This is a genomic window from Acinetobacter sp. AOR14_HL (genome assembly GCF_027855175.1).
In the GTDB taxonomy this organism is placed as follows: domain Bacteria; phylum Pseudomonadota; class Gammaproteobacteria; order Pseudomonadales; family Moraxellaceae; genus Acinetobacter; species Acinetobacter calcoaceticus.
Genome location: NZ_JAKTII010000012.1, coordinates 167164 through 224834, shown reverse-complemented (window position 1 = coordinate 224834; position 57671 = coordinate 167164). Strand labels below are relative to the sequence as shown.

The following is a 57671-nucleotide window of genomic DNA, read 5'->3' as shown; positions in this document are numbered from 1 at the left end:
TAAACCACCAGCACTTATTCCCATAAAAAGTCTCTTTAAAATTTTATTCAATTCTAAGTTCAATCAACACTCTTAAACAATCAAAGCACGAACAGAGTTTGGGATATAATATGTTATGTTCCCTTTCTTTTTAGAAAAAGATTTTAGGGAGAGGTTATAGCACCCCATGCCCCAATAACATCTCTACCCCACTCACTTTTTTCATATGCTTCAAACGCTCCTTTTCCCACTTCACCTGCTGCTTTAGCTCAGCACAATCAGCATCTATAGCTTTATAAACATCACTAATATGCACATGCTCAGCTTTCACATTCTCCGCTAACTGAAAAGAATCTAAAATCTCAGCTATTTGACTTTCAAGCTGCTGACTTTGTGCATCCAAAGCCAGTTTATAAAACCTCAACTGCTCCGCAGATAGTTCTTTAGCACCTAGCCCCTTATTCTGTTCAAGCTGTAACTGGAGTTTGAGTAAATAAAACAAATCCTGCTTTTCATAGGCCTGACTTGCTTGTTGGAACAGCTCGGTTTTTTCTAATTTTTTAGTTTCATCTTGCTCACGGTCTGGGTGAATCATCGCGGCAATTTTTAAATAAACTGTTTTGAGTGACTGCGCTGCCATTTGCTCAGCTTGTTCACGTTTTTGTTGCAGTCTTTGTTGTTTAGCTTGTTCACGCGCTTGTTGTTGCTCGGCAGCATAATGTTCAAAGTCTTCTTCTAACTCTGCACTTTGCTCAGTACTTTCATCATATTCAAATTCTATCGGCTGAGCTTTTTTATTCTTTTTTACTAACTCTTGAGTATGTTGCTGATAAAAGGTATCGATTTGCTTCACTAGCTCCAATTGTTCCTCAGATAGCTGTTTGGAGTGCTTCAACATTTGTGCAAGCTGGGCAATTTTTTCATCAAGTTGTTGCATATCCGCTTTGGAAAACTCATGGCTATGCAACATATTCCAAAGTTGATCTAACTGCTGAAATAGCACTTCATGTAAATCGCTATACACAGGTATCAATTTTTGCCGAATGTGCTGTTGAATCTCAGCTTGCGCATTTTGCCATGTGCTAAGGCTAACTTTTTGCTGTTCTATTTTATCAATCAGGCGATTAAGTTTTTTCTGATGTGCAGAGGGTTCCGACCTTTGCTGCAAGCTCACTTTGAGATCAAAGGACATACTCATCCACCTGAAAAAGAAAAAGTGTAGCAATAATCAGATGAGGAAGGTAGTAAAGCATTCTTTAAATAAGAATCAGCCTATTCATTTTTAGAAAATAGAACGTGTCTTACCTAAATGTTTATATCTTAAGAGATCCACCAAATCACCACTGGCAAGGTCACAGCTGCACATAAAGTTTGAAAGCTAATTACGGCTGCCATGAGTTGGCTGTCGCCACCCAATACTTTGGTTAAAATGTATGATGCAGAAGCAGTCGGTAGCTCAAAGAAAATGACTAAAATTTGTGTTTGCAAACTTGGTAAACCAAACCACATGCAGACCACATAGGCTAAAGCAGGCACTGCTAAAAGTCGTGCAAAAGTGTCTGCCGCCAACACGACAATATCTTTTTTAATTTGCATAAACTGTAAAGCAGCACCTACGCATAACAACCCCAGTGGCAAACTTGATGCTGAAAAAAGCTTAATAAAGCTAGAAAAGCCTTCCCAAATCGGGATGTGAAGTGCATTGACTGCCGCTCCCATCACACACGATGCAATCAACGGGTTTTTAAGAAGCGCAATCAAAACAGGTTTAATTGCCATCTGTTCTTTAGATGTTAAAGCAAGCACCGAAATAACGTTCACAAGTGGAATGCAAAGCGCCAATAAAATTGCCAGTATTGCCATTCCTTCACTTTTAAAAAGCGAAGTCACTAACGCCAAACCAATATAAGTATTAAAGCGAACCATACTTTGTACGTGCACACCAAAACGTGCAGGTGGTATGTGCCAAAACACGCGAAGTATGTACAAGAAAATGGTAACTGCTAAAACCACAATCAACATGGCAATAATGGCTGTACTCAAGCTTTGTAAGTCAATTTTCGCAGTCGATAGCGTACTAAAAAGCAAAGCCGGAAATAAAATATAGTAATTGAGCTTCTCTGCCCCAGCCCAAAACTCATCGCTAAAAAAACGATATTTTTTAAACAGGTATCCCGATGCAATTAATGCAACTAAGGGAAAAAGAGATAAAACAATGCTATTCATTTCTTTACTCGAGTTTGGTTGAAGGGCTTGCTATTTTTGGCAATTCCTTTGGCTTACTCATATATTAAAGATAATGAAAACTCATGATAAAATGAGCTTTTACTCATAATAAGTACAATATGACATTTACCCAGCTTGAAATTTTCGCACTTATTGCTGAACTAAAAAGCTTTACTGCTACAGCAGAAAAGCTGGGAATTTCACAGTCGGCAGTTTCCCATGCGCTTAAGTCATTAGAACAACAATGGGGTATTAACCTCATTTCAAGAACTCAAAGTGATATTGAGCTGACTACAACAGGTCAGCAGTTACTCACTCATGTAAAAGAGCTATTGAGTATTTCCAATACATTAGAAAAAGAAGTGGCTGCGATACATGGTTTAAATGAAGGCACATTACATATCGGATCTTTTGGGGCTTCATCATCCATTTATCTATTGCCTGAAATTTTAGAAAGCTTTCGGCAGCGCTATCCTAAAATCGAAATTTATATCGATGAAGGTGAGGATAAAGAAGTGGCTCAATGGTTATTGGAACGGCGCATAGAAGTCGGTTTTTTAATTATGCCAGATGAGCGTTTTGATACATTCCCTTTAATCGAAGACCGTTTTGTTGCCCTAATTCCGAATGGTTACCCGCTCGCGCAACAACTCTATATTGATCCAGCACAGCTAGAAAACTGCCCTTTTATCATGACAATGGCAGGCAGTAGACATCAGGTCGAATTAATTTTAAAAAACTTTAATGTGAAACCAGACATTAAATTTTATGTTTCACAAATTCTAAGCATCGTTAGCATGGTGCATAATCAGTTGGGGGTTTCGATTGTGTCGGATATGGTAATTACTAAAGAGTTACTCTCACTCTATCCAAATGTAGTTAAACGCCCTTTTAAACCTAACCTTAAACGTTCTATTGGACTCGCAGTGAAAAATAAAAAGCATATGAGTCCAGCTGTGAAAGCATTCATTGACGTTGCTCAGGAAGTTTGGTCGGATCATTAGTTCAAATACAAACAACTCTTTTAAATTTTAATAACGAACTTTTTTAGGTCAATTTATAAGCGTATTAGATGATTTTTAACATAAAAGCATGAGTATCGCCCTTATCTCGAGCAATTCAACGCACCATTTGTCGTCAAAACCCCATTATCCAATCTAAATTGGTGCGCTTATTGCATATTCATTTTCATGCAATTGAGTTTGTTTCGACAAACTTAGGTTTTTAGATTCCTTAAATCTATTTTGGTGCAATTTACAGACCCAGATTTGTTCCAAAATGGAATTTAGCACTTTTTTCGAGCATGCTATGCAAAATGTAGATCTATTTTTCTTATTACTTGGTGCTGTTTTGGTTCTTGCCATGCACGCAGGTTTTGCATTCTTGGAACTTGGTACAGTTCGCCATAAAAATCAGGTGAACGCACTGAGTAAAATTCTGACTGACTTTGCCCTTTCAGCAATCGCATATTTCTTTGTTGGCTACTACATTTCTTATGGCCAGCATTTCTTCCATGATGGTACGGTTTTATCAAGCGATCATGGCTACAACCTCATGCGTTGCTTCTTTTTACTCACTTTTGCTGCGGCAATTCCTGCCATTATTTCGGGTGGTATTGCTGAACGTGCAAAAATGCGTTCACAAGCAATTGCGACACTCGCTTTAGTTGCGCTGGTTTATCCATTTTTCGAAGGCATGGTTTGGAACGGTAACTATGGTCTGCAAAAGTGGTTAGAAACTACCTTTGGTGCAGCTTTTCATGACTTTGCCGGTTCAGTTGTAGTGCATGCTATGGGTGGTTGGATTGCGCTTGCTGCGGTCATTTTATTGGGAGCACGTTCTGGTCGTTATAAGAAAGATGGTCGTGTAAGTGCTCACCCGCCGTCTTCTATTCCATTTTTGGCACTGGGTTCATGGATTTTAATTGTCGGCTGGTTTGGCTTTAACGTGATGAGTGCTCAGCGTGTAGATGCTATTTCTGGTCTAGTTGCCATTAACTCACTCATGGCAATGGTTGGCGGAACAATTACAGCAAATGCGATTGGTAAAAATGACCCAGGTTTCTTACATAACGGTCCACTTGCAGGCTTAGTCGCAATCTGTGCAGGGTCTGACATTGTTCATCCAATCAGCGCGCTTGTTATTGGTGGTGCAGCTGGTGCGATGTTTGTATACCTATTTACCTACACACAAAACAAACTCAAAGTTGATGATGTGTTGGGTGTATGGCCGTTACACGGCGTGTGTGGTGCATTTGGTGGTATTGCAGTGGGTCTATTTGGTCAACAATGGCTTGGTGGTTTAGGCGGTGTGTCTTTCATCTCGCAAATCATTGGTACAACACTTGCGATTGCCATTGCACTTGCTGGCGGCTTTATTGTCTATGGCTTACTCAAAGCAACCATTGGCATTCGTTTATCGCAAGAAGATGAGTTCCGTGGTGCAGATTTATCCATTCATAAGATTTCTGCAAACTCTGAAGAAGGTATGTTTTAATCCTTTCTAAAGTGCTCAAAGCGACGATACTTCTCGTCGCTTTTTTTATTTTTTAAGGGAAATTGGGCCCCTTTCTTCTGTAGAGTTTAAGAGCAATTTAAGCTTAATTTTATGTAATTAGTCGCATCCATTGTCGATTGATATTTCATCAGAATGACTAAACAAAAACGTTTTTTCCAAATTAATATTATCTTGCTTTTTTTAAGTTTTTTTCTGCTTTTAATCGTTATTCCAGTCGGCGGAAAAATTGATATGTACCTTATCCAACCTTGGATGGATTCAACAGGTCATTTTTTCAATCGGGACAATTGGTATCTTGTACGGCTTAACCATGAAATCGTAAAACAAATCATCACCACTGTTTACGTCATCTTTTTAGGTCTTTGGATTGCATCATTCAAAGTAGAAAAATTGAAGCTTTATCGCTGGCAATATGGCTACATGTTTTTTGTGAGCATGATTGGTAGCTGTATTGTCGGCATATTAAAATCACAATCTGCGCATGCCTGCCCTTGGAATATGGTTCATCCGACTGCTTTAAGTTATGTATGGGATTTTACCGCCAAACACGGACACTGTTTTCCGGGCGGCCATGCAAGTGCTGGTTTCATCTTAATGACAGGTTATTTTGTTTATCGTCTTGAGCGGCCCAAGCGTGCCTATTTTTACTTAGCGGCGGGTCTTATCTTAGGCTTTATGATGGGTTGGGGGCAAATGATGCGTGGCGCGCATTTCCTGAGCCACAATTTATGGACAGGTTGGGTAGTTTGGGCAGTAAATATCTTATTTTATGCAGTTTGTATTCACCGCTTCGAATTTGAAAAACGAATCAAACAAGAACTTGTATAAATCAAGTTCTTGTTTCATGAATATGTAAAACTTTAGGCAGTTTAACTAGAACAGAAAGTCCACCAAGCTCTAAGCTTTTATCAAGTGTTAAAGTTCCACCTAAACGTTGAGTTGCACGGTCAACAATCGATAGACCTAAGCCACTCCCCACTTCAAGGTGGTGGTGTACCCGATAAAAACGTTTTAAAACTTTATCATAATGTTCAGGTTCAATCCCCGCACCACTATCTTCAATTTGAATACACGCGTAGCCATCTGTATCTGTAAAAACTGAAATATTGATCACGCCTTGGTGGGGCGTATATTTGATTGCATTATCAATTAAATTAAAAATAATAGAATGTACTGTCGGCTCAACACTATGCATTTCAATAGGTTCATTACGAACCAGCCCTAAATCAATCTCTTTTTGCATGGCTAAATTAACAAGCTGTTCAACACAGTTTAAAGCGACATCATTAAGCTGAAAATATTTGGTGGGTTCAATCACGCTCAAAGACACATCCTGCTTTGCCAAAGCTAAAAGCTGGGTGACCAGATGCTGAATACGCGCCAATCCTTTACTCAAGTTTTGCAATGACTCATGCTCAGGCAGTTGACTGATTAAAATTTTAGTTTGTAGATTCAAAGCTGTGACAGGAGTTCGGAGTTCATGTGCAGCATCGGCAATAAACTGTTTTTGTTCCATTTGAGCCTTAGATATACGTTCAAACAGACGGTTCATTTCATCAATAGTGGGCAATAATTCTTGAGGATAGTCTAAAGCTTCAATTGGCGTTAATTCTTCCGAATCACGATGAGTCAGTTCATTTTTAAAATCATCAATCGGCTTTAAACCTCGACGAATAATTGCGGCTAAAGCAAAAATCGCAAATGGCAAAATAATTAGATACGGAATGAACATACTTCCTGCGAGTTCCCAAGCAAAAGCCTCACGGACCTTTTCTTGTTGGCTAATCTGGATCTGATAATCTTTTAAAGGCAGAACATAGGTACGGATTAAACCTTGGCTGGTTTTATGCGAATAAAAGCCAGCTTGTGCAACAGGTGGAACCAACAGGTGTAAATGATGAGATAAATGGGCCTGATCTTTATAGGCCCAAATGTCTACGAATAAATCTTCTTCATGATAAGTTTTGTGAAAATCGAACTCACTACTTACTGTTTTCAATGGATATTCAGCTGTTCGTTCTGCTAAATAACGCATTTGAGTATCTAAAATTTCATCAACTTCTTGAAGCGCAACCTTATAGGCACTAAAAATTAATATACAACCTAAAATGACACTGAAAATTGAGGTGCCCCAAATCAGTCGTTTTTTTAATGAATAATGCACGTTTATAAAGTTCCACAACTAAAACTACGATTGTCCTAAACGGTAACCCAGACCTCGAATAGTTCGAATAAAGTCTTTCCCGAGTTTAGCCCTCAAGTGATGCACATATACTTCTATTGTATTACTGGTCACATCACTATCGAAATCATATAACTTATCTTCAAGATTTGCCTTAGAAAAGATTTTATTTGGATGGCTCATCAAAGGAATAAGAATCGCCCATTCACGATTCGACAAATCAATCCGTTGACCTTTAAAGGTTGCGATATGTTGTTCAACGTTTAAAACCAGATCGCCACTTTGTAATAGTTGCTCATGATTCGCAAGCTGAGCTTCCACCCCACTACGACGCAATAGCGCATGTATCCGAGCAAGTAACTCATCAAATTCGTATGGTTTGATTAAGTAATCATCTGCACCGTGGTTTAATCCATCCACGCGGTTTTGTAACTGATCTCGTGCCGAAATGATTAATACAGGAGTTGCTGCCCTTTGGCGAATTTGCTTCAAGACCTGCATGCCATCCATCATAGGTAGGCCCAAATCTAAAAGAATTAAATCAAACTTATTTTTAGCCAATTGAGCCAGACCATCTAAGCCATTATTGACCCACTCCACCTCAAATTGATGATATTGCAGCAACGTTATTGTTGACTCTGCAATCATAAAATCATCTTCAATCATCAAGATTTTTGTCATGTTCTAGGCTCGCTTTAATTCACATGGGCACAAGAGTGCAGCATATCCAGTTGAGGGTTGATGACCTGAGTTTTTACATCTAACAAACTTAATAAGCTTGGGAATAAATTATCCTGACTTAACTTTTCTTTAGTTTGTTGGCCTAAACAACTCACTTGTGCAAGGTTGTGTTGTTTCCAGCTATCGGAAAACCACATAATCATTGGTACATGTGTCTGTTGGCTTGGTGCGATTGCATACGGTGAACCATGTAAATATAAACCATGTTCACCAGTTGATTCACCATGATCAGATAAATACCATAAACCTGTTTGATATTTCGACAATTCTTTTAGTTTATTAATCATCTGACTTAACACATGATCTGTATACACAATCGTGTCATCATAACTATTTAATAACTCTGTTCGAGAGCAGCCCTGTATCGCATTAGTATCACAAGTCGGTTTAAACGGTTGATACTCAGCAGGTGCACGCTTGTAATAAGCTGGACCATGACTTCCGACTTGATGTAAAACAATTAAACGTGGACGCGTGTCTTCTTTAGGAATAGTGGCTAAATACTCATTTAAGCTATCAATTAAAATATCATCAAAGCATTCGCCATCTTTACACCATTTTTGCTTTAACTTTTCTGATATTTGATATTGCTCAACACGATCACAAGCCCCTTTACAACCAGAATTATTATCAATCCAAGTCACTTGGTAACCCGCACGCTTTGCAATGTCCAACAAACCTTCACGATGACTTGCTAATTGCTCATCATAGTCAACACGTGGCATGCCAGAGAACATGCATGGAACTGAAACAGCGGTTGCCGTACCACATGAGCTGACTTGAGAAAAATTCAAAACATCTTGTTTAGAAAGCTCTGGATTTGTATTTTTGGCATAACCATTGAGTGAAAAACTTTCCGCACGAGCTGTCTCACCGACGACCAGTACCATCAATTTAGGCAAGTGATTCTGTATTTGCTGAACTTGATGAGCATCTTCACCATAATGTATTAATGGTAAGTTCTTCTTAGGTGCCATCTTGTGATAGTAAGACATTAAAGAAGAAATACTATTTTGAGGAGAAATCATACCTTTTAAATCACGATGCTCACGAAAAATAGATGCAAAATCAACATAATATGTAAAAAGTAAAATACCGACAATTGCAAAAGAAGCGACAATTGAGCTGACTTTTTTTAACAATAAATGAGATACTTTTTCTTTTTTAAGCTTTACTTGAGTAATTAAAATAATAGGTAAAACAACAAAGAAAACTGTCCAAAGTCCAAACCGTAATGAAACTAAATCAGAAACTTCAGATACATCTGTTTGTATCATATTTTGAATCTGATCAGGCGAGATGATTACGCCCAAAGTATTCACAAAATAAGAGCTAAAACCACCAATGAAGACCAACAAAGTTGCAAAAATTTTCGCTGTCCATTTCCAGTTTAAAATCTGTAAAATCGCATAATAAGCAGCAACAACAATAACCACTGTAGCTGCTAAAAATAGAATAGCCTTTAATCCAAAATATGGAGTTAAAAGATCAATGCTATGGAAGAAACCAATATTGAGAATGGCTCCTAACCAAATAGCTAAAATTAAATTAAACATAAACAGTGAAACCTGTTTACTCCTTAATTTAGAAAAAAAATTAAGCATCTCGGACAACTGCAATCTTTTTATGATGCTTCACTGTAGAAATTAAAACTTAAAAATCACTTAAATAAAAAAGCAGCCTTAAATGGCTACTTTTCGAAATACTCATTGTTAAATTCTATATAAAAAGAAAAAAGTCGAGATTCACATGAACCTCGACTCTTCAAAACATAATGTTTTTGCTAGGTTTAGAAGCTGTATTTAGCCATTAAACCAACACGGTTATCTTTGTAAGACTTACCGTCAAAAGTATCACGCTTACCGTTAACGTACTCAACACCTAAATCAATTGGTTTAACTGGCGTATAAATCACGTTAAGCCATGCTTGTTGAACTTTTTCATTTGCAGAGGCATTTAATCTTGCAAAATCAGTACCGTCATCAGCGAATTGTGCACCATACGCTAGAGTAGAACGTAAGTTAGGTAAAATCTTATAAGTTCCACCCACTTGTACTGCTACAAATTCATTTTGCTCAATAGAATTACCATCTACAGCGTAAGCAGAGTTACTACCGTATAAATAGGTATTATCACCTACGACATATGATGCGTCAGCAAAAAGTTTCAAAGGATCAGATACTTTAAAGTCAGTACCAACAGCTACGCCCCAACCAGTTTTCTCATCATCAGCAAGCTGTGATTTATAATTTTCCACTAAAACACGAGCTGATGCAGAACCTTTACCCTCTGCATAACCCTGAGTGACTTTAGCAGTTAATGCAGGTAGGCGATATTTGAGGTCACCAGTAGCAGATGTTGAACTGTCCGCTTTTTCTGCAGAAACAAACAATTGAGTTGTAGGACCTAATTTGTAATTATAACGTACCTGAGGTAGACGCTTAGTACCACCACCAATGTTTGTCGAGAAGTCGATCATTTCTGGTGCATGGTTAGACAAGAAGTTTGAAGTTGTTTGACCGAATAACCAGTTGTTATAAGTCAAGTAAGCATGACGAATACGTAAGCCATCATTTGTACCCGCAAAGTCGACTTCGATTTTACCACCAACTTTAGCGTCATTTACAGGGGCTGTAAAATCTAAACCAAGACGTGTAGTTTTAGCAGTCGCACGTAATTTATCTTGTGTTTTACCATCTGACTTACTTACGTCGTTAAAGTCGTTATCCGCACCTTCGATAATATAGTTAGCATCACCACGAACAAAACCATATAGGTTCACATCAGCGCCAGCTTTAGATTTAAATCCTGCTAACGGCGAAACTGGTGCAGCAACTGGTTGTGCCTTAACTTCAGCTAACTGTACTTGCTGTTGTTGCTGTACTTGCTGCTGTTGTTGTTGCACTTGGCTTTGTTGTTGAATTAAAGCTTTTAAAGCTTCAACTTCTTTACGAAGCTGTTGAATTTCCGCTTTGTCGGAAGTCGCAGCATGTGCCCCACTCATCATTAAAGCTGTAACTGTAAGAGCTAAACTTTTAACAACGAAAGATTTACGATTAAGGAATAGATCCATCAAAAACTCCAAAAAATATATTTTATGTTGCCTATCCATGCCAAGTTGATTTACGCCATTAAATTAAGGGGCTAAAAAATCAACTCTCCTCCACTTTGGTTACATTAATTTTATTACCGCAACCAAAACCAATTTCAACGTTATGCAAGACCAAAACCAATAACCAAAGACATAAAAAATATACTTTGACTTACAGATTTTTACCTTAACTTCATGTTGTAACGAATCCTACACAACTCTCTTATCTTATAGAATGATTAAATCGTTATTTCATTATTCTTTTTTAGACTTTAGGCTAATATCCAATCTACTTGAACATTTTTCTACCCATTTTAATTGATTCACATGATTTTTCTTGTTAACGAAATCCATTTTTACTCCAGTTAGCTTCCATTTGCTACCCAAACAAGATGGCACAATTAATAGAGCATTTAAATAGCTAAAAACATACATTTTTAAAAACATAGACAAAGGTAGTACATAATGACTAGATCATTCCTTAATCGATATTAAATTTCTTTATTTCATTTAGTTAACATTATTTTTCTTGTAGTTTTGCATGTTTCCAGAGGGAAATAGGGAGCAAAGTAACAGTGCTAATAATGACAATAGCTATCAAATAATGGAAATAACCGAAAGCATCTCCAAACACACCGCTCAAACTATAAAGCCCCCCACTCACAGTCGCCATGACTGAAACCTGAAAGGTAAAATCTGTACCTGCATATTCTTTTCGACTGTAGTGCATGACTAAGGTCAACATAACAACCAACAACATTGCAGAGAATGCATCCTCTAAAGCATTGACTGTATAGATAGCCCAGACATTGAGTTGAATTTTCTGCTCATACACATAGGCTAAATAGGTATAAGCCGCTAAGCTCATAATTTTAAATACTGAAAAAACAATTAAGGCCGTAGGTCTAGAAAAATATTTAAGCAGCCAACCTGCAATTGCCGCCCCTGCCAGTGCCGCTACCGCACCAAGCATCGTGATATAAACGCCAATTTGAGTAAAACTTAAGCCCATATCAACCATTAAAGGTTTAAGTAATGGTCCAGCTAAACCATCTGCTACTTTAAAAGTAATGAGTACAACCAACCAAGAACGGAGCTCTTTATTTTGAGAGAAATAATTCAAGTAGGCCTTAATCTTTATGACTAAGTTTTGTTGGTTAAGTTGAGGTTCATTATTTGAATGAGAATTGTGTTTAGGTTCTTTAAATAATAAAACGGGTAAAGTATTTAAAAACACCAAAGCCGCTAATAACAGAAAAGTGGGTTGCCATGTCAACCAGTCTAAACACCAGAGTACGGCGCCTCCCCCGATAATAAAACCGAGTCGGGAACCAATCACCTGAAATGTATTGCCCCAATGCTGCTGGTCATGTTTCAACAAATTGACCGCCAAAGCATCAGTAGCAATATCTTGTGTTGCTCCTGTTAAGTTCATTAACAGAAGCGAAATAAAAAAGGCAAATAAATAAATAGGCTGGTCTAAAGCTTGAATGGGGAAAAAAGACAAAATGCAAAGCACACACACACTCAAAAGTTGGGTAGGTAAAATCCAGCTACGGTAATGTCCTAAACGAGAAAGTGCATGTCGATCAACCCACGGCGCCCAAAAGATCTTAATTGACCAAGGCAACATTAATAGACCAAACCCACCAATATGAGCGAGTGACACACCTTGCGCCCTTAAAATAACGGGTAAGGCATGGGTCATAAACCCGACAGGCAACCCTTGTGCCCAATATAAAGAAAATAGCAGAAGATACAGATTTTGCTGCCGAAACATAGATACCTACTTTTTATTTCTTTAATGAGGAATAACATCAAATGTTATGTTGTTCTTACATTTTGCCAATGAAGCATATATTTCAAAAGATTAAGATAAAACTAGGACAAGTTAAAATTTAAAAAAATATGGATCAACATTTCCCTAATTTACCTGATTTGGTACCCCAACGTGGCACTGCTTTAAGCCGAACACTATTTAAAAAACTTTTTTTAGCGCAAGGTTGGACAATTAAAGGCGAAGTTCCTAATTTTCCAAAAGCAGTTGCGATTATTTCACCACATACGTCTAACATTGATGGGTGGTATGGTTTTCTTGCTATTTTTGGATTAGGTATCCAGATTACTGTTTTGGGTAAAGATGCTCTTTTTAAACCACCTTTTAAACGGGCGTTAGATTGGGCTGGTGTTATTCCAGTTAAACGTGACACAGCAAATGGACTAACTGAACAAGTCGTCGCCACGATTCAAAAATATGACAAGATCTGGATTGGGATGGCACCTGAAGGCACACGTAAAAAAGCAAAAAAAATGAAAAGTGGTTTTTACCATATTGCCGCAAAAGCCAATATTCCAATTGTGATGTTTTCTTTTGATTATGACCATAAAACGATTCACTGCTTAGGTCACTTAGACCCAAGTGGCAACTATGATGAAGATCTACAAAAGATTTTTGACCGCTATGAAGGAAAAATTTCACCCAAAAATCGTAATTGGCTTGCCGAACCTTTACAAAATCTAGTGAAAAAAACCTAGCAAAAATTGAGCGAATCTGGTCTTATGGCCCTTCTTAATTTATCTCGACATAGATTATTTTTAAAGATGAAAATTGCTCAATTTGCCAGTATTGGATTTATCTCTCTAGCACTCTTTGGCTGTGATAAATTTAGCAAAACACCAACGCCGACTACCTCAATTAAAGCCCGTGAACCTGTCATTGCACTTGCTTTAGGTGGCGGTGGAGCAAAAGGATTTTCACATATTGGTGTGATCAAGGTTTTAGAGTCTCATGGAATTAAACCTAAAATTGTAACGGGTACCAGCGCTGGTAGCTTTGTTGGAAGTATCTACGCGAGTGGGCAAACACCTTATCAATTACAAAGTCTGGCCCTGAAATTACAAGAATCTGATATCCGTGATTTAACCCTTAATCGTCAGGGCATTATTCTCGGACAAAAGTTACAAGACTACGTGAACCGTAATGTTGGCAATAAACCGATTGAGAAGTTCCCAATCCGCTTTGCGGCTGTGGCAACGCGTCTTGATAATGGTCAAAAAGCAGACTTTATTAAAGGTAATGCAGGCCAAGCAGTACGTGCCTCTTGCAGCATTCCAAATGTGTTCGTGCCAGCCACAATCGGCAATCAAAAATACGTAGATGGCGGCCTAGTCAGCCCAATTCCTGTAAAAACAGCTCGTGATATGGGTGCAGATATTGTGATTGCAGTTGATATCTCCGCGCGTCCGGCAGGTAACCGCCCAGCCAATATGTGGGGATTACTTGATCAGACGATTAATATCATGGGCCAACAAAGTATTAATGAAGAACTCAAGCAAGCAAATGTGGTAATTAAACCTAAAGTTGGTCATTTAGGTACACTAGACTTGAAATCCAGTAATGAAGCAATTTTGGAAGGTGAAAAAGCTGCTCAAGCTCAAATGCGTCAAATTGAAGGTGCAATTGCAAACTTCAAAAAATCTCCAGCAGCATTTAAGCCCGCGCCACGCTCTAAATTCTAATTGAAGTGATTTTTTCTATCCACATTTCCTATCATCTGCTACAGTGGTAAAAGTGATATTAGTCACTTTTACCCATCATAAAGATATATAAAAGAGCAGATCTATGGAGTTTGTTGTACAACCTTGGCACTGGTTTGTATTGGGTATCTTACTTATTCTTTCTGAACTGATTCTACCTGCCTTTGCCGCACTCTGGTTTGGTATTGCCGCCATTATGGTGTGCATTCTCTATTGGTTATTTCCAGATATTAGCCTCACAACGCAAATTGTGTTGTGGATTGTATTATCAGTGCTATGCACCATTCTTTGGTTCAAGTTTATTAAACCCTTATCAATTGATAAAACGAAAGCGGGCCTCCCCCGTGAAGCAACAATTGGTCAAGTTGGAATGGTTATTCAAACTGGTCTAGACCATGATCAAATTATTGTTCGCTTTCCAATGCCTATTTTAGGGGCCGATGAGTGGAATTGTCGGAGCACCACTCCTGTTAAAGTGGGCGATCGTGTCAGAGTTATTGACATTTCGGGTAATGACTTAATTGTTCAAACCCATGGTACTTCATAAACATTAAAGATAAAGAGAGGGTATTTTCATGCCAGTCGGTACTATTATTGTTTTAGCCTTTTTGGCTTTTGTAGGTGTTACCATTTTTAAAGGGGTTCGTATTGTTCCTCAGGGCTACAAATGGATTGTGCAACGTTTAGGTAAATATCACACGACCCTTAATCCGGGACTTAATTTTGTGATTCCCTATATCGATGAAGTGGCTTATAAAATTACCACGAAAGATATTGTGCTAGATATCCCGTCGCAAGAAGTGATTACACGTGACAATGCCGTATTGCTCATGAATGCTGTTGCCTATATTAATTTAACCACACCAGAAAAAGCAGTTTACGGTATTGAAAACTATACATGGGCGATTCAGAACCTTGTACAAACCTCATTACGTTCTATTGTCGGTGAAATGGATCTAGATGATGCATTGTCTTCACGAGATCATATTAAGGCTAAGTTAAAAGCTGCTATTTCTGACGATATTTCAGATTGGGGCATTACCTTAAAAACAGTCGAAATTCAGGACATTCAACCGTCTCATACCATGCAAGCTGCCATGGAAGAGCAAGCTGCCGCAGAACGTCAACGTCGTGCTGCTGTTACCAAAGCCGATGGTGAAAAACAGGCTGCTATTTTAAGTGCAGAAGGTCGTTTAGAAGCTTCTCGCCGTGATGCAGAAGCACAAGTCGTGTTAGCTGAAGCTTCTCAACGTGCAATTGAAATGGTGACCAGTGCAGTTGGCGATAAAGAGATTCCGGTTGCTTACCTTTTGGGTGAACAATATGTAAAAGCAATGCAGGATATGGCGAAATCTAATAATGCTAAAACTGTGGTTTTACCTGCCGATGTTTTAAATACAATTCGCGGTATTATGGGAAAGCATAATTAATTCAATTACTTCAAATAAGTAATTAAAATCAAGGCGGTGACTATCATGTCGCCGTTTTTTTATGTTATTGGTTTTTTAATCTTTTCTGATCTTTCAAAGGTAATTTCTTTACGACTAAATCATAAGAATCATGAATTAAATCTTGCAGTAAATCGCTTGTTAAGTTCTTATGCGGTGTAATCGAAATCCAGTGTTTTTTATTCATGTGATAACCCGGAATAATAAATGAATAAAGCTCCTGATATTCCTGACTCTTATACGGATCACACTTCACATTAATCATTTTGACGCCTGCAACTTCTGTCGTCAGCATGAACATTTTCTCTAAAATTTTAAAAACTTCATAGTCGGGCCCAAACGGATGAGTCTGTTGACTAAAGGGAAGATTACGCGCAATTTCAATTGCTTTTTGATGGAGTTGTTCACCATTCATTTTTTTTCTCCTTTATTCATTTCGCATGAATAGAAGTTATGAATATTGATTTAATATTATTAGTTCGTACGCGCTAAAAGAAATTGTGAGATATCAACTAATTCTTTTGCATTATCACCAAAATGAGCTAAGGCTTCAAAAGCTTGATCGTGCAATTCTTTTGCATAGATCTGTGCTTGTTCAAGACCCATTAACGCTGGGTATGTCGATTTTTGCACTTGCTCATCCTTACCAGCAGTTTTACCCAAAGCTTCAGTACTCGACGTAATATCGAGAATATCGTCTAACACTTGAAAAGCTAATCCAATCGTCTGCCCATATTGGCGCAATTTTGGAATTGCCTGATCTGTTCCAGAAAAGATGGTGACCGCACCCATCATAATTGCGGCCTGAATGAGCGCACCAGTTTTATTACGATGGATATTTTCTAGTTCGTCTTGAGCAATTTGCTTGCCTTCAGCTTGTAAATCTAAAACTTGTCCAGAGACCATTTTAGAGCTGGCAGTTGCTAAAATCTGCATTTGTTTTAATACAATCGCGGCATCAGTACCCTGCCCTTGTTCATCAAACAAACGACTACCTAAAACCTCAAAAGCCATCGATTGTAAAATATCGCCTGCAAGCAAAGCAGTATCTTCACCAAACGCAACATGACAAGTCGGCTGACCACGACGCAGTAAATCATTGTCCATACACGGCAAATCATCGTGCGCTAGTGAGTAACAATGAATGAGTTCGACTGCAACTGCAGCACGACGAGCGGCCGCAAAATTTGGATTTGGCTGTAAAGAGGCAGTGGCATAACATAAAGCTGGACGCACACGTTTTCCACCAAGCATAACTGCATGGTGTACTGCACTTTTTAAAGGCTCTGGAATTGAGAACGCGGCCAATGTCGTCAATAAATCTTGTTGAATACGTTGTTGAGCTTGTTTTAAAACATCCGCATTAACTTGAGAGAGTGATGACACAGTCGCCTCGATAAAATCAGTAGAGAAATTTTATTGAATGTAATGAAGCATTCATGCGCTACATCATACACGATTCACTGTAAAAAGTGGTTGCTGAGTTTTTAAAGGTAGGCGTAAAAAAGCCTCTACATATTGAGAGGCTTTTTATTTAGATAAAGTTTAGAAACTGTCACCCGGAACACGCACCCAACCTTCCATTAACACACGTGCACTACGACTCATAATGGCTTTTTTAACCGCCCATTGGTCATTAACAAGTTCAGCTTGAGCGCCAACACGTAATGTTCCAGATGGATGCCCAAAACGTACCGCTTCACGTTCGCCACCACCAGCCGCTAAATTCACCAATGTACCCGGAATGGCAGCTGCCGTACCAATTGCAACTGCGGCTGTTCCCATCATGGCATGGTGTAATTTACCCATCGACAAAGCACGGACCAGTAAATCAACATCACTCTCTGAAACCGACTTACCACTCGATGCCGTATAGTTTTTCGGTTTAGAAACAAAAGCAATTTTTGGTGTGTGCTGACGTGCAGCTGCTTCTGAAATATCTTTAATTAAGCCCATCTGAACTGCACCATAGGCACGAATTTTTTCAAAACGTGCCAGTGCTGCCGCATCGCTATTAATATGATCTTGTAATTCAGTGCCTTGGTAACCCAAATCTTCTGCATTTAAGAAAATGGTTGGAATACCAGCGTTAATAAATGTCGCTTGGAAACGACCAATATCAGGAACGTCTAATTCGTCAACCACGTTTCCTGTCGGGAACATATCGCCGCCTTCTTCACCATCATCGGCTGGATCTAAAAACTCAATTTGAACTTCAGCGGCAGGAAAGGTCACACCATCAAGTTCAAAATCACCAGTTTCTTGAACTTGACCATTGGTGATAGGCACATGGGCAATAATGGTTTTTTGAATATTTTTTTGCCAAATTCGAACCGTGCATAGACCATTTTCAGGAATACGGTTTGCATCAACCAAACCATTTGAAATCGCAAAAGAGCCAACCGCAGCAGTTAAGTTTCCGCAGTTACCACTCCAGTCTACAAAAGGCTGATCTATTGAAACCTGACCAAACAAATAATCAACATCATGATCTGGCTGAGAACTTTTCGCGAGAATAACTGTTTTGCTGGTACTCGAAGTGGCTCCGCCCATTCCATCAATTTGTTTTCCATATGGGTCTGGGCTACCAATGACACGGAGTAAGAGTTGATCTCGTGCTTGTCCTGCAACTTGGGCTTTTTCAGGCAAATCATCAAGCTTAAAAAAGACACCTTTACTGGTTCCACCACGCATATAAGTTGCTGGAATTTTAATTTGCGGTACTGAGCTCATATCAACTGTTATCCTTACTATTATGTTCTTCTATATCAAAACAAGCATTCTTGTTTACCCTTCTCTTCATCTTAAATTGTTTTAAGGTCAAGAGATAGCACTCTGCTTTATACATCAATCGTATTGACGCGAGCATATTTTGGGAATTTAGCAATATGCTTGCAATGACTTAATCTAAGCAAAATCTAAGAAAAAAAGTCTATATGAAATTATATTTTTTAGAGCACTTTTCACTCGACATCAGAATATTAAATACAAATGATTGATTTTAAATATTTTTTAAGAGTACTTTTCAGTCACTCGTTATTAATTTGTAGGCTAGGCTAAAATAACTCCATCTATTAGAATAATTTACTTATTCATTGTGAGTGAAGACCTTTGACCAACGAATCTTCTACACTGCAACGAGGACTAAAAAATCGACATATCCAATTAATTGCTATGGGTGGAGCAATTGGTACCGGATTATTTTTAGGCTCGGCGCAAGTGATTCAATCTGCGGGACCATCCATTATTTTAGGATATGCCATTGGCGGCTTAATCGCGTTTTTGATTATGCGTCACTTGGGAGAAATGATTGTTGAAGAACCTGTTGCAGGATCGTTCAGCCATTTTGCTTATAAATATTGGGGGAAATTTCCTGGATTTTTAGCTGGATGGAATTATTGGATACTCTATGTTCTGGTTGCGATGAGTGAACTCACCGCTGTGGCCAAATATATTAATTATTGGTGGCCCCACATACCAGCATGGACTTCTGTCTTATTTTTCTTTGTCGTAATCACGGCAGTTAACTTAACCAACGTTAAATTTTATGGTGAATCTGAATTCTGGCTCGCCATTATTAAAGTAACTGCGGTCATTTCTATGATTGTATTTGGCCTTTATTTGTTGTTTACAGCAGATGTTGGTTCAAGCATTTCATTTAGCAACTTGTGGACACATGGTGGCTTTTTCCCAAATGGCTTTAGTGGCCTGTTCTATATGTTAGCTTTCTTAATGTTCGCCTTTGGCGGTATTGAGCTAATTGGTATGGCAGCGGCTGAAGCAAAAGATCCGAAAAAAACCATTCCAAAAGCAATTAACCAAGTCGTTTTCCGTATCTTAATTTTCTATATCGGTTCATTGACAATTTTGCTTTCATTAGTGCCATGGAACCAATTAGATCTTGGTGGCCTCGACAAAAGCCCATTCGTCATGATTTTTAGCCAAATGGGAATTGGTTGGGCTGCACATCTTCTTAACTTTATTATTTTAACTGCTGCTTTATCTGTTTATAACAGTGGTATGTTCGCAAACAGCCGTATGTTATACGGTCTAGCTCAACAAGGTAACGCTCCAAAAGTTTTCAAAAAAGTAAACAAACAAGGCGTACCTGTTCCAGCCGTATTACTTTCTGCATTGTTAATTTTTGGTTGTGTGCTGTTGAACTACTTTGTACCCGAAAATGCATTAAGTCACTTAATGTATATCGTCGTTGGTGCATTAGTATTGAACTGGGCAATGATTAGTTTGACTCACCTCAAATTTAGATCAGCAATGAAAGCAAAAGGTGAAAAAACTCACTTCCCTGCACTTTGGGCACCATTTAGTAACTATTTGGTTTTAGGCTTTATTGCAGTTGTTCTCTACATTATGTGGAGCCAAGGTTTCAAAGAGTCAGTGATGATGATTCCAATCTGGATCGTTCTCATGTTTGTACTATTTAAATTATTGAATTCTAAAAAACAATAATTCTATATTTCATACTTAAATACAAAAAGCCTCTGTTTCGACAGGGGCTTTTTTATTCATAATCAGAAAATTATGCGCTGTAAAAATTAAAATTTCATCGACAATAAAATTAGAAGTTATGCATATTTATACTGACGCGAACAGTAAGCTCGTTCAATTTCTGGCGAACGTAATTGTTGATGCTTAGTTTTACGCCCTGCCATACGTTTGCGCCAGAGCTTAAAACTATTGGTTTTCAGGTTGTATCTCATTAAACGAATAACTTCGCTTTCACTTAAGCCATACTCTCGCTCAATTGCTTCAAATGGAGTTCTATCTTCCCATGCCATTTCAATAATTCTAGATAAGTCCTGTTCAGCAATTTTTTTCATGTTCTGCCCTTTTGAATTATACGGTAGCCAAATCTGATTTTTAACAAACAACTCTCTGGTAATAACGCTATCTACCCGATTGCTTGCTTGAATCTTTTCATCTTTTGCTTCAGATCATAGAAAGATAAGCATGAATTTTTTGTGATTTTTTAGCGTTATAAACTGTTTTTTCTACAAAGCATAAGTAGTTATAAAACCATTGAGTGGTTCAACTTTATCTATATTCCCCCTTATGCCTAAAGTTTTAATACTTAAAACATGAAAAAGCCATTGCCTTAGCAATAGCTTTTTCGTTTATAATCATTAAATTATGCGCCCTTAGCTTAACTGGATAGAGCAGTTGCCTCCTAAGCGACCGACGTGGGTTCGAGTCCCGCAGGGCGTACATATAATATAAATAGTCTACAGTTGAAGAACATAATAAACATTTATCTTTTTGTAGAAAAAGATAATAAATAAGGTGTGCTAATTATATTTTCTATAAATTTTTCAATATTATCTAAATTCACTTTTGGCAATACAACCAGATTTTCATAAAAAAAATATTGATTTGATCTCAAATCATCTTCAATATTTTGTTTCAATCTAATAGGATCATAAAAATTAAATGTATATAGTTTATCAAATATCTGTATATCCACCTCAAGACATCCTTTTAATTCAACTTCCCAAGCATAGTCAGAAAAATCTTTCTCTATTTTTATGATATATTTTTTCATAAGTTAGTGTAGTGTGCTAAAAATACCATTAATTAAATTAATCAAACATTTTTTTAATTTGGTTATAAAAAAAGCTACCAAAATCAGCTGAGAAAAATTGGAATGTGTTCTCACCAGGAGACCAAATTTCAACTATATTATTACCTTGATTGTTTTTTTCACAATCCAAAACTGCATAATTACCATCACCAAAATGATAAAAAACAATATATTTAGCAGGTAAATCAAATTGCCTTCTATACTTTAATGTAATCCATGTAGCATCAGGAATTCCTGAATTAATTTTTTCTTCATTAATTACTCCGTAAAATTCTTGCCCTGCAATATCTCCACATCCTAATTTTTTTAGAAAATATCTGTAACTATCAGGAAAAGTTATTTCCAAGTAATTCTCAGCTAATTTTACTAGAAGTTCCTCTTTCGTCCCTTCAAAATCAGACTCATCAAGATGTAAATTTATTAAAGCGATGGCTTTATCAACATCATTAATACTCATAGAATATTACCCTCTATATAAAAATTTTTAGCTTTTCCTTTTCCGTACTGCCTTTTACACATATCAACTTTTCCTATTAATATCGAATAGAATAACAGCACCAGAATTAATACTAATTTTCAAATTGACCGCTATATATTATTCTGGAAATATAATCTGACTAGGCTGTAATATAATATTTGATGGCAATCCCTTTAATTTATTCATAATCTCAGTAAGCTCTTTTTGATATGTAGTTAAGTCAAAAACTAGTTCAACTAGATCATTATTAAACAATATTCCCCAATGAACCACGTTATTTACATGAACAACCTTGGCATAAATCCACCCTCCATCATCAGCTATTCCTGAGACATCTGTAAATATTAAATAATCCCCTGAAGAGTAAATGGATTTTTCCAATTCAGATGGTACAAGCAAGGCACCTTGTTCAATGAAAAAATTTAAATCAGATTTATCCGTAGGCCATATAAAGGCTGAATTTTCAAAGGAGATATGACTTAGCTCTATCGATGCCTCTCCTTGAATGATTTTAATGCTTAAACCTAGTTCATTCATATTATTGCTTCCTGTTTATAGAAAAAATAATGGACTTCTTATATTCTTCAATACTATATATTCACATCAACTATAAAAAATTACCCCATAAAAATAAAATTAATAAAATTCTCAAGTAGCTAAATTAAAATACATCAATCTTTAATATAAATTTTATTTGTTATAGGCAAAACGCCCAATTTACTCTGAATTACAGAATTCCAAGTATCTTTATCTTTCAACTCATCTAAAATATAAAAAACAACTATTTTATTTCCTTTAGAATAAAGATTACCGCACTCTCTCTTCAAAATTTCATTTGTAAATACTACTCCTTCATATATATTTTCTTCATTATTATCTGAAACAATAGTTATCATTGTATTATCATCAACAAAAATATTTCCCTTACAAAGATCAGCTATTACCCCACTTACAATATATGTTTCAATATTACCTTTTTCAATATTATCCCACCACTCACTTGTTCCATATAAACCATACACCCCACTTAAACCACTATTAGTCGTACTATCCAGAGTCAAAGCATGTGTAGACCTAATCTCATCTTTCCCATTTTTTTCCAACCATATTTTTAAATCAAAAATCAATTTATATCCTTGATCAATCAGTGCACAATTCTCTATCATTTTATTTAATCTTTATCCATTTTATACTTTACAATCATCTAAATTATTTATCATTTTTAAAAAAATTATTGTACAACTCCTCTCTTCCATCATAGAAAAACAAGTCATCAATTTTTTCAAACAAGTAAAAATCACCTATTATTTCTTTAAGCCCATTAAAAATAAGACCTTTTGAATTAGATTTTAGTCCTAATGATAATTTTTCAATTAATGAAGAGTGGTTGTCACAATATGAAAATATTTTAATTAAAGAATGAATTTCTTCCTTACAAGGTATATCTACCGTAAGAGTAAGCAAAAAAGCTTTCATATAAAATAAAGTGTTATTTTCAACTTCGGGAAAGCTAACGTATCCCGAAAAAACTCTCCTATTAACTCCACTTTGGTTATAAATAACATCATTTTTATTACCATCAGCAGGAAAAACAATATCTTTATTTAATTTAATATAACCCACATAGTTATAGGCTGTAATATTAATTTCATCTTCATTCATATTAAACACCTACAACCCATCAATATAGAATAATTTTAATCCCCACCCTTAATATAAACCCTATTAAGTAATGGAGAAACACCTAGTTTTTCTTCTACTACCCAATTCCAAACATCATCCTCTTTTAATTTATCCAAAATATAAATGGATACTATTTCATTTCCAACTTTATAGAGCTCTTTACTTATAGCCTTTTCTTTTTCATTAGTAAAAACTATATCTTGAAATATTTCTTTATCAGTTCCATTTACTTTAATTGTAATCATGGTACTTCCATCTATAAATGGATTTTCTTCATTTATTTCAACTATTAACCCTCTAACATAGTAATTTTCTATATTACCATTTTCGATATTTCCCCACCATTCAGCTGTTGCATATAAACCATTGTCACCCTTAAGCCCCATAGTTGTTCCCTTATCCAACGTAGTTTGTTGTATATTTTTGATATAATTTTCATCCATCAATATTGAAGAAGATGACCTTAAATCAAAAACCAACTTATATCCTTGCTCAAGTAGATTTATATCTTCTATTTTTATCATTTTAATATTCTCCTACCCCTTACTTATTATACTGATTTTACATCATTTACCATTTTCAAATTTCCACCTAACACTCTATTTATTATAAAAAAATAGGACTTAATAAAAGCCCTATTTCGATAGAACAATATACTCAATCCTTCACTTCAACCAACAACGTTTCAGCTGCAAGTTTGCCTAAATTATTAGAAGCAAGCGGACTATCACCTGTTAACAATTTACGGTCTCTATGACATTGTCCGGTAATACCCTTATTTAAAATTTCCACACCGAGTTTTTCAAGGTTTTCACCAACTAACCAAGGTAACGCACCCGGCATATAGCCAATATCGATATTCGCCCCTGCATCTAAAGCATCAGGGAATACACAAATTTGATAACCTTTGAAAATATAGTTTTCAGGCGCTTCGTCTACAGCCGCAGCCAATAATGCAGCAGGCCCATGACATAAAGTAATAATAAATTTATCTTGTTCAACTGCCCATTTAAGGACTTTTTTTACTTCAAGGCTATGTGGAATCTTAGCTAATGCACCATGCCCACCCGGAATAAAGACAGCCGCATAAGGTGAATTTTCCCCTACTACATTTTCTAAAATATCTGAGAGTTTCAGAGGATTTTTTAACTTGTCTGCATATTTTTGAAAAGTGTCTAATACAACCTGTTCTTGCTTTGGCATCGCCCACATTTCAAGCTTAGCTGGATTACCTGAAAGTGTCGCAACATCAATTTCAAAGCCAGCATTATCTAAATGAAACATCGGTAAAAGCATTTCAACAGGATGATTCCCAGTAGAAAAAAACCTGCCGTTTTGCATTTGAATATAACGTTCATCGGTTGCAATCACTAAGATTTTTTTACTGCCCGTATACGGCGTTGAGTATGTAGTTCCATCGTAATCTGTTTTTGGAGCAGTATATTGACTCAGTGAATAAGGTGATGGGAAAAAGGCATTATCTTCAGCCAAATCTGGAGTAGGATTTTTATCATCAATATTTGCGGTATTCATTGTTACTATCCTTTTTCATCAGTATGGAAAGAAATAATAAATTAAGAGCCAATTCTTATTTCTTACTCAATTTATAGGTGAAGTCATAGAACTGGTGCAATCTGCCAATAGAATTTGGCAATTTTTATAGAGAAATAGGCAGAGTTTTAAATTATAAAATTTAGTTTAGGCGAACCTGTCGTTCACCTAAACTTTAGTGACTACAGCTTTACGCATTCATTTCTAAAACGATCTTTCCGATGTGATCACCCTGCTCCATACATTCATGAGCACTTTGTACATCTGAAAAAGCATATGTTTTATAGATTTGAGGTAAACACTTACCTTCTGCCAGTAATGGCCACACATGCTTATGCAAAGATTGGGCAATTTGTGCTTTTTCTTCGCTAGTACGCGCTCGCATCGTTGAACCCGTAATCGTGGCACGCTTTAAAATCAATTTTTGTAAATCAAATTCTTTTGCGATTCGACCACCCATAAAACCAATAATGACCAGTCGACCATCACGTTTTAATAGATTTAAATTTTTCTGGAAATAAGAGCCACCCACAATATCCAAAATAACATCAACACCTTGGTCTTGGGTGTGTTTCAAAATTTCTTGCTCAAAATCTTGGGTTTTATAGTTAATTGCTGTGGTCAAATCAGAGAGTGCCTCAACTTTATCTTCGCTTCCAACCGTAGCAAAAGTTTTAATCCCTAAAGCATGACAGATGGCTAAAGCAGTGGTGCCAATGCCACTGGCTCCTCCGTGAATCAATACTGTTTCATTTGCCTTTAAACGACCAATATCAAAAAGATTAGCCCAAACTGTGAAGAACGTTTCTGGAATAGCAGCGGCTTGAGTAAACGATAAATTCTCAGGTATTGGTAATACTTGAGTTGCAATTACCGCACAGTACTGTGCATAGCCACCACCATTTGTTAAAGCACAAACTTTATCTCCGACTTTGAACTGTTGCACTTGGTCACCTACCGCAACCACCACGCCAGCAACTTCTAGTCCAGGTATTTGAGTAACACCTTTAGGCATCGGATATAGCCCCATACGCTGTAACACGTCAGGGCGGTTAATTCCCGCAGCCTTTACCTCAATTAAGACTTCATCTGCTTGAGGTACCGGAATATTAGCCTCTTGAACTTTTAGAACCTCAGGTCCACCTGGAGCGGTAATTTCAATAATTTTCATAGTGGTTGGAAGGGTCATTTATATGCTCCATGTTTGATTTATATTTTAAAAATACTGATCTAAGTTAAATAATCGAAGACTTAGGTGGAATTCCAAACAGTCGTTTAAATTCTCGACTAAATTGTGAGGCACTGACATAACCGACTTCATAGGCTGCTTCTGCTACCCCCATTTTGTTGTTCATGATCAACTCACGTGCTTTATGCAGTCGAGTAATTTTGATGTACTGTAAAGGAGAATAATTTGTCACTTTTTTAAAAGTTTGGTGAAAAAGCGATATGCTCATTCCCGCTTGTTTCGCCAGCTCTTGAACCGTTAAATTACGATAATAATCACGCTGAATAATTTCACAGATTGTATAAATCACGCCGTTTCGACTTGCCATGGCAGATAAATTTTTTATGAACTCTCCCCCACAAGCCTGCACTACACGATAAACCAATTCTCTTTTTACTTGTTCACCCAAGATAAAAGTATCTTGTTTAGAACGAAGTAAATTAAGCAATCGTAGAGCAACTTCCGAAATAGTCGCGTTCATATCAATCACTCTAAGCCCGCAGCTCAATTTTAAATCGCCTGACTGAGAGTCTTCGGTAACCAGTTGTTGTTCTTTATCCAGTTTAGTTACTAAATCAACCATCATTTGCGATTCAAATTTTATTGCAATAGCCAACATTGGTTCATTATTTTCAACTACTGTATCGCAATCAAAGGGAATGGCAATTGAAATGAATAAGCACTGCCCCTGACGAAATTGAAAAATATCTTTGCCGATATACCCTCGCTTTACTCCCTGTATGACTAAAACAATTGAAGGTTCTTGCAACACTGCAACAGGTGATGTGGAGTGATCAACACGCATCAAGGTGATGTTGGAGATAAAAGTAGGATAAAGACCTTCTGTTGGAGCCAAATGTAAAAATGCGTCGACCAAATTTTCCGAGAGATGATTTTGCGGCATAGTTTTATTGCGAGAGGTAATCTAATAATCAATATAACAATGAACCTCAAATGAAAACATGTGTCTTCGGTTTACTTTGTATAAATAGGCAATTCAAATCAATTTTTAGGCATAAAAAAGCCTAGAATATTCTAGGCTTTTTCACTTCATCAGATTTTAAGCCGATAAATTAAAGAACATTGCTGCAATCAGAATAATTACACCCAATACGATTCGATACCATGCAAATACACGTAACGTATGGCGCTCTACAAATAGCACTAATGCTTTTACAACAAATAAAGCGGCAATAAAGGCTGCAACGAAGCCCACTCCAATATTAATCATATTATCAGCGGTAAGTACGTCTGCATTTTTGATCAAGTCAAAAGTTGCTGCGCCCAACATGGTTGGCATTGCTAGGAAGAAAGAAAATTCTGTAGCAGCCTTACGCGATAAGCCCGCAAACATTCCGCCTACAATCGTTGCACCTGAACGTGAAGTCCCCGGAATCATGGCAACACATTGAGCAAGCCCGACTAAAAGTGCTTGTTTAAAAGTAATTTTGGTCGCATCGTCTGTCTTATGTTCAAACTGCTTAGATTCAACCCAGAAAATAATGAGAGCACCAACAATCAATGCAATAGCAACGACAATTGGGCTGAACAAAACACTTTTAATAAAGTCGACGGCCAAAACACCAATAATGACTGCAGGGAAAAATGCAATAAGTACACTGATGGCGAAATGACGAGACTCGACGTCTCCGCTAAAAAAACCTTTAATCAAATTAATAATTTTTTGTCGGTATAACCAGCACACTGCCAAAATAGCACCTAACTGGATTACCACCTCAAATACACGTCCACCGTCTGAATGGAAATCGATAATATGGCCAAATAAAATCAGATGGCCTGTACTCGAGATGGGTAAAAACTCAGTTAAGCCTTCAACAAAGCCTAGAAACAGTGCTTTTATAACTTCAAAATTTTCCATAACTTGCTCAAAGAAAGTTAATCACTAGAACGACCTAAAATTTGTTTTATCGCAATTGGTAAGCCTCAAATTTGACTTAACACATGTTCAATATCAGATCATTTCTAACGTTTGTGGTTATTGCCCCTAGTTAAAGGCAGTTTATTTAAAGTGCGATAATGTATCACATCATGATGACAAACTTAGGTTAACTATCGTAAAAAGATAAAACTTGGTAAAGAACTGCCAAAAATTTCTCTTGTTATAGATAAAGCTTTTTGCCGCCTCTTACTCTACAAAATGATCTTAAAAAGTCCTTAAAAAAACATGATATTATTGTGATTAAATGTAGCTCTTATCAAAAATTCTATCTGAATGAAAAATACTAAAATTAATGCACGCCATCTTATTATCGATTTGTTTCTTTCCTCAGCCTATCCTCAACTCACCATCAAACAGATATTAATTGCCGCCAAACTCTTTAATGTGAGTGAAAATGGAATTCGTGTTGCTACAACTCGGTTATTAAATGAAGGCATGATAGAAAGTGTCGAGCGCGGTATTTATCAACTTTCGCCATCAACCAAAGAATGGGCAAAAGTCATTTTGAATCGTAAAAATGGTATTAAACAGACCAAAGAATGGCAACAGCATTATCTTGCAGTATTTACAGGTACGTTAGGTCGCATAGATCGCACCGCTTTAAAAAAGAGAGAACGAGCATTACGTCAATTTGGCTTTAAAGAACTCGAAACCGGTATTTATATTCGACCTGACAATTTGGCCTATAGTTTCGAAAAAACATGTGAAGAACTTGTTTTAGCAGGCCTTGAAAGTGAAACAAAAATTTGTGTTATTCAAAAATTTGACTCAAAAACAGTTTCATTAATTCCTTCTTTATGGGATACCCAACAGCTTGAAAAAAACTATGAAATGTATAGTCAAGATATCCAAGAATGGCTTTTGAATTATAAAAAATTATCCTTGAATGAGGCCGCTACCCAAGCTTTGTTATTAGGCCGTGAAACGATTACCTTACTCATGAATGATCCTCTACTGCCCTCTCCATTTGTTAACGAACATGCCCGCAATCAGTTTGCTCAAAATGTACAACAGCTAGACTCGATTGGACAAAAGCTGTGGCAAAAACTTTATGAAAATGAATTAACACATTAAAGAACGATTTATTTTTTTACAAACAAATATTACAACTTTTAAAATTTTATGATTATATTGGTAATATAAAAGATGAATACCAAAATCGGATTTGGGAGAATAAAAATGAATACACAGGTGAGTGTTACCGATCTATTTAGCAGAGAAGAAATACAAGAACTCACGGAGCCTTCAGATGCTTACGGCGCTTGGGCTGTTGTAAGTACGTGGGCCGTTATTGGCGGAACATTTACTAGCTTAATCATGATGTGGGATTACTTACCGAGCTGGGGCAAGTTACTTGCTTGTATGCTAGCTTTAGCTATATTAGCAGGTCGCCAGTTATGCCTAGCAATTCTGATGCATGATGCATCGCATAAAAGCTTATTTAAAAATAAAAAAATAAATGACTTTGTAGGCGAATGGCTATGCGCCCGCCCAATCTGGAATGATCTACACAAGTACCGTCAACATCACGTTCGCCATCATGCAAAAACCTCTACTCCAGATGACCCTGATCTTTCGTTAGTGTCGGATTTTCCTGTAAGCAAAAAATCTCTTACCCGTAAATTCTTACGCGACTTAACGGGGATGACGGGATTAAAGTTTAGCTTTGGTCGAGTGTTAATGGATCTCGATTTAATGAAATGGACCGTTGCAAATGATCAGATCTGGTTAGACCGCAGCAATAAACATCTTGTTGATTATGCCAAAAGTCTTGTAAAAAACAGTAGCGGAGCCATTGCAACCAACATAGCTCTTTATGGTGTTTTAAAAGCATTTGGTCAGCAACGTTTTTATTGGTTATGGCCTTTAGCTTATTTGACCCCATTTCCATTATTTTTAAGAATTCGCTCAATGGCGGAGCATGCAGGTATGCAAACGAGTCTTACAGCCTTAACAAATACCCGTACAACACGTGCAGGTTGGATTGCTAGAAGCTTTGTGGCCCCTATTCACGTCAATTACCACATGGAACACCATTTAATGGCTTCGGTTCCCTACTTCAAACTGCCGCGCATGCATGGTCTATTAAGGGAACGAGGACATGTCCCGACACCACCTAGCTATTTTGAAGTGATTCAGTTGCTTTCATCTAAGTCAGAACGAACGGCTTAAAGCTCTCGAATCAGATTTAGAGGTCATGCAATTAAATCAGTGGCCTCTCTAACCCAAATGTGAACTCAATTCATCCATTTTGCTGTGGGTCTGAAAATACTTGGGTGTGACTCCCATCCAACGCTTAAACGCACGGGTAAAATGAGAAGTCTCGGCATAACCTAAAGTTAAAGCTACTTTTTCAATCGACATGTTATTTTGAGCTAAAAGTTTCTGGGCATGTTGCTTTTTAAGTGAGTCAACCAAGATGGTAAAACTTGTATTTTCAATGGCTAAATATCGTTGCAAAGTTCGCTCTGAAATATTCATGACTTGAGCCACTTGCCCTACCTTTAATGTCTCAATCTCACCATTTACAAGTAATTTTTCAGCAACTTGTTTAACTTGCCATTTCCAGCCACTGTGTAACTTTAATTTTTCTATATCTCGCTTGCATTGTGCGTTTACCAAAGGCGCCAACATCGGGTCTGCACTTAATACAGGCTGTGCTAAATACTCTTTTGGAAATATCCAACTGTTACGTTTTTGATTAAATAAACAAGTGACTGCCAGTTGACTACTTATTTTGGCAAAACCTGTCGGTTCTGGCATTTGTAATTCAACTTTTCCTAAATTGGATAAGCCTGTTAAATTTTTTGCAATTTGAACAAAGCCTACCAATAAAAAAATATTGGCATTTGGACTCAACTGAAATTCCTTTACAGGCTGATGAATGAACCAATATGCATAATTATTTTCTTGTTTTACTTCTGGTTTAAAAACCTCGCAACGTGACCCAATGAACTGTTCAAGAATTTTCAAGGCTTCCCCTAAATTTGGAGAAACCATGGCAGCCATTCCGACTGAACCATAACATGAAGCAGTCATTTCTAAAGCCAAATACCCCGCTAATGCAGGCTCTTTGCACAACTCGATGGCCCGCTCAATGAGCTGATTTAGATGATTAAATTCTACATACCAATATGGTTTTTTTAATTGATCTACTGTTATGCCGCTTCCATCTAAAAGCTGCTCACAAGAGACACCCCACTGCTTAACAGTCTCGACGATTAGGTTAATATAAGTTCCGGGTAATTCTGGATTCATGAGTAACCCATTGAGCAAAATAAATGGCGCGAAATGGTAAAAACTGTCAGTTCATGAACTATGCCATGCTTTTAAATTGATGCATAGTGATTCAAAACAAAATCCGCTTAATTGCACTAGACAGCACAATTTCTGAAAAATACAGGTGCCCCTATGAATATCCTGATTGTCCATGCCCACCCAGAACCACAATCTTTTACCACTGCTCTAAAAAGTACAGCAAAGCAAACCTTAGAAAAATTGGGACATCGCGTAGAAGTTTCAGATTTATATGCCATGCAATTTAACCCTATTGCATCCAAAGAGGATTTTTTAGAGCTCAATCAGCCTGACTATTTTAACTATGCTCTAGAACAAAGAAATGCCAGTAAAAATCAACTTCTAGCTCCTGATATTCAGGCAGAAATTGAAAAGGTAAAAAAAGCTGATTTAGTCATTTTAAATTTCCCCCTTTACTGGACCTCTGTACCAGCAATTTTAAAAGGCTGGATTGATCGTGTATTTGTTTCAGGGCTCTTTTACGGTGGTAAACGCTTTTATAACCACGGTGGAATGGCTGGTAAAAAAGCTATGTTGTGTTTAACACTCGGTGGTAGAACACACATGTTTGGGGAAAACGCTATTCACGGTCCAATCGAACATTATCTATCCCCGATTCAGCGTGGTACTTTGGCATATGCTGGTTTTGAAGTTCTACCTCCATTCACTGCCTACCATGTACCTTATATTAGCCAAGAAGCCAGAGAAACTCTCCTCGAAGACTATGTGACTTATCTCACTCACCTGGACCAACTCGAACCATTAAAGTTTCCAAAACTTGAAGAGTTTGATGACAGACTGTATCCCCTCTAGTGGTATGTTTTAAATCTAAAAAATAGGACAACCGAAAGTTAGTTTTTATTTTCGGTTATTCTTTAAATTACAGACGCTCAAATGTAAAATTAAATTGCCCAAAAAATAGATCAAATGGTAAAAAAATAAAGGGGTATTTTTTCCTAAAAATTTAGAATATAAAACTGAATCAATAATATACAGATGTAGATAAACTAGACTTATCAAGTAAAAATGACAACTAATACTCATTCCATAATCACTTAAATCATATTTTTACAAAAAAATCTTTGACCATTTTTCTTAGGTTTACGATAAAAATGTCACTAAAACAAACCACTTTACTAATAGATTAAAAATATAAATATCAATTAATTAAAATAATTTATCAATGAAAATATTCCTTCATATTTCATCCATTATTGACCTTATTTGTATAAAAAGTGAGTACTCTTCAGTTCATATAACAGATTTACTCTTATTGTAATTATGCTATTTTTGTTACATGGAGTTATCAAAGCTTTTATAAGTTGTAATTAAAAGCTTTGAAGGCAACACAGTTTAAACGGTTTAACTCTGTTACTTTTAAAAAAATGTCTTGAAGTTCAAGGAAAGATTAAAATGAAATTAAAACATCTGAGCACTGCAATGATTTTAGCAACGCTGCCTGCAACTGGGGTTTTTGCAGCAGCATTGGATCGCTCTGGACAATCAATGTCTGCATTTTTGCAGCCTGGTAACTACTTTGAAGCTGGTATTTCTGTTTTAGACCCGGATGTAGCGGGTAAAGAAGCAGGATCAAGCGCAACTCGCCGTGATATTGCCGATATGGGTGAGGATTATTATTTCCCTAATGCAGCATTAAAACTACAAATTAACGATAAATTCTCATTTGGTTTACTATACGATCAGCCATTTGGCGCAGATGCAGAATATTCTGGGAAAAATGTATTTGTGTCAGACTCTTCTAACACAATTCTAGCCCCAGCAGCATTAGATGCGATTCGTACCCGTACTATTGATACAACATTTAATGGTTTAACTGCCAATCAACGTGTCGGTGCCGCTCTGCAAGCCCAAGGAGTTGACTTATCCTCTCCTGCTGGACAAGCACAATTTGCTGCTACTTTAAATGCTTATAATAATGATGCAACTACTAAAGCTGCTATCGATGCGGGTGTAAAACAAGGCGTCGCAGCAAGAGTAGATGCTGGAATAAATGAAATTAATGGTTTACTTGGCAAGGGTGGCACCAAAGTTGAAGTTGATACTCAAAACCTTGCTATGGTTTTTGGTTTTCAACCGAATAAAAACTGGAACCTCTATGCGGGTGGTGTGTATCAAACAATTAAAGGAAACATTAGTCTCCGAGGACAAGCTTATAGTATCTACAACGGCTATGATGCAGACATCAAAGAAACTGGTGGCGTGGGTTGGTTAGCAGGTTTTGCTTATCAAATTCCTGAAATTGCATTAAAAGCTTCTTTAACGTATCGTTCTGAAGTTGACCATGATGTCAATATCCGTGAAAACTTACCTACTCTTCCCGCTCTTTCATTATTAGGGCAAGGTGCAGCTGAAGATGCAATTAAAAATAGCTCAGCAGATACCACAATTACCACACCTCAATCAGTTAACTTTGATTTCCAAACGGGAATCATGGCTGACACTGTTGCCTTTGCCAACGTACGTTGGGTGAACTGGAAAGATTTCTCAGTTCAACCATACAAATTTGGACAACTATCAAAAGTTGTAGGGCCTATTGTCAACCGTCCAAATGGTTTCGATTTAGTTAGCTATGCAGATGACCAATGGACAGTGACTACAGGTGTTGGTCGCAAACTTAACGACAAATGGGCTGGTAACGTTTCTGTAGGTTGGGACTCTGGTGCTGGTGACCCAATCACAACTCTAGGCCCAACTGAAGGTTACTGGAACGTAGGTTTAGGCCTTCAATATAGCCCTACTCCACAAACCTTTATTGCTGGTGGCGTAAAATACTTCTGGTTAGGCGATGCTAAGGCTCAAACTGGTGCACAAGCTGGTAGCGACCAATATCTTGCAGAGTTCTCTGACAACAATGCAATCGCTTATGGTTTAAAACTGGGTTATAAATTCTAAGTTTCAAAACTATTCATATAAAAAAGGCGCTTAAAGCGCCTTTTTTATTCTTGCTACTTAAGCTGGAATGCTACGCTTTGAAACTGAACGGATTGCTTCTTTTAATGCGTCATAGCCGTGAATTGCAGGGAATTGCGGGAACTCAGCAATTACGTTTGCAGGTGCATCAAACAAGAAACCATGGTCAGCTTCACTCAGCATGGTTGTATCATTATAAGAATCACCCGCAGCAATTACACGGAAATTTAAGCCATGTAATGCCTTAACAGACTCACGTTTTTGATCTGGTTGACGTAGCTTATAAGCTGTAATCATTCCTTCTTCATCTGTCTCTAATTTATGACAGAAAATTGTTGGCCAACCCAATTGCTTCATTAAAGGATGTGCAAACTCATAGAAGGTATCTGACAAGATCACGAGTTGGAAATGAGTACTCACCCACTCAACAAATTCTTTTGCACCTGGTAAAGGCCCCATCTCAGCAATGACTTCTTGAATATCATTTAAGCCTAGACCGTGTTGTTTTAAAATATTAAGACGCTGAGTCATTAAAACATCATAATCCGGAATATCACGAGTTGTAGCCTCGAGTTCTTTAATCCCTGTTTTTTTAGCGAAATTGATCCAGATTTCAGGAACTAAAACCCCTTCAAGATCTAGGCATACGATTTCCATGAATGCTTCCAACGTTGGTTAAAAATTGCTGTATCATACCATTAAGATTTTCAGTTTTGCGTTGTTATTGATCAAATCAATTTTATTCATAAGGATCGAAATTAAAGTGCTAAGCAGTTTATCAACTATCCTTTAGAATATTTTTCATAACTCAATGCGCCCAAGCCTTTTGCCAGGAACACACATGACCGTTATTCCGACTATTGATATCGTAGATGCTCTTGCTGCTGAATATGCAACCAAAAGCCCTCGGGAAATTTTAGAACTTGCCTTAAGCCAACAAGGTGAAATTGCAATTTCTTTTTCGGGAGCAGAAGATGTTGTCTTAATTGATATTGCTTCACGTCTGGGTAAGCCTTTCCGTGTCTTTAGTCTCGACACTGGCCGCCTCCATGCTGAAACGTATCAATTTATTGAAACTGTCCGTAAACACTACAATATTAATATCGAAATCTGCTTTCCTGAATCTGAAGCTGTTCAAAACATGGTAAACGAAAAAGGTTTATTCAGCTTTTTTACAGATGGGCATCAGGAATGTTGTGGTATCCGAAAAGTTCAGCCTTTACGTAAAAAACTTGCAACGTTAGATGGCTGGATTACTGGCCAACGTAAAGACCAAAGCCCTGGTACACGCACAGAAATTCCCGTGGTACAAGCTGATGCGGGTTTTTCTGGTCCAGATAAGCAACTTATTAAATATAATCCTCTAGCGAATTGGACAAGTGCCGAAGTATGGAGTTACATCCGTATGATGGAAATTCCATATAACCCTCTACACGAACGTGGTTTTGTTTCTATTGGTTGTGAACCATGTACACGAGCTGTATTACCGAACCAACATGAACGTGAAGGACGCTGGTGGTGGGAAGAAGCGACTCAAAAAGAGTGCGGATTACATGCAGGCAACATGAAAAAGTAATTTGATATCAAAAAACCACTGGCAAATCAGTGGTTTTTTTTATGTCATGTTACGTACACAAAGTCATATTTTCTCTACTCTAAACGCTATATACTTAATTTTACGGTTCTATAATTCTAATAAGAGCTCAGATAAGGGCTTCTTAGAAAAATGCATGAGGCACAATGATTTATGCGTCCATTACACCCAATTGATTTCATTTTTCTGTCACTTGAAAAAAGACAGCAACCCATGCATGTCGGTGGATTATTTTTATTTGAAATTCCTGAAAATGCACCTGAAACCTTTGTACATAATTTAGTAGAAGATATTAAACGCTCAAAAAGCATTCCTATTCCTCCCTTCAATAACCGTTTAAATGGTCTATTTTGGGATGAAGATGAAGAGTTCGATATCGATCATCACTTTCGTCACATTGCTTTGCCTCATCCTGGGCGCATTCGTGAACTTCTAGTTTATATCTCGCAACAACACAGCTCATTAATTGACCGTGCCAAGCCGCTTTGGACCTGTGACATTATTGAAGGAATCGAAGGCAACCGTTTTGCCATGTATTTTAAAATCCATCATGCAATGGTTGATGGCGTTGCCGGTATGCGTTTGATCGAGAAATCACTTTCAAAGACACCTGAAGAGAAACACGTGGTTCCTTTATGGTGTGTTGAGAGCAAAAGAACTAAACGCCTAAAAGTGCCTACTCCAAGTACAAGTAAAATTAAGAGTATTTTAGGAGGCATTAAGTCTCAACTGGATATAGCTCCTAAAGTCATGCAAGAGTTATCTCAGACTCTATTTAAAGAAATGGGCAAAAATCCTGATTATGTTTCTACCTTTCAGGCGCCAATTTCAATTTTGAACCAAAGAGTAAGTGCTTCACGTCGTTTTGCTGCCCAATCCTTTGAATTGAGCCGCCTTAGAAAAATTTCAAAAGCATTAAGCGTAACGATTAACGATGTTGTGCTAGCAGTATGTTCTGGTGCTTTACGTGAATATTTGATTAGTCAAAATAGCTTACCTAAAAAGCCACTTATTGCCATGGTTCCAGCTTCATTACGCACAGATGATTCTGATATGAGTAACCGGATTACTATGATTCTGGCAAATTTAGGGACTCATAAAGACCAACCGTTAGAACGTCTAGAAATTATTCGTCGCAGCATGCAGAATTCAAAGCAACGCTTTAGCCGTATGACTGCTAATGAAATTTTAAACTATAGCGCGGTTGTTTATGGTCCAGCAGGATTAAACATCATGTCAGGAATGCTTCCTAAGCGTCAGGCGTTCAATTTAGTGATTTCCAATGTACCAGGGCCACGTGAACCACTTTATTGGAATGGCGCGAAATTAGATGCTCTCTACCCTGCTTCGATTGTCATGGATGGACAAGCTTTAAATATTACCATGACCAGTTATTTAGATAAGCTTGAAGTGGGATTAACGGCTTGTCGAAATGCTTTACCAAAAATGCAAAATCTTTTGACTCATTTAGAAGATGAGATTCAACGTTTTGAAGAAATTATTGCAGAGAAGCAGCTGAAACATCATTCAGCAAGTTAGAAAAGTTAAGGGGCTTTGAATTGGCCCCTTATTTTTTGATTGTGCGGCACTGGTTAAGCAACTGATGACATACTGAACGAATCATTGCAGTTGTGATCGGTACTTCTTTACCTTGGTCATTCAACATATAGCAGCTATTTACTGGCGTGCTTTCTAAAACATGTTTAAGACCGTTGCTAATTAAGTTTTCACTTACATTCATGGGTTATACCTCTTATTGTTTGCTAAGACGTTAAATAGGGAGAACGTCTAGGGCTACTGTATGTAAGTAGTATTTAAAATTCATGAATGAAAGTAAAATTTCAGTTGTAACAAGGATTAAGCGATATCTTGTTACAACTTTAACTTAAAATGATATCGTATTGCTCTTGCGTATATAAATTTTCGACCTGAAATTTAATGACACGGTTAATAAAATGCTCTAAATCAGCCACTGCGGGTGCTTCTGCTGTTAATAATCGGTCAATCACAGAAGGGTGAGCAACAACAGTAAAGCCACTCGTTGACTCAAATGCGCGGGTATATCGTAATATCTCACGAAATATTTCGTAACACACTGTCTCTGCTGTTTTGACAAAACCACGTCCTTGGCACGTTGGACACGACTCACACAGCAAATGTTCTAACGATTCACGTGTTCGTTTACGAGTCATTTCGACCAGACCAAGTTCTGATACCTGAGTGATTTTGGTCTTGGCGTGATCACGCTCAAGCATTTTTTCAAACTGACGCATCACCTCTTCACGGTGAGTTGCCTCTTGCATGTCAATAAAATCAATAATGAGAATACCACCCAAATTACGCAGTCTAAGTTGACGTGCAATGACTTGAGTCGCTTCCATATTGGTTTTAAAAACGGTGTCTTCAAGACTACGACCGCCAACATATGAGCCAGTATTAACGTCAATTGTCGTCATGGCTTCAGTCTGGTCGATCATTAGATAACCACCCGATTTCAAAGCAACACGTGTTTGAAGGGCTTTCTGGATGTCTTCTTCGACGTTATAGAGATCAAATAACGGTCGCTCACCAGGATAATGAATGAGTCGACTTTGCATATTCGGAACAAACTCTTCAACAAACTCAAGAAGCTTGGCATGAATTTCTCTCGAATCGACATAAATCTTTGCAGTTTCTTCGCTTGCTAAATCTCGAATAATACGCTGAGGTAATGGAAGCTCTTCAAAAATTAAGGAAGGAACTGCAACATCAATCTGCTTACGTTGGATGTATTCCCATAATTTACTCAGATAGCACATATCCCGTGCAATTTCTGCCTCATCCACACCTTCGGCTGCTGTACGTACAATCACACTACCCGGCAGATTATGTTCAGATTGAATACTTTCGATAATATTACGTAGTCGCTCTCGCTCTTCTTCAGACTCAATACGCTGCGATACGCCAATATGGTTACCATATGGCATAAGAACCAGATAACGAGAAGGAATTGAAAGATCTGTACTCAGACGCGCCCCTTTCGTTCCTAACATATCTTTCATGACTTGAACGGTCAGGGTTTGACCGGGATGTAAGAGTTCAAAAACGTTTGGGGTGGGCTGTGAACGAGGCCAAACCATATCATTAATATGTAAAAAGGCTGTTCGGGATAAACCGATATCAACAAAAGCAGCTTGCATGCCCGGAAGCACTCGCACGACTTTACCCTTGTAAATATTGCCGACTAGACCGCGTTTGACTGTACGCTCGACATACAGCTCATTAACAGTTCCATTTTCGATTAATGCCACCCGACACTCCATAGGCGTGACATTAATAAGTAATTCTTCTGACATACATAAACTCAAAGCATTATAAAATTTTTATTAAAGAGTCAGAGAAGCTGTTAACTTTAACTTTGTCTAATGTTCTTCGACAATGCTATTCAATTAAGAATGATAACAACCCCTTATGTCTTTACTCTTTTTAATAACTGTGCAAATTCGTATAAAGGAAGTCCTACCACATTACTATAACTTCCTTGAATTTGGGGAATATATTGAGAAGCAATCCCTTGAATTGCATATCCACCGGCCTTCCCAACAGGCTCTCCTGTGGTCCAATAATCTTCCATATCTTTCGTAGTCAGATGTTGGAACTCAACTTGTGTCTGTACAACCTGACTCAACATTTGTTGTTGAGTAGCAACACATATTCCAGAAAACACGTCATGCCAACGCCCAGATAATTGTTCCCATATTTCAAAAGCATGGCTTTTCGATTCAGGCTTACCAATTATTTGGCCATCCAGCCCTAGACTTGTATCGGCAGCAATAACAATTGCTTCTGGAAAAAGTTTTAATACAGCTTGCGCTTTTTCTCTAGCTAAACGTTCAACATACTGATGAACGAGTTCATTCTCATGAACAGATTCGTCAATATCAGGGCTATAGATTTCAAAATCCAAACCCAGTTGTTGCAACAACTCCTTCCGACGAGGAGAGCTAGATGCTAAAACTATATTCGCCATTTTGCCAAACAATAATAGACGATTGGCCAAGTGATGATACTTGTCATTAATGGTTGCCAGTGTCTAGCAATCGAAAAATGAATTCCACCCATAGTCTGGGTTACCCACATAAACGCTAAATGAGCAATAATGACCAGAGTTGCAATCGTCCATAAATTACCAAAGGTTAAGATACGGCGTTCACGAATTAAAAAACGGGTAAGAAAAGTCATAATTACAAAACTTAGGGCATTGAGGCCCAAAGGTGCATCAAGCAATAAGTCTGTAAAAATCCCCATTCCAAATGCAAACCAGACCCCACACCACGTTGGCTGACATACCACCCAAAACAGCATAATCATCAACATGAATAATGGACGCCAACCTGAAATATCGTAGGACAGCGGGTAAACCATGAGCACAGAACCCACGATAACGGAGATAATAATCCCCCATAATGGATCTTTGCGCTTTTCTCGTTTCAGTTTAGCGATTGGCATATGGCTGCTCCTTTGCTAATGAATCCGAAAAAAGTACAACTACATGGTGTCCTGTTGCTAATTGCGCTGCTGGTGTTACATCAATTTCCGCAAACTCACCTGAGTTATGACGTTTGATTTTGGCAACCGTACCTACTGCATACCCTGCTGGGAAATGTTCACCCAAACCTGAGCTAAACACTTTATCGCCCACTTGAATATTCGCACTAGTCGGCACATATTCCATTTTCAAACGACCCAAATCACCTGTACCAGAAACAATCGCTCGCATTCCAGTGCGTTCAAGACGTACCGAAAGTGAGTGTTCTTTATCTGATAACAACATTACACGTGAGCTATGAGGATATACATTAATGATCTGCCCCATAATCCCCTTATCATCCAGAACCGTTTGACCGACCTTTAAATGGTCCATAGAGCCACGGTTAACAATGATGATATGACGTAATGGGTCTGCATCTGTCCCGATCACTTCGGCAATTTCCATACGTCCATCAATAATTAATGGAGTATCAAGGAGACCTCGCAAACGGGTATTTTCAGCAGATAGTTCAGAAAGCTTCTGTAAGCGGACTTGAGCTTGTAAAAGCTCAGCCTGCATCGCAGTATTTTCACGACGCAGTTGTGCTTCAGATTTTGTTTGCTGATTCAGCCATTCTCTCGACAGTACTGGATAACTGGCCAATGCATAAATTGGGTTATATGCAGCGTACAAGACATCCCTTGCTGGCTGAATCACATACGGCATGCGCCAATCAAAAAATAGCACAACCAAGCATGTAATGACCGCAATAATAAACGAGCGGAAAGATGGCGGCTGTCTTGAAAAAATATTCGGTTGCACCGCCTAATCCTTAAACTTAACCAACAAAAAGCATGTCATGGTTCGGATTGTCAAAGAACTCCAATACTTTACCACCACCACGGGTAACACAAGTAAGAGGATCTTCAGCAACCACAACTGGTAAACCAGTTTCTTGAGCTAACAATTTATCGAGGTTACGAAGTAACGCACCACCACCTGTCAATACAATACCACGCTCGGCGATATCAGAAGAAAGCTCTGGAGGAGTTTGCTCAAGTGCTGATTTTACTGCGCTTACAATGTTTTGTAACGGATCAGAGATTGCTTGAGTAATTTCGTCAGAAGTTACAGTAATCGCACGAGGTACACCTTCTGCAAGGTTACGGCCACGTACTTCGATTTCTAATGTTGTGCCATCAGAAACAGCCATACCTACTTCTTTTTTAATAATTTCTGCTGTGGTTTCACCAATCACGCAACCATGAGCTTTACGAACATAATTGATAATTTGCTCATCAAAAACATCACCACCGATGCGTAAAGAGTCAGCATAGACACAACCTTGCAATGAAATAATTGCAATTTCTGTTGTACCACCACCAACATCCACAACCATAGAACCACACGCTTGTTCAACTGGCATACCTGCGCCAATTGCAGCAGCCATAGGCTCTTCAATCAAACGAACATCACGTGCACCAGCATTAAATACTGCTTCACGAATCGCACGACGCTCGACCAAAGTTGATTTACATGGTACACATACAACCACACGAGGTGCAGGTGGGAACAAACGTTTTTCGTGAACTTTACCAATAAACTGATTTAACATGGTTTCAGTCACTTCAAAATCCGCAATTACACCGTCTTTCATTGGACGAATTGCAGAAATATTCGCAGGTGTACGGCCTAACATTTGTTTCGCGTCCAGCCCTACTGCAGCAACAATTTTTTGTGAACCACTGTGACGAATTGCCACAACTGTTGGTTCATTTAATATAATGCCGCGGCCTGGTGCATAAATAAGTGTATTTGCTGTACCTAAATCAATGGCTAGATCCGGCGAAAACAAGCCAATTAGTCGTTTTAGAATCACGGTTCGTTCTCAGTTAAACTTTCATGTGGATGCAAGGTGGCAACTTTAAACTAAATGTGATGATTTGAACAAGTCAATCGCTTATTATAACGCACGATATTTTGAAAATTTTTAATACTGATTAGGTGATGTTATGTCTACATCGGATGCACAGCATTCAGCAGATTTAAATGCACAAACAGTTTCAGCAATCGCCAATCTTGCTCGATTGTCGCTCAATGATACGCAATCTGCTGAATATGCTCAAAGTCTAAATAAAATTTTAGGCATGATGGAAACCTTAAAAGGCATTGATACTGAAGGCGTAGAACCTTTAAAGAGTCCTTTTGATAATCCTCAACCTTTACGTGCTGATGTGGTAACTGAAAGCAATCATCGAGATGAGTACCAAGCAGTTGCACCAGCAACTCAAGATGGTTTGTATCTTGTTCCTCGCGTGATTGAATAACTTTCACTCAATTAACCCATCTTCCCTATTTTGAATGTAAAGAAATTTTAATCATGACTGATTTACATCGCTTATCAATTCGTGAACTTGCTGAGGGCTTAAGCCAAGCGAAGTTTTCATCTCGCGAACTGACTGAACATTATTTGCAACGTATTGCGAAACTCGATTCACAAGTTAAAAGCTATGTGACGGTTACACCTGAACAAGCGCTTGCAGAAGCCGATGCTGCCGATGCTGCATTAAAAGCGGGTAATGCAACAGCTTTAACGGGTATTCCTCTTGCTCATAAAGATATCTTTTGTACCAAAGGCATTAAAACGACTGCTGGTTCAAAAATTCTTGATAACTTTATCTCTCCTTACGATGCAACGGTTGTTGAAAAAACGAAAGCTGCTGGTCTAGTCACTTTAGGTAAAGTGAACATGGACGAGTTTGCGATGGGTTCAACTTCAGAAAGCTCGTATGTTGGTGCAACCAGCAACCCATGGGCGCTTGACCATGTTCCTGGTGGCTCATCAGGTGGTTCTGCTGCGGCTGTAGCGGCTGATTTAGCGCCTTTCGCTACAGGTACTGATACAGGTGGTTCAATTCGCCAACCTGCTTCTTTTTGTGGCTTAACAGGCTTAAAACCAACCTATGGTCGTGTATCTCGCTTCGGTATCATTGCTTACGCATCATCTTTAGACCAAGCAGGTCCAATGGCACGCTCTGCTGAAGACTGTGCTTACCTGATGAATGTAATTGCAGGCCATGATGCAAAAGACTCGACTTCGGTTAAAAAAGAAGTTGATGACTACGTTGCAAATTTAAATGGCACATCTGTAAAAGGCTTACGTATTGGTATTCCTAAACAGTACTTTAACGTTGCAGGTTTAGACGCAGACGTAAAAGCACGCGTTGAAGAGTCTTTGAAAAAGCTTGAAGAAATGGGCGCAACTCTTGTTGAGATTGATCTCAATATGACTGAAGCTTATGTACCAACGTATTACCTCATCGCACCAGCAGAAGCGTCTTCTAACTTGTCTCGTTACGATGGTGTTCGCTATGGCTACCGTTGTGAAAACCCAGCTGACCTGATGGATCTTTACAAGCGTTCACGTTCAGAAGGTTTTGGTCCAGAAGTACAACGTCGTATCTTAATTGGTACCTATGCGCTTTCTGCTGGTTATTACGATGCTTACTATGTGAAAGCACAAAAAGTACGTCGTTTAATTCAACAAGACTTCTTAAAAGCATTTGAAAATGTAGATGTGATTGCTGCACCTTCTGCACCAACAACTGCTTATAAAATTGGTGCAAACTTAAGTCCAACTGAAATGTATTTAGGCGATATCTATACACTTGCAGTGAACTTAGCGGGCTTACCAGCGATTAATGCTCCTGTTGGTTTTGACAAAGACAGCTTGCCTGTCGGCTTACAGTTAATTGGTAACTATTGGTCAGAATCACAATTGTTGTCAATTGTTCATCAATATCAACAAAACACTGACTGGCACACCAAACGTGCGGCAATTGCTGAGGAGAATGCATAATGGCTGAAGCTCAAAAGTTGAAATTGATTGACGGTTGGGAAGTCGTTATTGGTATCGAAATCCACACTCAGCTTGCAACCAATTCTAAAATTTTCTCTGGTTCATCGACTGAATTTGGTCAAGACCCAAACACACAAGCAAGCCTTGTAGACTTGGCAATGCCGGGTGTTTTACCTGTTCTCAATGAAAAAGTGGTTGATCTTGCAATTCGCTTTGGTTTAGGTATCGATGCATACATCGACCAAGCTTCTGTATTTGCACGTAAAAACTACTTCTACCCAGACTCGCCAAAAGGCTACCAAATTAGCCAGATGGACAATCCGATTGTTGGCTTAGGCCACATCGACATTCAACTTGAAGATGGCACGACTAAACGTATTGGTGTAACTCGTGCTCACCTTGAAGAAGATGCGGGTAAATCGATTCATGACCAGTTTGAAGGCATGTCTGGCATTGACTTAAACCGTGCCGGTACACCATTACTTGAAATCGTGTCTGAACCTGACATGCGCTCGGTTGAAGAAGCTGTGGCATATATCAAATCAATTCACACACTTGTGCGTTGGTTAGGTATTTCCGACGGTAACATGGCTGAAGGTTCATTCCGTGCAGACTGTAACGTGTCTTTACGTCGTCCGGGACAGCCATTTGGTACACGCTGTGAGTTGAAAAACCTCAACTCATTCCGTTTCATCGAGCAAGCGATCAATGTTGAAATTGAACGCCAAATGGAAATTTTGGAATACGGCGGAAGCATCGACCAAGAAACACGTTTGTTCGATCCAAACAAAATGGAAACGCGTTCAATGCGTTCTAAAGAAGAAGCGAATGACTACCGTTACTTCCCAGATCCAGACTTGTTACCAGTGATTATTGCAGATGAGCAAATTGAAGCTGCTCGTGCTGCGCTTCCAGAGCTACCTGCTGCACGCCGCGCACGCTTTATCGCAGACTTTGGTGTAACTGAGTACGATGCACATGTACTTACGCTCTCACGCGAAATGGCGGACTTCTATGAGGCTGTTGTGGCTGCTGCGGGCGGTGCTGCACAAGGTAAAGTATCTGCAAACTGGGTAATGGGCGAATTCTCAGGCGCGTTAAACAAAGCAAACCTAGATTTGGCAGACTCTCCTGTTTCTGCTGAACAGCTTGGTGGCATGATTGCACGTATTATTGACAACACCATTAGCGGTAAGATTGCAAAACAAGTCTTTGGCTTTATGTGGGAATCGGAAGGTAAATCTGCTGATGACATTATTGCGGAAAAAGGCTTAAAGCAAGAAACTGACACTGGTGCGATTGAAGCAATCATTAAAGAAGTACTTGCAGCCAATGAAAAAATGGTTGAAGAGTACAAGTCTGGTAAAGAAAAAGCCTTTAATGGTCTTGTAGGTCAAGTCATGAAAGCATCTAAGGGTAAAGCCAACCCTGCTCAAGTGAATGAATTAATGAAGAAATTGATTGGTTAAGCTAATTCAATTTTTAGAAAAACCCGCTTTAGAGCGGGTTTTTATCTATTTAAAAATGCAATCAATCCAAAATAATTTTTAAGCTAAAACCATGCTGATAGGTTCCCCATGATAAATAAATTACTTATTACGACTTCTTTATTATTAATAAACTCGACACTTTTTGCTCAAACTGTTCCAGTTCCAAAGAATGAAGTAGCATCTATTTTTAAAGCTGCAAATTTCAAAAAAACAAAAAATGGCTGGGCAGGAAATTGCAATCAGGGTGAAATTATCATTTATAACGATTTAAATGGTGATGGCCGTAAAGATGCCGTTATTCAAGATAGTAGCAGTATGTGCTATGGGAATACTGGCGTTGGCTACCATATTATTTCACAACAAAAAAATGGTAAATGGAAACAACTATTTAGTAACTCTGGCATACCCACCTTTTTGAAAACTAAAGGCAAAGATGGTTGGCTTGATATTGAAAATGGGGGGCCAGGCTTCTGTTTTGCTATTTATCGATGGAATGGTAAAGAGTACATCGTCAACCGTTATGAATATGAAGGTAAAGCTTGCGAGTTATAAAAAACAGACCTGATAAAATTAAAAAGTCTCGATTTATCGGGGCTTTTTTAAATCACTTATGAAATATCCTTCGACTAAAGAATGCACTTTTTTCTAAAAAATGACACAGTGACTGTGCTAATTTAAATTAAGAATTTAGATAACTTATATTTTAAAAAGAGAGATAAATCATGTCTAAAAAGATTTTAATGTTGGTCGGTGACTACGCTGAAGACTATGAAACTATGGTTCCTTTTCAGTTTTTAACTGGTTTAGGTTATACCGTGCATGCTGTTTGCCCAAATAAAAAAAACGGCGACCATATTGCTACTGCTATTCATGACTTTGAAGGTGACCAAACCTATAGCGAAAAACGCGGTCACAATTTTGCCATTAACTATGATTTTGAGATAGTTAATACTGAAGACTATGTAGGCTTAGTCATTCCGGGTGGTCGTGCACCAGAATATTTACGCATGAATGAACGTGTTATCGAAATTGTGCGTGAGTTTGATCGAGTGAAAAAACCAATTGCAGCGGTATGTCACGGCGCTCAGTTACTCGCTGCGGCAGATGTATTACAAGGTCGCCTCTGCTCAGCTTATCCAGCATGTGCTGCCGAAGTAAAATTGGCAGGTGGGCAATATGCAGATATTGCTGTGACCGAAGCTGTTACAGATGGACATTTGGTGACTGCACCAGCTTGGCCTGCACATCCTGCTTGGTTAGCTCAGTTTGTGAAAGTTTTAGGTGCGACGATTAGTATTTAGAGAAGTAAAGCATCAAATGAAATCTGTACAAGATAGCTTGATCTTGTACAGACAAATTTTATTCTATATTCAGTGAACATATTCCTAGTTGAGCCCTTCAAGCTGCGCATCGCACCCAGCCCACTCATTTATATTACGTAAATACTTTAATGGTTTAAGCTCAATTCTTTCACCATTAGACAAAATTTCTTGAACCTCCAAAGAACATTGAGCACCACCTTTATGATCAAGCAGTTCATAGTTCTTGTTTGAAGCAAACTTATAAATGGCATCTACACTACAACCACGTAATTCTGCACCTGTGTGATAACTTTTATATGCACTTAAAGCAATAAAACGTTCTGCTGGTATTTTAAATTCAGCAAATTGTTCGTTTTTAGGTGGATAAGGCATATTTAACGTTTTAGGTTTGTAGCGAATGTCACCACCTAATGCACCAATACTTTCAACTTCTGGTGACATCAAAAACTTGGGTTGCATCGAGGTCATACATCCATTTGGATATAATCTCACACTGAAATTTTGACCTTGTTGTATACGAATATTACTTGCTAAATTCGCTGTTGAATCTTGATATAATTTATGGCCTATTAGTTTTTTTGATTGGTTCACAACACCAGCAGTGCACCCTGCAAGCAGGGTAGCTAAAAGAATAATCAATATTTTTTTCATAGGTTTATAAGAATGAACTAAAATTTGATGCAAATTTTAACAAACAGCATTACTTATACAAGGTATACGCACTGCTATTTTTTAATTTTCTCTATTTCAAATTACTCCCCTCTTAACATCCCCAACTTATTCCAAATCTCTGGTGTTAAAAATGTCGTCACCAATTTATTTAAGTCGATATAACGCAATGTGCCCTGCAATTGTTGTTTAACCGCTGGGTCTTTAACAATATCTTCGCCAGCACTTTGACCTAACTGCTGAAAAGCCTCTCCAACAGCCTTAACACCTTCCGCTTGAATCACAGCTTTAGTTTGGGCAGAACACTGCTCTACAATCACCCGCTGTAAAACCTGTGCCAGTTTTTGATCTAACTGATCTTTTTGCTCGGGTGTTACATTACTAAATGCTTTTAAGTCTGGATGGGCAGCTAAAGCCGTAAATGTCCATTGAAGTACAGTGGTCTTGTCTGAAGTGGTTGTGGCCTTAACTAAACAGTCACTCAACTGATCGACCGTTGGGCCAGCCATCGCAATTTGTGTTGTACCCAGTACAGCAACAGCCATACAAACTGAACGGCTCAAATGTGAAAACTTACGGCAGGCAATCGCATAAACATGACGTGACATAGGTCTAGCTCCAATAAACAATCTGTTCTTTGTATCACAGAGCGAGTAGTGTTACCTGTTATGACTCTGTAAATCGTCTACTTCTTCAAATTTATCAACTGATTTAATCCTTAACCCATTCCGGCATAATTCCATGCTTCTGGAATATTTGGCTGTTCTGGTGCTTTATTTAAGTCAATATTTAAGTTTCTACTGCCCTTATATGATTTCTCACCTGAATCTGAGGCTGGTGATACACCTAAACTATAACGATAGCGAAATTGCCACAATAACGGTTTGATTGGACGAATATCCAGATTTAAAGAATCCTCATCATGACAATTTCCTTTGGAACTTTCATAGTCTTGCTCAGAAAAACAGGCTCTGATCATCCGACTAAAACTAAATGGATAGTTCGCAATAAACTGGTGGGTCTTTCCAGAATCAGTTAACTCATAAAAAGTAGCACGCTCAATATTTGCACCGCCTCCTGAATACATTTCAGAAAATGAGTCGATTACAGCAATGGCATAATGGTTTTGCGTCATAGGAAAAAGCTTGGGAAAAATAAATTGCCCATCAGATGTACCCTCCTTTTGATTAGAAAGATCTACATGCCACTGTCTCAATACTTTGAGCCCCGCCGCAGAGTGATTAAATTGAATAATATCGCCACCTGACAAAAGCCATAACTTCTGATCTGCTGTTTTTAAAACCCGCCATTGATCAGGATGCTCACAAATATTTTTAACTTGTATACAAACTTGGTCCTGCTCATTTTGGCTTAATTGTGTTTTTTTAAACTCTAAAATATCTAAAGTTGCAGCAAAAGTAGGATTAGCAAAACATGCAAACATTCCAGCTACAACCAAGAAAGCTATCTCTATTTTCCTTTTAATCATTTATTCTTTTCCTAAAAATATTTTTAGTCGACCACTAAGCTATTTGACAATAGACTCAATTTTATCAAGCTCCCACACACCCCCTGCTGCCAAGCCTTTGCACATGCCTGTCCACATATCTTTCGTATGTATAAACTTTTGACCATCCCACACCCATTCTTCACTCGCCCAGCAATCTCCAACACCTCTTCCCTTTTGAGCACTGCTAATAATGCCACTATCAAAATCAGATGCTGTCTCAGTTACAAATGTTGCTTTACCAGTCAAAGACTCATCAAGTACCCAAGCACCATGCCCTTCGTTATAGGCACCTCTCCAACATAGAGTGGTCGCCAGAACTTTCTTATTGGTCAGTTTATACAACTCGATTTTTTGTGGTTCAGCTCCATCACTACCACCATAGATTCCTTCACAAAATCCTTCTTCTTTTGGGTTCGTTTGAGCTGACATTAAACTATGATAAACAGATTGATACGACTTACTTTTTGGTTGCAACGTCAAATATGGCTTAGCCGCTGTTTTGACATGCTTTACAATTAATTTGGGTTGGGCTGCCAACACTTTTGATTCATTAGCTGGCCCTTTTTTGACCAAAGCACCAACAGTTCCGATACGCTTCTGAAAATCATCCATTTTTAGCAACACAGCAGTCATTCCTGCATCGGAAATCGTCCATTCATGCTGCGCATTTTTAAATATAATTTCAGTTTTCTGCTTTGACTGCTGGAGTAAAGCGTTGACCTGTGAGTTATTCAGTTTCCCCATTAATGGCAGCTCGACACCATCCACAGTGACAGTGCCTAAATCTTTGCCATTCACATAAAAGTGGATATTTTTAAGCTGACTTGCAGGCAAGCTTTGCTCATAGTCTGATAAAGCAAATTCAGCTTGTATAGCTTGCTTTGGGCCTGCTTTACGTACTAATAGCAGCGACGCTGGATTATCACCATTTTCTTCATTTTGATAACCTGCCGCCTTACAAGTTCCAGTATTGCTACAAGAGACTTCCCACTCTTGGTGTGAAAATGAAATGCCTTTTATGTCTTGAGCAAAACCATAAGAACTCATGGCTGATAAACAGCAAATTGAAAGCATTTTTTTCATTTTTCATGTCTCTATAGATCTGTTTTTATTATTAAGTTAAAAACAGTATAAAATTTTGGGTTACCGTCTAGTTTAAAAGAATATGCTAGGTTGATATAAAATTTAAATGATTACTTTTTAAAAATGAACAAACTATATTTTTTACTATGTGTCGCGTTAGTGAGTGCAGCTTCAATTACACATGCTGAAGTAAAAAGCTTTACGCCTCATTTCCCAAAGTTTTATAACTCTGCTGCAACCCGAAAAGCAGATAACCAGTTCTACGCTCTAGGAGAAGCAAAATTTTTAAACGGTATTACCGTGCCATTTTATGGTGTTACTGCGCTGAGTCCAACAGATGATGGTTTGCTTAAAGATTTTGAAAAATGCACACTAAAAAATTGCCACTTTAATTTTAAGCTCGATGCTCAACACGCCAAGCAGCTTAAGCTTCTTGCATTACCGGAAACAGGGTTAGTGCTTGTGCCTAGAAATTGGCAAGATGTGCAAGCAAATGCAGGTGCCAACGGTAGTGGTTTTGCTCTAATAATGAGTCCAGATCAAAAACAAGCGATAGAGCTTTATGATTCTTCATTTTGTGTTGGATGTGGATTGCCAAATGCAACGCTCTACTTTCCTGAACTGTTAAAAGAAAGTATTGAAAATGAGTTTGGTGGATATAAAGACCCTAAAAAACTGATCAATATTGTTCATCCCTCTAAGAAAATAGCTTTTTTTAGTTATCAAATTCCCCAAATCAATAATAAAACACATGGTATTGCTAAATATTACGACGAAGACACGTTTAACTATAAAGAGATTCAAGTGACCTTAGATAAATCGCAACAGTCTTTAGTTGGCCCTATTCTCAACTTTTATAACGCAACTCATTAAACCAAAACTCATAAAAAAACCCGCTTTCGCGGGCTTTTTTTTATTTGTGTAGTATCGATTCAAAGGCTTTTAAACGCTTATAAATCGAAAGTAGTTCAATAATTGTTTTCCATGAACTAATTAAATATTGGAAAGATTCACGTACACGTCCAAATACATTTGCAATTTGTTGAATTAAACCTAATGTGAGCTTACCAGCAGCAATTGATGGGAAAAGGACAACCAAGTTATACAAAATATCAAGTTGCCCATACCAAATCGCCGTCATATTAAAATATGCATAGTGAAAATAAAGTCGGAAATAGTTTTTACGTACGTTACTGAATAACTCACGTAAGGTAGCGGGTTTTGCCCGATCTGCATGGTCTTCACCGTAAACCAATTCCTTACGATATGCCGCCTCTACTTTCTGATTATTAAATTGAAGCCCTGGTAACTTTACACCTACTACCATTAATAGGACGGTCCCGAAAATTGACCAGACTATTGCCGCCCATACTAAAGAATGATCTAACCCTCCAATAATGGGTAATGTAGGAACGTATTTAGACAGTTGGAATAAAATAGGTAAAAAAGCAATAAGTGTAATAATTGCCTTTACCAGCTCAACACCCAAATCTTCCAAAATAGTTGCAAAGCGCATCGTGTCTTCTTGTACACGCTGTGAGGCACCTTCAACATGGCGCAGTTGCTCCCAGTGCTCAGTGTAATATTCATTCATTGCTGTACGCCAACGAAATACATAATGGCTGGTAAAAAAAGCATTAATCACGGCCAGAGTTACAGCCACCATTGCAATATAAAGAAACACTAAGGTCTCGCTATAAAGTGCAGAAAGATTTCCCCCACCATTCGAAAGCATTTTTTGAATTAAATCCCAAAATGGCACATACCATGCATTAATCGCAACACTGACCTGAACAGCAAACCAGATATTAAACAAAATAAATGCCGAGCCCCATATAGACCAACGCTGCCATGGATTATTGGAAATAACTTTCCAAAAGCCAGCAAAGAGAGCGGTAGAGACTAAAAACCAAAGATAAAACCATAAAAAAGCAGGTGACCAAAAACGGTTTACACCAACTGGCAATTCAGCTTCAGCATAACCATGAGGAAAGCCTAGATACTCACCCCAGTGATCTCCGCCTGTGTACCAGAGCACCATATTTAACGCGAGCCAAATGACCGCAGATATAAAAAAATATCGTGGTGATGGAAAAAATGATTTGAACATTAAGCGTGCATATCCTTATATTTCTTCAAATTTACAATGAGAAGAATACTAAAACCTAAACCTTAAAATTGTGAAGGGTAAAGTTTAGAGAATTGTCAGTTTTTCTCGTTTGATTGAAGGATTTGATCGTTTTTTTGTAAACTCATCCCTTTTTGGCAATTTAATCCATTTAAATTGCCTTGTATATGACCCTCGATAGAGCCATATACGGCTTTTATAACACAGCAATATCAGAGATTAAATCTCTTCTTTACGAACAATATAACCTTCCAACTGCATTGCCTGAATGAGCAAATCTAGGTCTGAGGCGCTTTTAAGCTCAACGTCAACACTCACAGCACTTTCTTTTGCACGGCTTGTTGCCGCAAAGCGTTCATGGCGTAGTTCATAAATATTACCGCCTTGCTCAGCAATAATTGCGGTTAAACGAGCTAAAGCACCTGGATTATCCGGCAATTCAACACGAATACGAACCATACGCCCTGTACGCGTTAAATGACGTTGCAATACTGAAACCATAACGCGTGTATCAATATTGCCACCAGACAGCACTACACCTAATTTATGGCCTAAAAATAGATCTGGACGAGACATAATCGCAGCAATACCTGTCGCACCCGCCCCTTCACACACTGTTTTTTCAATATTGAGTAACAGCGCAATTGCCTCTTCAATCATGTCTTCAGTGACAACCACAATATCGTCGACATATTCTTTAGCAACTTGAGTCGTAAGCTCACCCGGAGTTTTTACCGCAATACCTTCAGCAACTGTAGAACCCATTGAAACTGCATGCTGATAATTACACAGTAGTTTTGCCATACTTGGGTAAACGACTGACTGCACCCCAATAATTTTAATTTTTGGATTTATAGCTTTAGCAGCAATCGCAATACCTGAAATTAGGCCACCACCACCAATTGGCACAACTAAAATGTCTAGATCAGGTACAGCTGCAAGCATTTCAAGCGCAATGGTTCCTTGACCTGCAATAATTTCTGCATCATCGAATGGGTGGATAATCGTTAAAGATTCTTCTTGTGCAACGCGGTGCATTTCAGCAGCTGCTTCTGAGAAGTCTTGTCCATGTAAAATCACTCGTGCCCCATATTCACGCACTCGCTGTACTTTTACATTAGGTGTAGATTTCGGCATCACGATGGTCGCTGTTACACCTGTGCGCTGAGCATGATAGGCTACACCTTGCGCATGATTGCCTGCCGAAGCTGCAATAACACCGTGTTGTTTTTCTTGGTCAGATAAACACAACAGTTTATTCAGTGCCCCACGCTCTTTAAAAGAAGCTGTAAATTGTAAGTTTTCAAATTTCAGCCACATTTCAGCCCCTAAGGTTTTAGAAATGGTTTCTGAGAAAACAAAAGGAGTTTTTACGACTAAACCTTCCAAACGCTCTGCGGCAGCATGAACATCATCTAATGTTGGAAACCCATTTTTAACCTGTTGCTGTATCATTTATCTAGTCAGCCTCAATACATTACAAATCAATTATTTTTTAAAAATGACATCAATATTTTATATTGGTCATCAGAGTTTTCAGCATATCCAACATGTACCTAATATACAAAAAATTTTATTCCAAAAATTAAGGATTTAAACTCGCATAAAAAAAAGCCCTGCTCAGGCTTTTTATTTAATTTTCAAAACATTAACGTTAAATTATTGGGTTTGTGCGCTCAAGCCATCCGTAGATAGATTTTGTTCAGCTATTTTTTCATCAATTGCAAATTGAATATCGGAAAGTTTGGCATTAGCTGCATCTATGCCGGATTTCATAGTAGCTTCACGACCTTTCACATCAAAAATATGCGCTTTTTCTCTTAAATCTGGCTGAATAACAACATCCGCATATTGTAATTCTTCTGCTGCTAGACGACCTTGCATAATATTAATATTCTGGTTAAACAGCCCCCAGACATTCGAGGTTTCTGTGTAAATAGGCTGAGCTAAAATATCAACGGCAATAATGACATCAGCACCTAAATCGCGTGCGACTTCAACAGGTACAGGGCTCACTAAACCTCCATCGACATATTCAGATTTACCAATTTTAGTCGGTACAAACATGCTTGGAATTGAAGCCGAGGCTCTTACGGCTTGCCCAGTATTGCCATAGTTAAACACAGTTTTAGTGCCATGCTTTAATTCGGTTGCAACCACATACATTGGGATTTTCATTTTTTCGAGTGGCATGTTGTTTACTTGCTCGTTAACGTAGTTTTCTACTTTTTTGCCATCAAAAAAACCTTTTAGCCCGATACTAATATCACGCACATCGCCAGCTTTCATTTTTAATGCAGTATCACGTAATTCAGAAGGACTTTTACCACTTGCATAAAGTGCTCCAACAATACTACCGGCACTGGTACCTACAATAAAATCTGGTCGAATACCATGTTGTTCCAAAACCTCAATGACGCCTATATGAGCATAACCTCGTGCTCCACCGCTACCCAGTACGAGCGCAACAACTGGACGTTTTTGCTGTTTTTTAATTCGTGCAAATGGCTGATCGACAGAGCGAGCATAAGCCTCCGCTGTTTGCGGTTTTAGAGCAGCAGACAGGTGTGTAGTGGTCTGGCATCCTGCCAACACCATAGAGAGTCCGAGAACCCACAATTTAAGCTGTTTCATGGCCTATCTTCGCACTATGAGGTTTAAGTTCGGATTGCAATTTTAGTTGCTAGTCTTGTGAAAAGCTGTATCGAATTTATTTAATTTGTCATGTTTAAAATTTAGACTCAAGTATTTTATCTATCCCCCTATGAAAAAGGCCCCTTATTTATAAGAGGCCTTTTTTAACTTACCAGATATCTGAATCAACTTTTTTCTTCAATTCCGGATACTTATCAATTTTAAACTCAGGCTCTTTAATGCCTTTTTTCAATTGTTCACGGTAGTCTTTCAACAATGTGCGTGCCATTGGTGTTAACAGTACGATTGCAATCAAGTTAATGGTTGCCATGATACCCATAAACAAGTCAGCCATAGACCAAACGAGTGGAACACTACCAATTGCACCGAAGTACACCATCACCAATACAAAAATACGGAAGATGAACATTACTTTCGGATTGTTATTAATAAACTGTACATTACCTTCTGCATAGGCATAGTTACCTAGTACAGCTGAATAACAGAATAAGAATAATAGAACTGCAAGGAAGTCTGAGCCCCAATGCCCAACTTGAGTTTCTAAGGCACGTTGTGTTAATTCAACACCGACAAAACCTGCATCTTGGTAAACGCCAGAGACCAAAATGATGATTGCAGTACTTGTACATACAATGAAAGTATCTACAAATACACCGAGCATTTGTACTAAACCTTGGTTTACAGGATGTTTTACATCAGATGCAGCCGCTGCGTTTGGTGCAGAACCCATACCCGCTTCGTTAGAGAATAAACCACGCTTAATCCCTTGCATCATTGCCATTGACACTGCCGCACCAAAGAAACCACCTGCTGCAGAATTAAAATTGAAAGCTTCAGTCACAATCAGCTTTAAGATATCAGGCAAAATTGCATAGTTACTGATTGCAATATATAGAGCCACAGCTAGGTAAAGACCTGCTTTTAAAGGTACAAACATCTCTGCAAATTTAGCGATACGCTTAATACCACCAAAAATTGCCAATGCCACTAAAACTACAAGAGCAAGGCCAACCCATGAAATTTCTAGATCAACACCACCTAAATGAGCAATAAGATTGGCTTTATCCCAACCCCAAGCATGTGAAGATGCATTAGCAATCGCATTGATTTGAACCGAGTTGAATACAAAACCATATGTAAAGATCAATGCAAGTGCGAAGATCACACCAAAGGTTTTACTACGTAAACCTTGAGTAATATAGTAGGCTGGTCCACCGCGGAACTGTTTGCTCTTGCTATCTCTAACTTTAAATAGCTGAGCAAGTGTAGACTCAATAAAAGCTGAACTCATACCAAGAAGAGCAGTCACCCACATCCAAAACACTGCACCAGGGCCACCGATCGCGATTGCAATTGCCACACCGGCAATATTACCAACACCAACACGGCTCGCAAGCCCCGTTACAAATGCCTGAAAAGGTGTAAGACCATGCTCATCTTCGCCTTCTTTACGACTGCTTTTCATAACTCGGATACTTTGCAAGAACATGCGAATTTGCACAGCTCCTGTTAAGACCGTATAAAAAACACCTACAGCCAGCAAGAAAATAACCAAAAAGTCCCATAAAGGATCATTAAAAAATTTTACCCACGACATCAGTGTGGCATTGAGTTGTTCATTCATACTCGGTCCGCTTACGTTCCTTGCTAATGTGCTAAAAGCACATGCCAAAATACTGCAATAAACAAAAAAGCCCCTAGAAACCGGGACTTTTCAGTAAATTCAAGAAAAAACTTTTAATGTCAATTGAATAGCAATTATCGTCACAAGTTTAAGCAACATCATGCCCAACACTAAGCCTTTGAAGGTTGCAAGAGAGAAAGCGACCTTCAGACAAAATAATATCATTGCACTACTGAAAATTTCCGCTTTTGGAAAAACAGTATGCATCGACTCAGCTACAAACTTGGAAACTAACAAATGACCACCGCTAAATAAACTCGTCTAATGATTCCCATCAATTAAGCGAGTTATACAAAATCTGGATTTAAGCCAATAAGCATATTTACATATACTTTTGAGCAAATGTCTAAACTGGATATAAATTTCAAAGACTGTAACAAGCGATCGCCATAACGCGAATATCTGCGCCCTTTTCTCCATAATCAAAGAAGAGTGCGTTGAGACCTGTACTAAGCTGTTGTATTTTTTGTGGCTCAGTAGCTGCGTGAGTTACGTTCATTTTCATGGTTGCAATGGTAATCGCCAATCCTTGTTTCATGAACTGCTTGTTGATGAGTGGTAGACTCATGTAAAGCTCCTATACCTCGTGTATTTCTCCATTTCTGCACCCAAATCCTTTTTGTAAAGGGAGTTTATTTGCAGCCACTATTTCCTAACGTGAGTATGGAGAAATCATACCTACGTAAAAAAGTCGGTATTATGCAGAAATTTAAAGTTTTGTG

General features: G+C 38.1%; 61 protein-coding genes and 1 tRNA gene (1 of these 62 running past the window's edge). 21 read left to right on the top strand and 41 right to left on the bottom strand.

Features of this window, described 5'->3' with window-relative positions; all coding sequences use genetic code 11:
* The 3 genes from MKL38_RS13735 to MKL38_RS13725 all read right to left on the bottom strand — a co-directional run.
* Positions 1 to 24: the 5' end (the start) of a hypothetical protein gene (locus MKL38_RS13735; protein ID WP_270903532.1), read on the bottom strand. 663 nt of this gene lie to the left of the window's left edge; the window shows 24 of its 687 coding nt (coding positions 1–24); its start codon is at positions 22 to 24; its stop codon lies off the left edge, out of view.
* A 130-nt stretch (positions 25 to 154) separates the two neighbouring features.
* Positions 155 to 1171 (bottom strand): molecular chaperone DnaJ, encoded by a 1017-nt coding sequence (locus MKL38_RS13730; protein ID WP_270903531.1) that lies wholly within the window; start codon positions 1169 to 1171, stop codon positions 155 to 157.
* 128 nt (positions 1172 to 1299) lie between these two features.
* The gene (locus MKL38_RS13725; protein WP_270903530.1) at positions 1300 to 2205 is read right to left on the bottom strand and encodes an AEC family transporter; all 906 of its coding nucleotides are present in this window, start codon (positions 2203 to 2205) and stop codon (positions 1300 to 1302) included.
* A gap of 119 nt (positions 2206 to 2324) precedes the next feature.
* Between MKL38_RS13725 and MKL38_RS13720 the strand changes: the two genes are divergently transcribed.
* The 3 genes from MKL38_RS13720 (at position 2325) to MKL38_RS13710 (ending at position 5550) form a co-directional block, all read left to right on the top strand.
* Complete coding sequence (locus MKL38_RS13720; protein ID WP_270903529.1) at positions 2325 to 3209, top strand: LysR family transcriptional regulator; 885 nt, start codon at positions 2325 to 2327, stop codon at positions 3207 to 3209.
* 304 nt (positions 3210 to 3513) lie between these two features.
* Positions 3514 to 4701, top strand: a complete 1188-nt coding sequence (locus MKL38_RS13715; protein ID WP_231764672.1) for an ammonium transporter — start codon at positions 3514 to 3516, stop codon at positions 4699 to 4701.
* 153 nt (positions 4702 to 4854) lie between these two features.
* The gene (locus MKL38_RS13710; RefSeq protein WP_270903528.1) at positions 4855 to 5550 is read left to right on the top strand and encodes a phosphatase PAP2 family protein; all 696 of its coding nucleotides are present in this window, start codon (positions 4855 to 4857) and stop codon (positions 5548 to 5550) included.
* Position 5551: 1 nt separating this feature from the next.
* On the opposite strand, the gene MKL38_RS13705 is transcribed toward MKL38_RS13710, so the two are convergent.
* The 6 genes from MKL38_RS13705 to MKL38_RS13680 all read right to left on the bottom strand — a co-directional run bounded on the left by MKL38_RS13705 (position 5552) and on the right by MKL38_RS13680 (position 12516).
* On the bottom strand, positions 5552 to 6886 hold the full coding sequence (locus MKL38_RS13705) for a two-component system sensor histidine kinase PmrB (protein WP_005036428.1): 1335 nt from the start codon (positions 6884 to 6886) through the stop codon (positions 5552 to 5554).
* Positions 6887 to 6910: 24 nt separating this feature from the next.
* On the bottom strand, positions 6911 to 7585 hold the full coding sequence (locus MKL38_RS13700; protein WP_002116411.1) for a DNA-binding response regulator PmrA: 675 nt from the start codon (positions 7583 to 7585) through the stop codon (positions 6911 to 6913).
* Between the two features lie 14 nt (positions 7586 to 7599).
* Entirely contained in the window at positions 7600 to 9249 is a 1650-nt protein-coding gene (locus tag MKL38_RS13695) for a phosphoethanolamine transferase (protein WP_270903527.1), read from the bottom strand.
* Between the two features lie 185 nt (positions 9250 to 9434).
* Entirely contained in the window at positions 9435 to 10718 is a 1284-nt protein-coding gene (locus tag MKL38_RS13690; RefSeq protein ID WP_270903526.1) for a DcaP family trimeric outer membrane transporter, read from the bottom strand.
* Positions 10719 to 10991: 273 nt separating this feature from the next.
* Positions 10992 to 11183, bottom strand: coding sequence for a hypothetical protein (locus tag MKL38_RS13685; protein WP_034591627.1), 192 nt, complete (start codon positions 11181 to 11183; stop codon positions 10992 to 10994).
* A gap of 73 nt (positions 11184 to 11256) precedes the next feature.
* Entirely contained in the window at positions 11257 to 12516 is a 1260-nt protein-coding gene (locus MKL38_RS13680; protein WP_270903525.1) for an MFS transporter, read from the bottom strand.
* A 128-nt stretch (positions 12517 to 12644) separates the two neighbouring features.
* On the opposite strand from MKL38_RS13680, the gene MKL38_RS13675 reads away from it, so the two are divergent.
* The 4 genes from MKL38_RS13675 to MKL38_RS13660 all read left to right on the top strand — a co-directional run bounded on the left by MKL38_RS13675 (position 12645) and on the right by MKL38_RS13660 (position 15703).
* Positions 12645 to 13271, top strand: coding sequence for a lysophospholipid acyltransferase family protein (locus MKL38_RS13675; RefSeq protein WP_231762646.1), 627 nt, complete (start codon positions 12645 to 12647; stop codon positions 13269 to 13271).
* Between the two features lie 66 nt (positions 13272 to 13337).
* On the top strand, positions 13338 to 14255 hold the full coding sequence (locus MKL38_RS13670; protein ID WP_017392534.1) for a patatin-like phospholipase family protein: 918 nt from the start codon (positions 13338 to 13340) through the stop codon (positions 14253 to 14255).
* A 103-nt stretch (positions 14256 to 14358) separates the two neighbouring features.
* Positions 14359 to 14820: an NfeD family protein gene (locus MKL38_RS13665; protein ID WP_080027686.1), complete on the top strand. Its 462-nt coding sequence runs from the start codon at positions 14359 to 14361 to the stop codon at positions 14818 to 14820.
* A gap of 28 nt (positions 14821 to 14848) precedes the next feature.
* Positions 14849 to 15703: an SPFH domain-containing protein gene (locus tag MKL38_RS13660; protein WP_005036413.1), complete on the top strand. Its 855-nt coding sequence runs from the start codon at positions 14849 to 14851 to the stop codon at positions 15701 to 15703.
* A 64-nt stretch (positions 15704 to 15767) separates the two neighbouring features.
* On the opposite strand, the gene MKL38_RS13655 is transcribed toward MKL38_RS13660, so the two are convergent.
* The 3 genes from MKL38_RS13655 to prpF all read right to left on the bottom strand — a co-directional run bounded on the left by MKL38_RS13655 (position 15768) and on the right by prpF (position 18454).
* A complete protein-coding gene (locus MKL38_RS13655; RefSeq protein ID WP_209735108.1) occupies positions 15768 to 16136 on the bottom strand; it encodes an MmcQ/YjbR family DNA-binding protein in 369 nt (122 codons plus the stop codon).
* Positions 16137 to 16195: 59 nt separating this feature from the next.
* Complete coding sequence (locus MKL38_RS13650) at positions 16196 to 17107, bottom strand: polyprenyl synthetase family protein (RefSeq protein WP_005036411.1); 912 nt, start codon at positions 17105 to 17107, stop codon at positions 16196 to 16198.
* A 159-nt stretch (positions 17108 to 17266) separates the two neighbouring features.
* Entirely contained in the window at positions 17267 to 18454 is a 1188-nt protein-coding gene (gene prpF, locus MKL38_RS13645) for a 2-methylaconitate cis-trans isomerase PrpF (protein ID WP_270903524.1), read from the bottom strand.
* A 378-nt stretch (positions 18455 to 18832) separates the two neighbouring features.
* On the opposite strand from prpF, the gene MKL38_RS13640 reads away from it, so the two are divergent.
* Positions 18833 to 20188: an amino acid permease gene (locus MKL38_RS13640; protein WP_003655361.1), complete on the top strand. Its 1356-nt coding sequence runs from the start codon at positions 18833 to 18835 to the stop codon at positions 20186 to 20188.
* 116 nt (positions 20189 to 20304) lie between these two features.
* On the opposite strand, the gene MKL38_RS13635 is transcribed toward MKL38_RS13640, so the two are convergent.
* Positions 20305 to 20559: a TIGR03643 family protein gene (locus MKL38_RS13635; RefSeq protein WP_004639076.1), complete on the bottom strand. Its 255-nt coding sequence runs from the start codon at positions 20557 to 20559 to the stop codon at positions 20305 to 20307.
* Between the two features lie 312 nt (positions 20560 to 20871).
* Here MKL38_RS13635 and MKL38_RS13630 point away from each other — a divergent pair.
* Positions 20872 to 20944 (top strand) — tRNA-Arg (locus MKL38_RS13630).
* Positions 20945 to 20987: 43 nt separating this feature from the next.
* Here the strand turns inward: MKL38_RS13630 and MKL38_RS13625 are convergent.
* The 10 genes from MKL38_RS13625 to MKL38_RS13580 all read right to left on the bottom strand — a co-directional run bounded on the left by MKL38_RS13625 (position 20988) and on the right by MKL38_RS13580 (position 28136).
* On the bottom strand, positions 20988 to 21278 hold the full coding sequence (locus tag MKL38_RS13625) for a hypothetical protein (protein ID WP_270903523.1): 291 nt from the start codon (positions 21276 to 21278) through the stop codon (positions 20988 to 20990).
* A gap of 37 nt (positions 21279 to 21315) precedes the next feature.
* A complete protein-coding gene (locus MKL38_RS13620) occupies positions 21316 to 21774 on the bottom strand; it encodes an SMI1/KNR4 family protein (RefSeq protein ID WP_017392526.1) in 459 nt (152 codons plus the stop codon).
* Between the two features lie 138 nt (positions 21775 to 21912).
* Complete coding sequence (locus MKL38_RS13615) at positions 21913 to 22332, bottom strand: hypothetical protein (RefSeq protein WP_270903522.1); 420 nt, start codon at positions 22330 to 22332, stop codon at positions 21913 to 21915.
* 134 nt (positions 22333 to 22466) lie between these two features.
* Positions 22467 to 22961 (bottom strand): hypothetical protein, encoded by a 495-nt coding sequence (locus tag MKL38_RS13610; RefSeq protein ID WP_270903521.1) that lies wholly within the window; start codon positions 22959 to 22961, stop codon positions 22467 to 22469.
* A 43-nt stretch (positions 22962 to 23004) separates the two neighbouring features.
* The gene (locus tag MKL38_RS13605; RefSeq protein WP_270903520.1) at positions 23005 to 23457 is read right to left on the bottom strand and encodes a hypothetical protein; all 453 of its coding nucleotides are present in this window, start codon (positions 23455 to 23457) and stop codon (positions 23005 to 23007) included.
* Positions 23458 to 23492: 35 nt separating this feature from the next.
* The gene (locus MKL38_RS13600; protein ID WP_017392521.1) at positions 23493 to 24002 is read right to left on the bottom strand and encodes a hypothetical protein; all 510 of its coding nucleotides are present in this window, start codon (positions 24000 to 24002) and stop codon (positions 23493 to 23495) included.
* 133 nt (positions 24003 to 24135) lie between these two features.
* Complete coding sequence (hchA, locus tag MKL38_RS13595; RefSeq protein ID WP_270903519.1) at positions 24136 to 25011, bottom strand: glyoxalase III HchA; 876 nt, start codon at positions 25009 to 25011, stop codon at positions 24136 to 24138.
* A 208-nt stretch (positions 25012 to 25219) separates the two neighbouring features.
* Positions 25220 to 26218 carry an NAD(P)H-quinone oxidoreductase gene (locus MKL38_RS13590; protein WP_209831929.1) on the bottom strand — a complete coding sequence of 333 codons (999 nt, stop codon included), beginning with the start codon at positions 26216 to 26218 and terminating at the stop codon, positions 25220 to 25222.
* A 46-nt stretch (positions 26219 to 26264) separates the two neighbouring features.
* Positions 26265 to 27161 carry an AraC family transcriptional regulator gene (locus tag MKL38_RS13585; protein ID WP_270903518.1) on the bottom strand — a complete coding sequence of 299 codons (897 nt, stop codon included), beginning with the start codon at positions 27159 to 27161 and terminating at the stop codon, positions 26265 to 26267.
* Positions 27162 to 27317: 156 nt separating this feature from the next.
* Positions 27318 to 28136: an undecaprenyl-diphosphate phosphatase gene (locus MKL38_RS13580; RefSeq protein WP_005036395.1), complete on the bottom strand. Its 819-nt coding sequence runs from the start codon at positions 28134 to 28136 to the stop codon at positions 27318 to 27320.
* A 354-nt stretch (positions 28137 to 28490) separates the two neighbouring features.
* Here MKL38_RS13580 and MKL38_RS13575 point away from each other — a divergent pair, with 354 nt between their 5' ends.
* The gene (locus MKL38_RS13575; RefSeq protein WP_270903517.1) at positions 28491 to 29291 is read left to right on the top strand and encodes a PaaX family transcriptional regulator C-terminal domain-containing protein; all 801 of its coding nucleotides are present in this window, start codon (positions 28491 to 28493) and stop codon (positions 29289 to 29291) included.
* A 105-nt stretch (positions 29292 to 29396) separates the two neighbouring features.
* Positions 29397 to 30389, top strand: a complete 993-nt coding sequence (locus MKL38_RS13570) for a fatty acid desaturase family protein (protein WP_270903516.1) — start codon at positions 29397 to 29399, stop codon at positions 30387 to 30389.
* Between the two features lie 48 nt (positions 30390 to 30437).
* On the opposite strand, the gene MKL38_RS13565 is transcribed toward MKL38_RS13570, so the two are convergent.
* Entirely contained in the window at positions 30438 to 31475 is a 1038-nt protein-coding gene (locus MKL38_RS13565) for an AraC family transcriptional regulator (RefSeq protein WP_270903515.1), read from the bottom strand.
* Positions 31476 to 31628: 153 nt separating this feature from the next.
* Here MKL38_RS13565 and MKL38_RS13560 point away from each other — a divergent pair, with 153 nt between their 5' ends.
* Together MKL38_RS13560 and MKL38_RS13555 are read left to right on the top strand one after the other, a co-directional pair.
* Complete coding sequence (locus tag MKL38_RS13560) at positions 31629 to 32327, top strand: NAD(P)H-dependent oxidoreductase (RefSeq protein WP_270903514.1); 699 nt, start codon at positions 31629 to 31631, stop codon at positions 32325 to 32327.
* A 600-nt stretch (positions 32328 to 32927) separates the two neighbouring features.
* Positions 32928 to 34427 carry an outer membrane protein transport protein gene (locus MKL38_RS13555; protein ID WP_270903513.1) on the top strand — a complete coding sequence of 500 codons (1500 nt, stop codon included), beginning with the start codon at positions 32928 to 32930 and terminating at the stop codon, positions 34425 to 34427.
* A 57-nt stretch (positions 34428 to 34484) separates the two neighbouring features.
* On the opposite strand, the gene thrH is transcribed toward MKL38_RS13555, so the two are convergent.
* Positions 34485 to 35102: a bifunctional phosphoserine phosphatase/homoserine phosphotransferase ThrH gene (thrH, locus tag MKL38_RS13550; RefSeq protein WP_270903512.1), complete on the bottom strand. Its 618-nt coding sequence runs from the start codon at positions 35100 to 35102 to the stop codon at positions 34485 to 34487.
* 184 nt (positions 35103 to 35286) lie between these two features.
* Here thrH and MKL38_RS13545 point away from each other — a divergent pair, with 184 nt between their 5' ends.
* Positions 35287 to 36021: a phosphoadenylyl-sulfate reductase gene (locus MKL38_RS13545; protein WP_004639063.1), complete on the top strand. Its 735-nt coding sequence runs from the start codon at positions 35287 to 35289 to the stop codon at positions 36019 to 36021.
* Positions 36022 to 36192: 171 nt separating this feature from the next.
* Positions 36193 to 37578, top strand: coding sequence for a WS/DGAT/MGAT family O-acyltransferase (locus MKL38_RS13540; RefSeq protein ID WP_270903511.1), 1386 nt, complete (start codon positions 36193 to 36195; stop codon positions 37576 to 37578).
* Positions 37579 to 37606: 28 nt separating this feature from the next.
* On the opposite strand, the gene MKL38_RS13535 is transcribed toward MKL38_RS13540, so the two are convergent.
* The 6 genes from MKL38_RS13535 to MKL38_RS13510 form a co-directional block, all read right to left on the bottom strand.
* A complete protein-coding gene (locus MKL38_RS13535) occupies positions 37607 to 37780 on the bottom strand; it encodes a PA1571 family protein (protein WP_002116397.1) in 174 nt (57 codons plus the stop codon).
* Positions 37781 to 37919: 139 nt separating this feature from the next.
* A complete protein-coding gene (gene rng / locus MKL38_RS13530; RefSeq protein ID WP_005036381.1) occupies positions 37920 to 39374 on the bottom strand; it encodes a ribonuclease G in 1455 nt (484 codons plus the stop codon).
* A gap of 113 nt (positions 39375 to 39487) precedes the next feature.
* Positions 39488 to 40048 (bottom strand): Maf-like protein, encoded by a 561-nt coding sequence (locus MKL38_RS13525; protein WP_270903510.1) that lies wholly within the window; start codon positions 40046 to 40048, stop codon positions 39488 to 39490.
* Positions 40036 to 40527, bottom strand: a complete 492-nt coding sequence (gene mreD, locus MKL38_RS13520) for a rod shape-determining protein MreD (protein WP_003655328.1) — start codon at positions 40525 to 40527, stop codon at positions 40036 to 40038. Before mreD ends, MKL38_RS13525 begins: the two co-directional genes overlap by 13 nt.
* Positions 40514 to 41371: a rod shape-determining protein MreC gene (mreC, locus tag MKL38_RS13515; RefSeq protein ID WP_004639055.1), complete on the bottom strand. Its 858-nt coding sequence runs from the start codon at positions 41369 to 41371 to the stop codon at positions 40514 to 40516. Before mreC ends, mreD begins: the two co-directional genes overlap by 14 nt.
* Before the next feature lie 16 nt (positions 41372 to 41387).
* Entirely contained in the window at positions 41388 to 42428 is a 1041-nt protein-coding gene (locus MKL38_RS13510) for a rod shape-determining protein (protein ID WP_004789315.1), read from the bottom strand.
* 133 nt (positions 42429 to 42561) lie between these two features.
* Here MKL38_RS13510 and gatC point away from each other — a divergent pair, with 133 nt between their 5' ends.
* The 5 genes from gatC (at position 42562) to MKL38_RS13485 (ending at position 47199) form a co-directional block, all read left to right on the top strand.
* Complete coding sequence (gene gatC / locus MKL38_RS13505; RefSeq protein WP_000107699.1) at positions 42562 to 42876, top strand: Asp-tRNA(Asn)/Glu-tRNA(Gln) amidotransferase subunit GatC; 315 nt, start codon at positions 42562 to 42564, stop codon at positions 42874 to 42876.
* A gap of 53 nt (positions 42877 to 42929) precedes the next feature.
* Positions 42930 to 44408, top strand: a complete 1479-nt coding sequence (gene gatA, locus MKL38_RS13500) for an Asp-tRNA(Asn)/Glu-tRNA(Gln) amidotransferase subunit GatA (RefSeq protein WP_017392508.1) — start codon at positions 42930 to 42932, stop codon at positions 44406 to 44408.
* On the top strand, positions 44408 to 45877 hold the full coding sequence (gene gatB / locus MKL38_RS13495; RefSeq protein WP_017392507.1) for an Asp-tRNA(Asn)/Glu-tRNA(Gln) amidotransferase subunit GatB: 1470 nt from the start codon (positions 44408 to 44410) through the stop codon (positions 45875 to 45877). Before gatA ends, gatB begins: the two co-directional genes overlap by 1 nt.
* A gap of 108 nt (positions 45878 to 45985) precedes the next feature.
* Positions 45986 to 46450 (top strand): hypothetical protein, encoded by a 465-nt coding sequence (locus MKL38_RS13490; protein WP_270903509.1) that lies wholly within the window; start codon positions 45986 to 45988, stop codon positions 46448 to 46450.
* A 170-nt stretch (positions 46451 to 46620) separates the two neighbouring features.
* On the top strand, positions 46621 to 47199 hold the full coding sequence (locus MKL38_RS13485) for a DJ-1/PfpI family protein (RefSeq protein ID WP_270903508.1): 579 nt from the start codon (positions 46621 to 46623) through the stop codon (positions 47197 to 47199).
* 84 nt (positions 47200 to 47283) lie between these two features.
* On the opposite strand, the gene MKL38_RS13480 is transcribed toward MKL38_RS13485, so the two are convergent.
* From MKL38_RS13480 to MKL38_RS13465, 4 genes are all read right to left on the bottom strand, one after another.
* A complete protein-coding gene (locus MKL38_RS13480) occupies positions 47284 to 47871 on the bottom strand; it encodes a hypothetical protein (RefSeq protein ID WP_171252348.1) in 588 nt (195 codons plus the stop codon).
* Between the two features lie 101 nt (positions 47872 to 47972).
* Entirely contained in the window at positions 47973 to 48497 is a 525-nt protein-coding gene (locus MKL38_RS13475; protein ID WP_270903507.1) for a hypothetical protein, read from the bottom strand.
* A 110-nt stretch (positions 48498 to 48607) separates the two neighbouring features.
* Complete coding sequence (locus MKL38_RS13470; RefSeq protein WP_270903506.1) at positions 48608 to 49378, bottom strand: hypothetical protein; 771 nt, start codon at positions 49376 to 49378, stop codon at positions 48608 to 48610.
* A gap of 39 nt (positions 49379 to 49417) precedes the next feature.
* Positions 49418 to 50482 (bottom strand): DUF1176 domain-containing protein, encoded by a 1065-nt coding sequence (locus MKL38_RS13465; protein ID WP_270903505.1) that lies wholly within the window; start codon positions 50480 to 50482, stop codon positions 49418 to 49420.
* 123 nt (positions 50483 to 50605) lie between these two features.
* Between MKL38_RS13465 and MKL38_RS13460 the strand changes: the two genes are divergently transcribed.
* The gene (locus tag MKL38_RS13460) at positions 50606 to 51355 is read left to right on the top strand and encodes a DUF4850 domain-containing protein (RefSeq protein ID WP_270903504.1); all 750 of its coding nucleotides are present in this window, start codon (positions 50606 to 50608) and stop codon (positions 51353 to 51355) included.
* Between the two features lie 40 nt (positions 51356 to 51395).
* Here MKL38_RS13460 and sbmA read toward each other — a convergent pair whose 3' ends face one another.
* From sbmA to MKL38_RS13430, 6 genes are all read right to left on the bottom strand, one after another.
* Positions 51396 to 52592 (bottom strand): peptide antibiotic transporter SbmA, encoded by a 1197-nt coding sequence (sbmA, locus tag MKL38_RS13455; RefSeq protein WP_270903503.1) that lies wholly within the window; start codon positions 52590 to 52592, stop codon positions 51396 to 51398.
* Positions 52593 to 52829: 237 nt separating this feature from the next.
* A complete protein-coding gene (locus MKL38_RS13450; protein ID WP_045435365.1) occupies positions 52830 to 54065 on the bottom strand; it encodes a threonine ammonia-lyase in 1236 nt (411 codons plus the stop codon).
* A gap of 204 nt (positions 54066 to 54269) precedes the next feature.
* Positions 54270 to 55244 (bottom strand): patatin-like phospholipase family protein, encoded by a 975-nt coding sequence (locus tag MKL38_RS13445; RefSeq protein ID WP_003655311.1) that lies wholly within the window; start codon positions 55242 to 55244, stop codon positions 54270 to 54272.
* 169 nt (positions 55245 to 55413) lie between these two features.
* Positions 55414 to 56889 carry an alanine/glycine:cation symporter family protein gene (locus MKL38_RS13440; RefSeq protein ID WP_231762617.1) on the bottom strand — a complete coding sequence of 492 codons (1476 nt, stop codon included), beginning with the start codon at positions 56887 to 56889 and terminating at the stop codon, positions 55414 to 55416.
* Between the two features lie 99 nt (positions 56890 to 56988).
* On the bottom strand, positions 56989 to 57129 hold the full coding sequence (locus MKL38_RS13435) for a hypothetical protein (protein WP_231763349.1): 141 nt from the start codon (positions 57127 to 57129) through the stop codon (positions 56989 to 56991).
* A gap of 184 nt (positions 57130 to 57313) precedes the next feature.
* Positions 57314 to 57517: a hypothetical protein gene (locus MKL38_RS13430; protein ID WP_270903502.1), complete on the bottom strand. Its 204-nt coding sequence runs from the start codon at positions 57515 to 57517 to the stop codon at positions 57314 to 57316.
* Positions 57518 to 57671: the final 154 nt, after the last annotated feature.

Coding starts and splice junctions, on each gene's coding strand:
- MKL38_RS13730 (WP_270903531.1), bottom strand. CDS start 1,171: ATGTCCTTTGATCTCAAAGTGAGCTTGCAGCAAAGGTCGGAACCCTCT.
- MKL38_RS13725 (WP_270903530.1), bottom strand. CDS start 2,205: ATGAATAGCATTGTTTTATCTCTTTTTCCCTTAGTTGCATTAATTGCA.
- MKL38_RS13720 (WP_270903529.1), top strand. CDS start 2,325: ATGACATTTACCCAGCTTGAAATTTTCGCACTTATTGCTGAACTAAAA.
- MKL38_RS13715 (WP_231764672.1), top strand. CDS start 3,514: ATGCAAAATGTAGATCTATTTTTCTTATTACTTGGTGCTGTTTTGGTT.
- MKL38_RS13710 (WP_270903528.1), top strand. CDS start 4,855: ATGACTAAACAAAAACGTTTTTTCCAAATTAATATTATCTTGCTTTTT.
- MKL38_RS13700 (WP_002116411.1), bottom strand. CDS start 7,585: ATGACAAAAATCTTGATGATTGAAGATGATTTTATGATTGCAGAGTCA.
- MKL38_RS13695 (WP_270903527.1), bottom strand. CDS start 9,249: ATGCTTAATTTTTTTTCTAAATTAAGGAGTAAACAGGTTTCACTGTTT.
- MKL38_RS13690 (WP_270903526.1), bottom strand. CDS start 10,718: ATGGATCTATTCCTTAATCGTAAATCTTTCGTTGTTAAAAGTTTAGCT.
- MKL38_RS13685 (WP_034591627.1), bottom strand. CDS start 11,183: ATGTTTTTAAAAATGTATGTTTTTAGCTATTTAAATGCTCTATTAATT.
- MKL38_RS13680 (WP_270903525.1), bottom strand. CDS start 12,516: ATGTTTCGGCAGCAAAATCTGTATCTTCTGCTATTTTCTTTATATTGG.
- MKL38_RS13675 (WP_231762646.1), top strand. CDS start 12,645: ATGGATCAACATTTCCCTAATTTACCTGATTTGGTACCCCAACGTGGC.
- MKL38_RS13670 (WP_017392534.1), top strand. CDS start 13,338: ATGAAAATTGCTCAATTTGCCAGTATTGGATTTATCTCTCTAGCACTC.
- MKL38_RS13665 (WP_080027686.1), top strand. CDS start 14,359: ATGGAGTTTGTTGTACAACCTTGGCACTGGTTTGTATTGGGTATCTTA.
- MKL38_RS13660 (WP_005036413.1), top strand. CDS start 14,849: ATGCCAGTCGGTACTATTATTGTTTTAGCCTTTTTGGCTTTTGTAGGT.
- MKL38_RS13655 (WP_209735108.1), bottom strand. CDS start 16,136: ATGAATGGTGAACAACTCCATCAAAAAGCAATTGAAATTGCGCGTAAT.
- prpF (WP_270903524.1), bottom strand. CDS start 18,454: ATGAGCTCAGTACCGCAAATTAAAATTCCAGCAACTTATATGCGTGGT.
- MKL38_RS13635 (WP_004639076.1), bottom strand. CDS start 20,559: ATGAAAAAAATTGCTGAACAGGACTTATCTAGAATTATTGAAATGGCA.
- MKL38_RS13625 (WP_270903523.1), bottom strand. CDS start 21,278: ATGAAAAAATATATCATAAAAATAGAGAAAGATTTTTCTGACTATGCT.
- MKL38_RS13620 (WP_017392526.1), bottom strand. CDS start 21,774: ATGAGTATTAATGATGTTGATAAAGCCATCGCTTTAATAAATTTACAT.
- MKL38_RS13615 (WP_270903522.1), bottom strand. CDS start 22,332: ATGAATGAACTAGGTTTAAGCATTAAAATCATTCAAGGAGAGGCATCG.
- MKL38_RS13610 (WP_270903521.1), bottom strand. CDS start 22,961: ATGATAGAGAATTGTGCACTGATTGATCAAGGATATAAATTGATTTTT.
- MKL38_RS13605 (WP_270903520.1), bottom strand. CDS start 23,457: ATGAATGAAGATGAAATTAATATTACAGCCTATAACTATGTGGGTTAT.
- MKL38_RS13600 (WP_017392521.1), bottom strand. CDS start 24,002: ATGATAAAAATAGAAGATATAAATCTACTTGAGCAAGGATATAAGTTG.
- hchA (WP_270903519.1), bottom strand. CDS start 25,011: ATGAATACCGCAAATATTGATGATAAAAATCCTACTCCAGATTTGGCT.
- MKL38_RS13590 (WP_209831929.1), bottom strand. CDS start 26,218: ATGACCCTTCCAACCACTATGAAAATTATTGAAATTACCGCTCCAGGT.
- MKL38_RS13585 (WP_270903518.1), bottom strand. CDS start 27,161: ATGCCGCAAAATCATCTCTCGGAAAATTTGGTCGACGCATTTTTACAT.
- MKL38_RS13580 (WP_005036395.1), bottom strand. CDS start 28,136: ATGGAAAATTTTGAAGTTATAAAAGCACTGTTTCTAGGCTTTGTTGAA.
- MKL38_RS13575 (WP_270903517.1), top strand. CDS start 28,491: ATGAAAAATACTAAAATTAATGCACGCCATCTTATTATCGATTTGTTT.
- MKL38_RS13570 (WP_270903516.1), top strand. CDS start 29,397: ATGAATACACAGGTGAGTGTTACCGATCTATTTAGCAGAGAAGAAATA.
- MKL38_RS13565 (WP_270903515.1), bottom strand. CDS start 31,475: ATGAATCCAGAATTACCCGGAACTTATATTAACCTAATCGTCGAGACT.
- MKL38_RS13560 (WP_270903514.1), top strand. CDS start 31,629: ATGAATATCCTGATTGTCCATGCCCACCCAGAACCACAATCTTTTACC.
- MKL38_RS13555 (WP_270903513.1), top strand. CDS start 32,928: ATGAAATTAAAACATCTGAGCACTGCAATGATTTTAGCAACGCTGCCT.
- thrH (WP_270903512.1), bottom strand. CDS start 35,102: ATGGAAATCGTATGCCTAGATCTTGAAGGGGTTTTAGTTCCTGAAATC.
- MKL38_RS13545 (WP_004639063.1), top strand. CDS start 35,287: ATGACCGTTATTCCGACTATTGATATCGTAGATGCTCTTGCTGCTGAA.
- MKL38_RS13540 (WP_270903511.1), top strand. CDS start 36,193: ATGCGTCCATTACACCCAATTGATTTCATTTTTCTGTCACTTGAAAAA.
- MKL38_RS13535 (WP_002116397.1), bottom strand. CDS start 37,780: ATGAATGTAAGTGAAAACTTAATTAGCAACGGTCTTAAACATGTTTTA.
- rng (WP_005036381.1), bottom strand. CDS start 39,374: ATGTCAGAAGAATTACTTATTAATGTCACGCCTATGGAGTGTCGGGTG.
- MKL38_RS13525 (WP_270903510.1), bottom strand. CDS start 40,048: ATGGCGAATATAGTTTTAGCATCTAGCTCTCCTCGTCGGAAGGAGTTG.
- mreD (WP_003655328.1), bottom strand. CDS start 40,527: ATGCCAATCGCTAAACTGAAACGAGAAAAGCGCAAAGATCCATTATGG.
- gatC (WP_000107699.1), top strand. CDS start 42,562: ATGTCTACATCGGATGCACAGCATTCAGCAGATTTAAATGCACAAACA.
- gatA (WP_017392508.1), top strand. CDS start 42,930: ATGACTGATTTACATCGCTTATCAATTCGTGAACTTGCTGAGGGCTTA.
- gatB (WP_017392507.1), top strand. CDS start 44,408: ATGGCTGAAGCTCAAAAGTTGAAATTGATTGACGGTTGGGAAGTCGTT.
- MKL38_RS13490 (WP_270903509.1), top strand. CDS start 45,986: ATGATAAATAAATTACTTATTACGACTTCTTTATTATTAATAAACTCG.
- MKL38_RS13485 (WP_270903508.1), top strand. CDS start 46,621: ATGTCTAAAAAGATTTTAATGTTGGTCGGTGACTACGCTGAAGACTAT.
- MKL38_RS13480 (WP_171252348.1), bottom strand. CDS start 47,871: ATGAAAAAAATATTGATTATTCTTTTAGCTACCCTGCTTGCAGGGTGC.
- MKL38_RS13475 (WP_270903507.1), bottom strand. CDS start 48,497: ATGTCACGTCATGTTTATGCGATTGCCTGCCGTAAGTTTTCACATTTG.
- MKL38_RS13470 (WP_270903506.1), bottom strand. CDS start 49,378: ATGATTAAAAGGAAAATAGAGATAGCTTTCTTGGTTGTAGCTGGAATG.
- MKL38_RS13465 (WP_270903505.1), bottom strand. CDS start 50,482: ATGAAAAAAATGCTTTCAATTTGCTGTTTATCAGCCATGAGTTCTTAT.
- MKL38_RS13460 (WP_270903504.1), top strand. CDS start 50,606: ATGAACAAACTATATTTTTTACTATGTGTCGCGTTAGTGAGTGCAGCT.
- sbmA (WP_270903503.1), bottom strand. CDS start 52,592: ATGTTCAAATCATTTTTTCCATCACCACGATATTTTTTTATATCTGCG.
- MKL38_RS13450 (WP_045435365.1), bottom strand. CDS start 54,065: ATGATACAGCAACAGGTTAAAAATGGGTTTCCAACATTAGATGATGTT.
- MKL38_RS13445 (WP_003655311.1), bottom strand. CDS start 55,244: ATGAAACAGCTTAAATTGTGGGTTCTCGGACTCTCTATGGTGTTGGCA.
- MKL38_RS13440 (WP_231762617.1), bottom strand. CDS start 56,889: ATGAATGAACAACTCAATGCCACACTGATGTCGTGGGTAAAATTTTTT.
- MKL38_RS13430 (WP_270903502.1), bottom strand. CDS start 57,517: ATGAGTCTACCACTCATCAACAAGCAGTTCATGAAACAAGGATTGGCG.